Genomic DNA, 56,158 nt, shown 5'->3' with positions numbered 1-56,158 from the left:
GAGCAGGTGGAGCGCCCTGGCATTGCGCGGATCGACCTCGAGCACCTGCTGGCACGCGCGCTCGGCCGCCTCGAGCTTGTTCGCCTGATGCAGCTCGAACGCGCGCGCCACGACCACCGGCACGCCTCTGGGTTCGATCTTGCCGCGGAGATTACGCTGGTCCCTCGTGGTCAGGAGGAGCGACTTGAGGTGCAGCTCCTCGCAGCCGAACGAGTACTTGTAGGCCTCGTTGCCGCGCAGGAAATCGTACTTGGTGATGCCGTTGGCGATGGCGTGCCGAATGGCGTAGCCGTGCAGCACGAGCCCCGTCGGCGGGCCCTTGAAGTCTTCGTCGCGACCGCCGATGTAGAAGTTGTAGGTCTTTTTTCGATCGTCGACCAGGATTGCGAGCACGCAGATGGCGCGATCGCCATGCCACAAGACCGGCATGAACAGCGTCCCTGCGGCGAACGCCTTTCGCAACGCCAGGCGATTTGCACTGAGGATTGAGGGGAGCCGCCTGCCCTTTCGCGCGCCCCAGCGCGCCGTCCAGAGCGTGAGCATGTTCTCGATATCGCGCTCGAGCGTATCGGCAGTCGCGTGGGTGATACGGTAGTCGTCGGAACTCTCGACCTGACGCAGGAACCGGCGGATTTTCTGGCGCGTATTGGAACTGACTTTGGTTTCGAGAAACCGGTCCCAGTCGTCCGGCAAGGCGACGGATGGGCAAATGCTGTTGTCGGTGCCGTCGGGGTTCACGGCGCTTACTTGGGTGGTCATGAACGTGCTGGACGAGAAGCCGCGCAGGAAGAGCTCGGCCCGATGCTCGGAGGCGCGGAAATATTCGAGACGCAGACGTCTCCAGTTGAATTGCTGGATCTTGGCCGCCAACGCCGGCAGCGCCTGCTCCTCGAAGCCGGCCCGGCACAGGAAGCCGCAATAGTCCGAGATGTAGTTTCCGGCGAGATTGAGCTCGTTGACGAATTCGGTGTTGCGGCGCTCTCGCGTGCGCAGCCGCAGCGGCATCAGCGCCACATAGTCCGCGCTGTCGTCGTCCGGCCTGACCGCAAGGACGAAAACATCGTAGGCCCACGGCGCGTTGTAGGCGTCGAGCCAAGACCACGAGAGAAAGAACTGGGCCTCGGGGTCGGCGTCGTAGACGGCATCCCACTGAGGACGCAGCCTCTCGATCGCTTCTTTCCCCTCGATGATCTCCACCCGCATTGCATCTCTCCGTTTACCGCGCACAGAACCCAAGTCGGTCACTGCTGCTGGAGAACCGGCACGCCTATTGGGTAAACAGTTGAGACGAACAACGCAATTTTACTTGCGTGACCCTCGCCGATTGCAATCGGCGAGCTCACCTCTAGAGCTCGCGGAAGGCTCGGGCGAAGCTGTCCTTGATAGGCTTCGTCAGATACTCGAAGAAGGTTCGATCGCCCGTGCGGATGAAGACCTCGACGGGCATGCCGGCGATTGCCCGAAAGCCCGGGATCTTGGCCGTCTCGCCATGGTCGATGCGCACGCGTGCGAGATAGACTTCCTTGGCGGTGCCGTCGAGGCTGGCATTGAAGCCAGCGCGCTCGGGCACGGCATCGGCCGATATATAGACCACCGTGCCGGTGACCATGGGCGTCGACCGCGCATTCATGAAGTTGAAACGGATGTTCGCGGGCTGCTCGAGTTGGACGTGGTCGATGTCCTGCGGTCGGACCTTGACCTCGATCAGCAGATTCTCGTCGACCGGCAGCAGGTCGAGGATGCTGCGGCCCGGCTCGACCACACCGCCGGGCGTGTGATAGCGCATCTTGACCACCACGCCGTTCACCGGCGCGACAATCTGGATGCGCTCCAGCACGGCTTTGGCCGAGCGAATACGCTCGCGCACGTCCTGCAGGTCGCCAAGCGTCTCGTGCAGTTGCTCCATCGCGGTCTTCACCGCGGCGCTGTAGACGCCGTTGATCTGCTCACGGGCCCGCGCGATGCGGTCGCGTGCATCGCCGACCTCTCCCAGCAGCCGGCCGATCTCGCCGCTCGAGCCGGCATGGGCGCGCTGCAGGGTCAGGAGCTCCGACCGGCGGATGAGCCCGCTGTTGACCAGCTGCGACTTGCTGTCGATCTCCTCGGTGAACAGGGCCGCCTGGCGCTCGGTGTTGGCGATCTGGATCTTGCCGGCCTCGACGCGCTGCATCAGGGCATTGATGCTCTCCTGCTGCGACGCCACATCGCTCTGGATATTGTTCAGTCGTGCCCGGAAGGTGCTCATCTGCGCCTCCAGCATCGGGCCCAATTCCGGGTCAGCGATATACTTCTGGAACGTCTCCGGCCAGACCAGCTCGGTCTTGCGCTCGGCTTCGGCCTGGAGCCGCACCCGCATGGCTTCCAGGCGGGCCTCGCGCAGGATGAGCCGTCGCAACTCCGCCTTCGGCGCAGTCTCTTCGAGCACCATAAGGACCTGGCCGGCTTCGACCTTGTCGCCCTCGCGTACCTTGATCTCGCGGATCACGCCACCGTCGGGATGCTGGACGATCTTGTTCTCGCCGGTGGCAACGAAATACCCGCCCGCCACGATGGCGCCCGACAAAAGCGCCGTGCCTGCCCACGCGCCGAATGCCACCAGGAAGATGATGAGCACAATTGCGCCCAGCTTGGCCGTTCGCCGGCTCGACCGGGAAATGGCCTCGTAGAAATCCGCATCCGCGCGCGCCATCATCACATGCCTCTTCGCTTAGCCCTCGAGCCGGTCCAGGACGGGGCCGGCATCGCCGGCCTTGTCGCCTGCCTTGTTTCCCTTGCCGGAGATCATCGGCAGGATGTCGTCGCGCTTGCCCATCGCCTGGACCGTGCCGTTGTTCAGCACCATGATCTTGTCGACGCTGCGCAGCAGGGCCGGCCGCTGGGTGATGGCGACCACCGTGATGCCCTTCTTCTTGGCGCGCAGCAGCGCCCGGCCCAGCGCCAGCTCGCCGTTGAAGTCGAGGTTGGAGTTCGGTTCGTCGAGCACTACCAGTTTGGGATCGCCGAAGAAGGCGCGTGCCAAGCCGATGCGCTGCTTCTGGCCGCCCGACAGAGGGCTGCCGTCGACGGTGATGGGCGTCTCGTAGCCATGGGTGAAGTTGGACACCATCTCGTGGATGTCGGCGAGCTCGGCGGCAGCAAAGACCGCCTCGTCGCTGGCATCCTCGCGCATGCGACCGATATTGGCCTTGATCGTCGCCGGAAACAGCTGCACGTCCTGCGGCAGGTAGCCCACGCTCTCGCCGAACTGCCGTGGGTCCCAGTTGCGCAGGTCCATCATGTCGAGGCGGATCGACCCGGCGGTCGGGAAGATGGAGCCGACCAGCATGCGGCCGAGCGTCGATTTGCCGGTCCCCGAAGCGCCGACAATCGCCATCGACTCGCCCGGATTGAGCTGGAACGACACGCCGTTCAGGATCACCTGCTTGTTGGGCGGTGGCACGTAGAGGACGCGTTCCACGGTCAGCAGGCCGTGCGGCCGCGGCAGGCGCAGGCGCTCGAAGTTGAGTTGCGAGCTCTGCAGCAGGCCGCGGATGCGGGTGTACGCGCCGCGTGCCGACACGAAGTTGCGCCAGCCCTCGATGGTTCCTTCGATCGGCGCGAGGGCACGGCTGGCGACGATCGACGAGGCGATCATCATGCCGCCGGTCAGGTCGCCCTTGATCGACAGCCATGCGCCGACACCCAGCAGGCCGATCTGGGTCATCAGGCGAATCAACTTGGAAAGGCCCGCCAGCAGGATATTGCGGTCCTGCGCCAGCACCTGCGACTTCAGCGATTCACGCGTCTCACGGCCCCAGATCTGGACCGCCTCGGGCACCATGCCCATGGCGTTCAGCACGCCGGCATTGCGCGCCATGGCGTCGGCCTGCAGGGTGGCGCGCATTCCGTAGGTCGTGGAAACCGAGAACGGTCCAGCGGTCGCCCGCTGGTTGATGATGGCGATCCCGAGCAAGACCAGGCCGGTCGCACCGACGATGAAGCCGAGATAGGGGTGAACGAGGAAGACCGCCAGCAGGTAGAGCGGCGCCACCGGCGCGTCGAGCATGGTGAGCAGGACCGGCCCGGTGATGAAGGCGCGCAGTTGCTGGAGATCGCCCAGGACCTGGAACTGCGCGGCCGAGCCGTTCTGCGAAGCCTTGGCCGCCGCACTCAGCACTGCCGGCCCGAGCTTGCTTTCGACCTCGACCGCCGTCCGCATGAGGATGATGCGGCGCACGATGTCGACCAGGACGTGCATGACCAGGGCGATGATGACGACGATCGTCAGCATCACCAGCGTATCCATGCTGCGGCTGGTCAGCACGCGGTCGGAAATCTGGAACAGGTAGAGAGGCACGGCAAGGATCAGCGTGTTCACCGCAAACGAGAACAGCGCCACGGTGATCAGGCTCCTGCGCACGATCGCGAGCCCGACGCTCAGGACCTCGCGGAACTCGCGATCCGACGAGCGTTTCTGCAGCTTCCTGGGCGGCGGCGGCGGGGGCGGCGCGCCAGAACTGGACTGGGGTTCCTGGTCGGCGCCTTTGCCGGGAGGATTGCGCACTGCGACGTTCATGGCTCACCAATGTCGATACGCGTGTTCAGGAAAGGACGCTGGCCAGCGGGTCGGACGTCGTGTGGCTCGCGCTGTCGGACGGCGGCGGCGCTGTCGACTCCTCGGGCGGCGGTGGCGCCGGAGCCGGGCCGTGCGCGACCAGAGCGGCGGCCTCGGGAGCGAGCTTGGCCGGGTCGCCCAGCACGACCGCGCTCGGCGCCGGGACCACGTCCGCCGACTGGGCAATGATGTTGGTCTGGACCAGCGTCGCCTCGGCGTACTGAGTGCCGCCGACGTACTGGCCGCCCAGCGGACCCAAGTCGACCATGAGCGCTTTGTTGGCGAGCTCATTGGCCCCGGTCGCGACGTATCCCGCTTCGCCGTTTTGCAGGGTCTGCATCACGACATCGCTGTCGCTCACGACGTTGATCTGCTCGAGCACGTTGAGGTCGTAGTAATTGCCGGTGATGAACAGCACGTTCATCGTCCCGCTGCCGTCGCCGGGCACGACGAAGCCATTGGCGAGGTCCATCGTGGAGGTGCCGTTCTGCAGCGCGCTGATCAGCGCCTGCATGTCGGGCGTGAGCTCCTTGCCGGGGCCGCCAAGGTCGACCAGCGCTGCCGAATTCAGCAGCCAGTTGGCGCCGGTCGATACGGTCTCCGAACCCGCACCGCCTTGCCCGGCGTTGACCAGGACATAATCGCTGTTCAGCAGGATGTTGGTCTGGAAGATCCAGTTGGCGCCGAAGTAGTCCCCGGTGACGATGACCAGGTCGTACTGCGTGCCCCCGTGATCCACGATCGCGACATTGTCCTGGCCGTTCTCGCCGGTCGTCCAGAACTTGAAGTGATCGCTCGCCGTCACCTGGACCTTGTCGTTGTCCTGCAGGACGTTGAGCTGCTTGACCAGGTTCACGTCGTAGTAGTCGCCGTTGATGCGATCGACATGCCACTTCAGGCCGCCGAAGTAGCCCATCTCGTAGGGATTCTGCTGGTCGAGCGTCTGGATGAACTCGGCGATGTTGTTGGCCTGGTTGCCGCCGGTCTGGACGTTGGCCATTCGGCGGTGCCGGCGACCGCCGAGTGGTCGATCAGGATGTTGGTCTGGATGATGGCATCGCTTTGATAGCTGTTGCCCATCACCAGCATCGTGCCGATGGCGCCCTGCTCGTCGATGACGGCAGCGTGGTTTCCGACACTGTTGCCGCCAGTCTCGATGACCGCCGCATTGGTCGGATGCTCGAAGCTATGGCTTTCGACGGGGGCCGTCGGGACCAGGTCGCCGGGACCTGTCGGCGTGGCGGCGTCGCTGGCGACTTTGACGCCGTCGATGGTGACGCCTTCGTGAAGCGTGTCGGGCCCGGTCCCATCCGAGGAATCGCCGCGCGCGCGCATCGCCCCGACGACCGATTCCGGCGTGTCCGTGTCGCCGGCGTAGGGATTGGGTGGTGCCCAGGCCTCGGCCGCCTGCGCCAGTTCGGACATCGGCACGACGTCGTGATGCGGCCAAGGCACCGTCGACGCGCCCCCCTCGGTGACGACATCGTTGTCGTGCAACGTTTGGTACTGTGTGCTGCCGACGTCGTTGTCGTGCAGGTCATTGACCTGGTTCAGCCGCAGGTCGAGCGAACCGTCCCCGTCCTTGTAGTCGACCTTGATGCGCAGCTCGCGGTGCAGGACGATGGTGTGGTGGTCCGCCGGAAGACCTTCGGGGCTGCCGTGGCTGTAGGTCGGCGGATCGATGGGCTGTGGCTTGATCGGAAGGGTCGGCAGGCGCGCGTTGAAGGGCGTGATCGGGCGCACGGCGGCATGAAGCTGATGCCCGTCCCAGGGATCGGGCTCGAGTGCCGGAGGCAGCGGCGAGCGACCAACGACAAGATCGTCGGGCTCCGCCGGAGGCGTCGGCGGCAGCGGCGGGCCATCCGGATCCTGCTCCGACTTTTGCGGGCCGTAGAAATCGGGGATGTCGGTCTGGAAGCGAGGCGCGAGGACAGGGAGGTGCAGATAGCCGCTGAAGATCGAGAAGAAGTTTCTTTTGGCGTCGAGTTGCATGGCCCCACCCACCTGGACGCAAAGCGGCACGAGGCCGCTACAACGCAAAAAAACGCGAAGAGACAGAACCGTGGGGAAAACTCGCCCGGCCGAAGCCGGGCGAGTTCCCTAGGTCAGACTAGCTATGCGACTCGGTGTCGATGTCACCGGCGCCGGTGTCCACGTTGATGGTCACCGAGTTGAACTGGATGTTGGCACCCATCACGATGCTCTGGGTGAACGCATCCTGCGTGATGTGAGCCGACGCATCGGCCGCAACCGTCGCGCCCGCGCCGTCATGCATCTCGGCCTTGGCATCGTCGATCTTGGCGTAGCCGCCGTCGGCCTTGGCCGACATCGAGAACACCGACGGCGCTTCCGACGGATCGTACTCGGTGCCGTAGCCGCTCGCGCTGAAGCTGACCGACGCGCTGTCGATCTTGTCATTGTCGACCAGGTTGTTGACCTGATCGATGTTGAAGTTGTTGGTGCCGCTCTGGGTCACGTGGTCGGGCATCTGGAACAGGATGCCGTCGAGATGATCGACGTCGATCGCCGGCTGGAGGTCCAGGCCGCTGAGATCGAGGTCTACCTTGACGTTGACGTCGGTCTTGACGTTGTTCTCGATGTTGTTCTCGACCTTGTTGTCGACGGTGTTTTCGACCTTGTTGTCGAGCGAGTTGTCGACCTTGTTGTCGGTCTTGTTGTCGAGCGAGTTGTCGACCTTGTTATCCAACTTGTTGTCGTTGGAGTTCTCGTTCTTGTTGTCGCTCTCGTTCTTGTTGTCCGAGACCTGGAACGCGCCTTGGGCGACGCCCTGAGCCGCGAGCTGGGTCTCATACTGGCTCTGGCCCTGGCCCTGGCCCTGGCCCTGACCCTGCAGGTTCAGCTGGCCCTGGGCCTGGCCCTGGAGCTGCGCCTCGAGCTGCGCCTGCAGCTGGTCCTGATCCTGATCCTGGCTGGGGTCGTGCTTCGGGTCGTGCTTCGGGTCGTTGTGGTTAGACATGAGAGAGTCTCCTGAGTGATGATGGAGAGCGTCCCGTCACGGCCATGCCCGCTATTCATCTGGATGCGAGACATCGAACGTGAACGAAGACGTCAATTGAACAAGATGTTGAAGCTTTTGCGTCTGCGGCCGCATCGCGCTGGCCGGAGATCGCGGGTAGTCGGTCGACAGATTACATGGTGAGCCCCCCCTGATCAGGCAGGAACAACTGTCAGTTGCGCCTGATCTGAGCGGCATCCTCTGCCCCAGCAGTGCTCGACTCAATCGGACAATCGTGACCTGCGATGGAACGTTGAGCGACCACTGTCACGCTGCCGGCGTTCTTGTTGGCGAAGCAACCTCTCGTTCTGGCTGCACCGGGTCGCGATGCGCGACCTGCATCAAGCGCAGGCTACGTAAACAGGAGACACGCCACAGCCGTGTCGTGGCGCGCCTGGACGGCATTGCTTGTCCGTCAATCCATCAAATCGGCGCGTCGTGTCCGACGGGAGATGTATGACCCGCCAAACGCAGGCCTGTGCAAATCGAAGACATGCGGCGCGTTGAAGGAGATGAACTTCGATTGGCTGTGTCGCGCGCACGTGGCGTTGCTTGTCCGTCAATCCAGGCGCTGCATCCTGCCCAACCAATCTTGGCTTGCGCTCTGCCTCGACGGAAGATACGCGACCCGTCAGACGCTGGCCGATGCAATCAAATACGGCACAGCAGGTCGAATGGCGCTGATTACGACTTTCACTGTCACCGTTCGACCGAGACGCACTGCAATTTGCATCGCAATGCGCGCTGTAATTTGCATCTACCTGCCGACCTGAGCCGTCGTTCTTGATCGCAACCCTGCGTCTTCGCTGCGCTGTGTCTTCGTTGTGATCTTCGAAGAGGGAGAAGTGTGACCCGCTATTAACTTTCGGAACGATTGACGCGAATATGTTTGCGTGAAGCGTTCGATCGTTGGGGCGATCGGACGTTGGGGGCTCCTTAGGGAGCGACGCGTGCAGTTGGGGGCTTGGGCATATGAGTGGGAACCCGAATCATGTCCGCGAGGCGCTCGCGCTGTTCGCGGATGAATTGAGCGCGCTGCGCTATCTTGAAAACATTCTGTGGGCGAACGGCGTGTGCTGCCCACGCTGCGGCCACCATGCAAAGGTCGGCAAGCTGAACGGGGCCACGACCCGCGTCGGCACCTACAAGTGCTACAAGTGCCGCAAGGCCTTCTCGGTCCTGCACGGCACGCTGCTGAGCGCGAGCCATGTGCCGGCCCACAAGTGGCTGCAGGCGATGTATCTGACGGAAGGCGGCACCAAGCCGATGCGCGCGCACCGTCTCGGTCGCATCCTGAACGTGTCGTTCAAGACGGCCGCGTCGATGATGCGCCGCCTCGAGTCGGCGGCAGCCAGGATGGAAGATGCGGACTCCGCTGACACCCGCGGCCTGCTGGCGCCGCACCCGATCTCGGACGCGGGCTATACCTGCGAAACGCCGCCGTCGGTCTAATTGCCGTTGGGACGCGTGCCGATCGGAGCAGCGGCCGAACTGACGCTTGCAGCTGACTCGACCGCCTTCGCGAGCTGAGGCAGCAAATCCCAGACCTTCCGGTTGAGCACTCTCAACTCGTTGCAGGTCCGCACCAGGCCTTCAATTCTTTCCCGGTCGATTGCGTGCTGCTGGCCGAAGGTCAACCGGCCGCTCTTGTTGATCAGCCGCATGGTCTGCGTGTGCGTGATCCTGCCCTTGGCGTCGACCGCGTACATGGCATGGAGGAATTCGTTGCGTACCGCGTTTATCTCGTTGAAGCACCGGACAACGTGATCGAGCGCCATCCGCGTCTCGCGATCGGCGAGCTTGATGCGGCCCAGCCGGGACACCAGGTCGAGCCGGGCACGCGTGGTGTTCAGCGTCGAGAAGACGGTCGCCGCCGCCGGCTCATCGGTCTGCAACAGCACCTTCAGGATGTAGATCAGCATGCTCTCGTTGTTCGACCAGCTGAACACCAGCTGCCCAATCAACCCCATCAGGCTGGCGCTGCTCGCGCCGGATTGCCGGGCAGCCTTCTCGATGGCTTCGAAGTCCGGCCGGGCCGGCAACGTGCCGGCGGCGCCGGCGCCACTTGCGAGCGGGTACGGGCGCTTCGGCGGCTCGGGCGAGTGGTGCAGGTCATCCACCGTGTCGTGATCGGTGGCGTCGCACCCGTCGTCCTTGGCTTCGCATGCGGCGACACGCACGAGGCGCCGCACAACGCTCTCGAACTGCGCCTCCTTCTCGTCATCCAGCATCGTGCCGATCTGGTCTATGAACAGCGCAAACTGCTCATCCGTGTGGGCAGAGACATTCTTGCGTGCCATGGCAGCCCTCCCCTTTGCGTCTTCCAGATATGCAGAAAGGTCCCAAGTTCGACGCTTGTCCACATTATCTCAGCGTAAATGAACTTACTTCACGCGGTCGTGAAACCATGCATCATGGGTGCGAATTACTCTGTCCCACTGCGCCGGCCTCCAGGACGCCACCCGATAGCCATCGACCACCCTGTCGGTTGGCGTAAATCCGGCCGGATTCCGCAAGGGCGCGATCACTTTGTGCGCCACGGCCACGGTGTTCGGTTCGGCGTATTTCTGCATATGGCCGGCTATGTCGATCACCCGGTCCGACATCGCCTCCAGCGGCGTGGCCTCGTCGAAATGGACGTAACCCGCGTTGACACCGCAGCGAACTGCGAAATCCGCCCGCATCAGCTTCACGTCACGGTTGAAATCTCCAAGCGCCAGGATGACCGCCTTGCCGGCGGCGATGGCCTGGTCGGTGTCGGCAAAGCAGCCCATGACCCCGTCCGGCGTCCAGGCCGACTTCAGGATGCCGTGCGCTGCGAACACCGCTTCCACCAGCTTGCGGTATTCCGCGAAGTCGTACTGGATCGCCGCACTTTCCTCGCGCTCCTTCATGGCGGTCGAGCCGACGACGTCGATCGACAGGAAGGCTACCTCGCGACCGAGGGCATCGAGCCGACGCTTGGCTTCGGCGAAGGCGCGAAGCAGCTCGCTGCGATCGACGCTTCTCGCGTTCTCGAGATCCTTGAAGCCCTCGTCGAGAGCAGCGGCGGCCCGCGTGTCCTCACCGAGCTGCATGGACTTTCTCCAGCGCCCAAGCTCGTGGCGCAGCTGCCGCGCCGTCACCCGGCTCACGATGCCGTCACGCAGCGAGCCGGCGCCGATCGCCACCACCGACAGCCCTGCCACCATGATCCAATCAGTGCGATCCCGCCCCGCGATCCTGGTCGGCACATGCCCACGAAGCCATCCGCCTGCTCGCTGCACCAACGCATCGCTCTGGCGCAGCACATAGGCCGTTGCGGCGTGGTCGCGCGGCCGCTCGACAAGGGCGAGCACGTGGGGCGCCAGCAGCAGCGCGATCGCGACGAGGATCAGCCAGCGCAGCAGTGACACGAGCGCGGACAGAAGGACGATCGCGATCGACCGTCGCGGTAACGCAAAGACTCCAGACATCATCGCCTCGCAAAAACAGCGTTGACGATCAGCTTCCCCTTAGAGACCAGATCGCGACCGCCGCCCTCAATGGGATTTGGCGTACCCAGACCTTCACATCCTTGACCGTGGTGACGTGGCGCGACGACATTGAAGCGATGATCCGATGCGACGTCGCATCAGTAACCAACCCAGCGATGGAGCTTGGGCGATGAGCGATTATCAAGCGATTCTGCCACTGGCCCTGATCGGCCTCTTCATCCTCTCTCAGGTCCTGTACCTGCTGGCGAGCGCAGTCGATTTCTATCTCTACTCGCTGCCGGTCAACTGGGTCGACATGTCGGAAGTGGGTCTGCTTGGTCCCGGCGACCATCCCTACATCGTGCTGTTCTATCCGGTGCTCAATGAGCTCGAGGAGACGATGCGCACGACGCTCACCTCGCTGGGCGCCCTCGACTACCCGCGCGACCGCTATCGCGTCGTTGCGATCCCCAACGCCTCCGATACCGGCACCGTGGCCAGCCTCGAGCGGCTGCGGCGCGAATTTCCATTCCTGCAGCTGATGCCGGTGCCGCCGACCAGCGACGTATCGTGGCAGGTCGTCTGGGATGCCTGGAACGGCAACGACAAGGCCTATTGGTGGCATCGCGGTCGGCGCGCGCACCTTCGCGACCTGCCGCCGAAGAAGACGCGACAGCTGATCTACGCCTTCTACACCAGGGTCGCCGAATTCGGAGGGCGCGAGGATTTCCTGATCGACTATATCGACGCGGACAGCTGCCCGCCGAGCGACCACCTGCTCGCAGCCGCGGTCGGAATCCGCCACTACGACGTGCTGCAGGCCCAGAACATTGCCGGCAACCTCAATCACACCATGGCGGCCTCCTGGCACGCCTTCGACCACATGGCCTGGGACGGCTTGAAGTATCCGCACCTATCGGCGAACGGCCGCCAGCCCTACTGGGTGCTCGGCAAGGGCACCTTCTTTCGCGCCTCCGATCTGGTGACGCTGGGCGGCTTTCACCCCTGGCTGACGATCGAGGATCCCGAGGTCGGCATGCGCTTCTGGGTGAACGGTCGGCGGCTCGGCATCATCGAGAATCCGCTGATCGAGGAGGTGCCCTCGACCCTCATGAAGGGCATCACGCAGCGCAAGCGCTGGGTCGCCGGCTTCTTCCAGAGCCTCAACTCGCCGCTCAGGGAGATGGGCATGAGCCGCTGGCAGCGCTTCAAGGCGTGGCTGATCTTCCTGCCCTGCCTCTCCTTGTCGGTGAACGCGCTCGGCATTCCGATCGGAGTCTGGGCTATGTGGACCTGGCTCGACGGCACATCGATCCTGCCGCTATGGACGGTCGGCCTTGCCGCGTTCAACGTCGCGACCTACGCAGCGACGCTGTTGGCGATGTACCGGTCGACATGGAAGCGATCGGCGCTGGTGCTCGGCAGCTGGCGCGCTCGCCTGTGGTATTTGCTGCGCGTCAATCCGGTCTTCCTGTCGATCTGGTGGCTGGTCTGGCTGGTGCCGCTGTGGATCGGATATCGCATGTACGTCCACGACAGAGGTCTCGTGTGGGAGCGCACGGAGAAGATCAATGCCAATGAGCCGCTGATGCAGCAGCTGATGCGCTGAGGGGGTACCGCAAAGTCTGCGATCCTGGGTTGTCAAAATTGACCTCAGGTGCCGCAAGTCCGCGAGCCACGCACTGCCCACGCGTGGCACACAAAGGCGGTAACTTGGAAAGGGCAGTGTGGTTCATGTCTACGCGTCACGCACTGATCACGGGCGGAGCCGGCTTCATTGGATCCCATCTGGTTGACGAACTGCTCAAGCGCGGCTTCGAGGTAACCGTTCTCGACTGTTTGCTGCCGCAGATCCACGGTGACGCCGAGATGGCCGCCGACGGATGGCCGGTCTATCTCGATCGGGCCGCACGCCGCATCAAGGGAAACATCCTCGACGACGGCGTCTTCGTATCGAGTCTGGACGGCATCACGCATCTCGTTCACCTGGCTGCCTCGGTCGGCGTCGGCCAGAGCATGACGAACATCGCCGACTACACGCGCAACAACACCATGGCTACCGCGATCATGCTGGACGTGCTGTCGCGTAGCGGCCACGGCGTCGAACGCATCGCCGTGGCCTCGTCGATGTCGGTTTACGGCGAGGGCGAGTACTGGTCGGCAGCAGCAAAGACATCGCTCGCACCGCCGCTGCGCAGCGACGAGCAGCTTCGACGGAGATCGTGGGAGCTCACGCGGGAGGGCGACGGAAGCACGGAGACCCTGGAGCCGGTGCCGACCAAGGAAGAAAAGCCGCTGCATCCAGCCTCGATCTACGCAATCAACAAGCGCGACCATGAGGAGATGTTCCTGACGGTCGGTCGCGCGCTCGGTATTCCGACGACCGCCTTGCGGCTGTTCAACGCCTATGGCTCGCGCCAGGCCCTCAGCAACCCCTACACCGGCGTCGCCGCGATCTTCATCTCGCGGCTGCTCAACGGCGAGCCGCCGCTGGTGTTCGAGGATGGCGAGCAGCAGCGCGATTTCGTCCATGTCAAGGACGTGGCCGAAGCCTTCGCGACGGTGCTCGAAAGCGACAAGCGCATCTGGGGAGCCTTCAACGTCGGCAGCGGGCGGTCGGTTTCGGTCAACAGCATCGCCCGCACGCTGGCGCGCCTGCTGCGCAAGAACATCGCGCCACGCGTACTCAACCAATATCGGGTCGGCGACATCCGCCATTGCTTCGCCGATGTCTCGAGGATCGCGGAGACTTACGCTTTCCGGCCTCGGCGCGATTTCGAGGGCGGCATGGAGGAGTTGATCAGCTGGGTCACGACCGCGCGCAAGCCGATCGACCGCTCATCGCGCAGCATGGCCGAGCTCTCGCACGGCCGAATGGTGGTCTGAACCGGGGACCGACTCACCCACGGCGTGCCGCAGCGTGCTGCAGGGCATTGGCGATGGCATGGTACATCGGCTTGCGCCGCATCGAGCTGTTGAACGGCAATCCGCGGTTGAAACCCGGCGTCGACCCGTCCTTCCAGCTTCCCTGGTGACGGGCGAGATCTTCCAGTGTGACCCGTAGCCAGGAGTGGCGGTCGCTCATTCCCCAGGTCGACACGCCACGCACCGCAGGCTGCGCCAGGGCAATGTCGAGATAGCGGGCGGTTGCGTCGGCGACATCGCGGTCACGGCGATCGACCGGCTGAGCATAGTCGTATTCCTTGACGTCCAGTTCGGTGATCGCGATGAACAGGCCAAGGCCGGCGATGTCCTGCAGGAATGGCGCATAGACGACGGCCCGGACCGGCCCCTTCGACAGGTCGAGATGGGCCTGCAGTCCGACGCCGTCGAGCGGAGCGCCGGCTCGCTTCAGCCTCTCGAGCAGCTTCAGGAAATGGTAGCGCCTGTCGCTTTCGACCTTGCTGTCGGCCTCGAGAGCGAACTCGTTGATCATCAGTTCGGCGCCAGGAGCGAGACGCCGGGCCTCGTGAAGGGCACGCACAACGTAGTCGGGCCCGAAGGCCTCCAGGAACACGCTGCCGCGCAGTCCATCCATGCGATACCCGGTCTCGATCGGCTCGTTGACGACGTCCCATTGGCCGATCGTGCCGCGATACCGGGATAGCACCGCCTCCATGTAGCGCTGCACCAGCGTCCAGGAGCGTTGGCTGCGAAGCTGGGCCTGCGCCCAGTCAGGCACGCTGCCGTGCCACAGCAGGGTGTGACCGCGCATGCGCAGGCCTTGCTGGACGGCGAAGCTCAGCAAGTCGTCGATCGGCCCAAACCGAAAAGCTTCCGGCGACCGCTCGACGGCATCCCACTTCAGCGCGAATTCCGGGGTCAGGCTCACGCATTCGCGCAGGACCGTGCCCCGCAAGTCTGCCTCGGCGAGGATGTCCTCGATACGAACGGCCGCTCCGAAGTAACGGCCGCTGCGCGCGGCGAGCTGAGACAGCGAATCGTCCGATACTGCCGATGCCGGCCCGCTCCCGGTGGCACCGAAGAGACCCAACATCGCAGCCGAGGGGAGAAGCCGCCGGCGCGTCATGTGACGAAGCAAACGACCCCCTCTTCGGCAAACGTCATTCAGGCCCGCAGAAAAAAGCCCAGGCGGAATGAGTTGTGGCAGACACCTCATCCACCCGGGCCAGCATTGCCGACAATGGGGAAGAGCAGGGCAATGCCAATGCGATAACAATACCCGCTGCTCATCACTCGAAGCATTGGGACTTGAGCCGCCCAGGCGAGCGATGCGCCGATCTTTCCGCGACCCCTGCGCGATTCGCATCGACTTCGATCCCGATCACCGCTGGACTGCCGAACCGAGATCAGAGAACCAGTCCATGCAGCGTCGAGACGCGTCAGTCCCGCGAATAAACGATGGCCTTCACCATCACGCCGCTGACTCCGCGATCAAGTCGACCTTTGGCCTTCTCCGGTGTCTGATCTTGGCGCCGTCGTCTTCCAGCCGACAGCCGAAACATGCGCGGCCCTCATCGAAGGCGGCCTGCTACGCCTTGTTGGAAGGCAGAACGGAGATACCTACACCTTGAATACCCGGCCCTCCGCACGCCGTTGGCACTGAAGCGGGCTGGTCGATTTTCGATGCTCACTGGTCTGGTTGGTTCCCTGGGGGGCGCCTTGATCACCGAGAGGACACAGGTTGTGGGACGTACTCCGCTATATGTGAAAGTGTGGGGCGTAGGGTGTGACGGGAGCGGGAGATGGAAGGGGCAATCAGGACTAAGTACGTTCAGATCGGTCTGAGTCCCGATGCTGTATCGAAGGACTTGGACGACGAGTTGCTCGTGCGCGCAGCGCTCGAGCGATTCTCCAATGAGCTGAGTGCTCACCAGTATTTGGAGGGCATCATCTGGCCGGACGGCGCGAGATGTCCACACTGCGGTGGGACCGAGCGCGTCGGCAGGCTCAATGGCGCCTCAACGCGGCTTGGCACGTACAAGTGCTATGCCTGTCGCAGGAGCTTCTCGGTGACTCACGGCACCTTGTTCATGTCCAGCCATGTTCCGGTGCACAAATGGTTGCAGGCGATCTACCTCACCGGCGGCGGCACCAAGAACATTCGACCGCACCAGTTGCAGCGAATCCTGAACGTGTCGTTCAAGACTGCGTCATTCATCCTCCGACGCATCAGCGAAGCCGCCGCCTCGGCGGAACAGATCCAATCTCCCACTGGGACGGATACAGTCGCTACGATCATCCCAACGAGCGACTCTGCTGCGAAGCAGTCGACTCCGTAAGGCACAATCCGTCGAGCTGGTTGCAGCTGCACGAACCGTGCTTTAGCCGGGCGACGACGACGCCATCGCCGCCTGGAGGCGGGGGAGCAGGCCCCAAAGCTGCCGATTCAACTGGCGCAGCGTGTCGTCGACCTCGACGAGAGTTCGCATGCGTTTCCCGTCGAGCGGCTGCCGATCACCGAACGAGACCCGCCCTTTTTTCTCGATGAAGCGCAACATCTGCGTATGCGTGATCTGGCCCTGCTCGTTCACCAGATACATGGCATGCATGAACTCGTTGCGGATGCGGTTTGCGTCGTTGAAAAGCTCGATCGTTTTGTCGATCTCGGCTCGGGCGGCGGGGTCGTGCAGATGCAGCAACGAGAGTCGGCGCACAAGGTCGAGGCGCGCCCGGGTGGTATTGAGGGTCGAGAAGACGACGGCTGCCGAACGCTCATCCGTTCTCAGAAGCAGCATCATCACATAGATCAGCAAGCTCTCGTTGTTCGACCAGCTGAACACGAGCTGGCCGATCAGCGTCATGAGATTCTGGCGGTCGGCAGCTGTGTCGCGCGCCGCCTTTTCAATCGCTGCAAAGTCGGGAGGCTTCGGCAGCATGGTCGCCGAGGACGGCACGTTCGGCGGCGAAACCGGGCGGCCGTCCCGCATAGCGGGTGGACCGGCCGGGCGACCTTGCCCGTTGTCCTTGAGGATGAGTTTCCGGAGGACCTCCTCGAATCTCGCCCCCTCGTCGGAATGCAAGGTGTTCTTGATCCTGTCGACGAAGGCTGCGAATTGCGCATCGCTGTGGGCGGAAGGTCGTTTCCTCGGCACGTCGTCAGGCCACGAATGAGACTTACTATCGCAAAAGTAGTGCGCTCGGTCAATCACCCAAATGTACCCGCAGCTGCCATACTGCACCTGGATTACATATATCTATTATGGAGATTGAGACGATGGATTTCGGCATCGCGCTGCCAACAGCGGCAGACTCCTGGAAGGTCACCAAGGAAGCCGAGGAGCTGGGCTTCACCCATGCTTGGTTCTACGACACCCAGATGCTGAGCGCCGACTGCTTCGTCGCCATGGGGGCCGCGGCAGTGCATACGAGGCGCATTCGGCTGGGCACCGGCGTGCTGGTGCCGTCGAACCGCATCGCACCAGTCGCGGCCAATGCGCTGGCGACGCTGAACCAGCTTGCGCCCGGCCGCATCGACTTCGGCGTCGGTACGGGCTTCACGGCGCGGCGTGCCATGGGCTTCGGCGCCATCAAGGTCAAGGACATGGAGACCTACATCCATCAGGTTTATGGCCTGCTGCGCCGCGAGACCGTCGATTTCGAGATGGAAGGGCAGACCAAGAAAATCCGTTTCCTCAACCCCGAGTTGCCACTGTTCAATACCGGGGACCCGATCGCCCTGCATCTGTCGGCCTTCGGGCCGCGCACCCGTTCGCTGACGGCCAAGCTCAGGGCGGGCTGGATCGACTTCGTCGGCAAGGTCGAGAACGGCGTCAAGGAAGTCGAGGCGATGCGCGACGCCTGGACCAAGGCGGGCCATGCGGTCGGCGACCTGCAGGCCACTGCCTTCGCCTTGGGCTGTGTGCTGAAGGACGGCGAGGCCGCCAACTCACCGCGCGCCGTGGCGCAGGCTGGACCGCGCGCCGCCGTGATGCTGCATCGCGCCGCCGACGAGGCGCTGGCCGGCCTGGCACCGGGCGTGGCCATGCTGTCGACGCCGGAGATCCAGGCCTATATCGAGATGGCGCGCGGCTTCGAGCCCAAGGACGCTCCGTATCTCGAGAACCATCGCGGCCACCTGATGTTCGTGAAGGAAGAGGAGAAGAAGTTCATCACCGCCGACCTGATCGCCAACACCTCGTTCACGGCAAGCGAGGCCGAGATCAAGAAGCGCATCGAGGCCCTGCGCGGCGCCGGCTACACCCAGTTCACCATCCAGCTCGTACCCGGCCAGGAACACGCACTGGCCGACTGGGCAAAGATCCGCAAGGCCTTTGCTTAGACGTCTTGCCGGACCGCGGGCCTGGAGGCCCGCGCTCCGGCAAGACTCTAAAGACTGAGATTGAACGCAATCGAGATGCGTTCGGCGGTGCCGTTATAGGGCCGCACCTGGTGGATCATCCAGGCGGGGAACATCACCAGCCGGCCGGCCCTGGGCCGGATGCGCTCGGTGGCGCCTGCCGTCAGGCCGCCCGGCATGGCGTAGCCGAGATGCGGCGCGTTCATCGCCGGCAAGGGCCCGCGCGGGTCCATGAACTCGAGCTCACCGCCTAGCGACGGATCGGCGTCGATGCCACCGTCGTCGACATAGTAGACGCCCGACCAGAAGGCGCCGGGGTGGGAATGGAACTCGTTGCCGTGGCCGCTGCGGTTGACGTTCGCCCACATGTTGCCGTGCCACGTCACGGCAAAAAATCCCGGATGAGGACCGCTGCCCGCGTTGCCCTTGCGATCGGTCGTCACACGGTTGGCGACGTTGCGGCCGACGGCCATCAGCTTGATCGCCGGCGCGCCGCCCCAGCGATCCATGTCCCAACTCGACTGCCAGCCGCCGAGATTGGAGTGCTGCGTGGTGGGATGCGTCTTCTCGCGTTCAATGATGACGCGACGCAATTCACTGTTGAGCGTCGCCGCCTCAGGTACATCGAAGGTAACGAGTGGGGTCGCAAACAGCGGAACGATTTCAGGCGCAGTACTGCTCATTTGTCGGCAAAGTGTGCAGTTGCACTGACAACTGCACTTTATATTTGGGCAGTGCACCTATGCGCGTTCGACGACTTCAACTTTTCGAGAGAGCACAGCAAGTGAACTGTTACAGCTCGGCATAAGGACGGATCACCGTATCGCCGAAGCGGGCCAGGCTCTCCTCGAGGTTCGGCATGAAGGGACCGATCGGCAAGACGATGCGATCGACGCCGCGCCGCCGGCGCTCCTCGATGGCGGCCCGCGGCTCGACAGTCGAGCTGGGCAGCAGGTCGGGACAACCGGCAATCATCTCGATGGCTGCCGGATCGCGACCGGCATCTGCCGCAGCGCGGCGCGCCACGTCGAACAGCGGAAAAGTATCAACCTGGGAGCCGATGGACGGGAAAAAGCCGTCGCCCAGGCGGCCGGCGCGGCGCGCGGCTGCTTCGGAATGGCCGCCGACGACGACGGGGACGCGGCCGATCGGCTTGGGATTACAGCTCACTTCCTTGAAAGTGACGAACTCACCCGAAAACGTTGCACCATCCCCGGCCCACAGCGCCTTCATCGCGGCGACGTATTCGTCGGCCCGCCGGCCGCGCCGTTCGAAGGGCACTCCCATGGCCTGGAACTCTTCCTTGAGCCAGCCGACACCGATGCCGAGCTCGAACCGCCCGCCACTCATGTAGTCGAGGGTGGCGACCTGCTTGGCCAGAACCAGCGGGTCACGTTGCGGCAGGATGACGACGCCGGTCAGGAAGCGCAGCCGGGTCGTTACGGCGGCGGCATAGGCGATCCAGATCAGGGGATCGGGAAAGGCGCCGCCGCGGCCGACCGGCAGGCGGCCGGTCGCCGAATAGGGGTAGGTCGAGCTGTAATTGTCTGGAAAGACCACATGGTCGACCGCCAGCACCGAATCGAAGCCGGCCGCTTCGGCGAGCCGCGCCAACCGGGCGGCGCCGGCGAAGTCGGGAAAGGTGTTGTTGCCGAAATGCAGGGCGAACTTCATGGCGTCACCAGCCGAGATCGCGGCGGATGCGCGCCGCCGTTTCGAGATGCCGGTCGTGATCGCCAGCAAAGCGCAGCACAAGGTGTGTCGCGCCGGCGTCGGCGTAGGACTTTAGCCAAGCCGCGGCCTCGCCCGCCGGGCCGGCGAAGCTCTTCTGGCGCTTGCGCGTCTCCAGCGGATCGACGCCGTAATATTCCTTCAGGTAGACGTTGAGCTTGTCGTCGGCGCGTTGGACGTTGTCGTCGATCGACAGCGTGCAGTACATCGCCGCCGTCAGCGTCGAGGGATCGCGGCCGGCGGCCTTCGCCGCTGCGACCACCTCGGCCCATTCCGGCGCATAGTCCTTGGCGAGCGGGCTGTTGGGGAACCAGCCGTCGAAGAACTTGCCGACGCGTTCGCGCGACGCTTTGACCGCGCCCGCGACCCAGATCGGCGGTCCGCCGGGGCGATGCGGTGTCGGGCCAAGCACGCTCGCTTCGACCTTCCAGCGCCCTGGCGACCCCGGCTTCGGCCAGGTGACAGGCTTGCCGGTCCACAGCGCGCGGCAGAGCGCCATGCCCTCGACCAGGCGGCCGACACGCTTGTCAAACGGCACGCTCGCCGCCGTGAACTCGGCGCGTATGTTGGGCACGTCAGCGGCGATGCCGATGCCCAGGATCACGCGCCCCTCGGCGATGCGATCGAGCGTCGCCACCTGCTGGGCCAGCACGACGGGATTTCGCAGAGCAGGCAGCAGCACGGCGGTGCCGAGCTCGGGCTTCCGGGTGCGGGCGGCGACGGCGGCCAGCAAGGTCAGCGGATCATGCCGTGGTCGCGCCAGCAGCGAATCGCCGACCCACAGGGAATCGTAGCCCAATCCTTCGGCCTTTTCAGCCAGCGCCAGCAGCGAGCCGGTTTCGTCGCGTCCTTCCATGACCCGCTCGCGCGTTGGCAGCAGGTAACCCACTCTAGGCATCGCGTTTCCTCTGGCTGAGTTGTTGTTGGTATAGTTTGCGCGGGAAGCGGAGGAAACGGCAATGAAATTGGGCCTGTCGATCGGCTATTCGCGCGCGCATCTCGACATCCCGGTCAAGCTGATCCAGCGCGCCGAGGAGCTGGGCTACGATTCGGTGTGGACCGCCGAGGCCTACGGCTCGGATGCCGTGACGCCGCTTGCCTATCTCGCGGCGCTGACCAAGCGCATAAAGCTCGGCACGGGCATCATGCAGCTCGCCGCGCGCACGCCGGCCAATGCGGCGATGTCGGCGGCGACGGTCGATGCCATGGCGGGCGGCGGGCGCTTCATAGCCGGGCTCGGCGTGTCGGGCCCGCAGATCGTCGAAGGCTGGTACGGCGAGCCGTGGGGCAAGCCCTACTACCGGATGAAGGACTACGTGGCGATCATGCGCAAGATCTTCCGCCGCGAGGGGCCGGTGACGCATGACGGCAAGGAGTACACCCTGCCCTACAATGGACCGGGCGCGATGGGGATCGGCAAGCCGTTGAAGTCGATCCTGCACATGAACCCCGACATCCCGATCTATCTCGCCACCGGCAACGAATCGACGGTCAAGCTCACCGCCGAGATCGCCGACGGCTGGCTGCCCATGGGCTTCATGCCGGGCGCCATGGACGAGTACCGGCCGTGGCTCGAGGAAGGATTCAGGCGCGCGGGCAATGGCAAGAGCATGAAGGACTTCGCCATCACCGCTTCGGTGCATGTCGAGGTCGAGAACGACGTGAAAGCCGCGCTGGCCAAGCTGAAGCCGGAAGTGGCGCTTTATGTCGGTGGCATGGGCCACAAAGATAAGAACTTCCACAACGACATCATGGTGCGCCGCGGCTTCGGCGACGCCGCCAAGCGCATCCAGGAATTGTACCTGGCGCATCGCAAGGACGAGGCGATCGCCGCGGTGCCCGACGAATGGGTCGACATGAAATCTCTGGTCGGGCCGCCGGCGCGCATCCGCGAGCGCTATCGTGCGTGGGAGGATTGCGGTGCCGAGACCATCAGCGTCCGTTCGCGCCAGCCCGAGGCCATCGAGGTCATGGCGCAAGCTGCGCGCCTCAACTGAAGGAGTGTTTCATGAAAGTCGGAGTCTTCGCGACGTTCATGTCGCCCCAGGCGACGCCAAAGATGATCATGGACTTCGGCCGGCGCGCCGAGAATGCCGGTCTCGAGTCGATCTGGATGGGCGAGCACGTGGCACTGTTCGACAAGAACACCTACGGCTATCCCGGCTCGAAGGACGGCCGCATCCCCGTGCCCGAGGGCGGCGGCATGCTCGACGTCACGGCGACCTTCGGTTTCCTGGCTGCGGCGACGACCAAGCTTCGGCTCGGCACCGGCGTTGCCCTGGTGCCGCAGCGCAATCCCATCTACACGGCCAAGGAGATGTGCACCCTGGACTGGCTCAGCGACGGGCGCATCGACTTCGGCATCGGCGTCGGCTGGAACAAGGAAGAGGTCGAGGCCTGCGGCTATCGCTGGGAGGATCGCGGCAAGCGCTGCGATGAGTTCCTGGAAGTGATGCGGAGGCTGTGGACCGAGCCGGTCGTCGATTTCTCCGGCAAGTGGGTCAAGTTCGCGACCCTGCGGATGGACCCCAAGCCGATCCAGAAGCCGCATGTGCCGATCATCGTCGGCGGCTACGCCGACGCCGCCTTCGCCCGCGCCGTGAAGTTCGGCGCCGGCTGGTATGGCTTCAACCTCGACCCGGCACGGGCCAAGACGATGCTCGACAAGCTCGACACCGCTTTCGCCAAGGCCGGCCGCAAGCGTGATTCCGCGTACGAGATCATCATCACGCCGCCGATGAACATGGCGCCCGATCACGTGAAGCAATACGCCGATCTCGGCGTGCACCGGCTGATCCCGAACCTGGGCAGCCAGCGCCCGGACAAGATCGACCAGCGCCTGCCCGAGATCGAGAACGTGGTGAAGCTGGCTGCTTAGACGAGAATCACTCGACTACGTCGTCGGCGCGCAGCAGGACGGCGGCCGGCAGCGACAGGCCCAGCGCCTTCGCCGTGCGGGCGTTGATCACCAGCTCGAACTTGGTCGGCCGCTCGACAGGTAGATCGGCGGGCTGGGCGCCCTGCAGGATCTTACCGACCATCGTGCCGGTCTGCTGAAAGGTACCGAGCAAGTTCGGCCCATAGGACAGCAGGCCGCCAGCCCGCGCGATCTCAGAAAACAGCGTGGCGATCGGGATGCGATGGGCGAGCGCCAGCTCGGCGATCAGCTTGGGGTTGGTGCCGAAGATGGGCGAGGAAAGGATGACCACGGCCTCGGGATTAAGTTCGTCGGCCTTGCTGAAGGCGTGCTGCAGCTCGGCGATCGCCGGGACCTCGACCACGGATATCCTGACCTTCAGCAGCTCGCTGGCTGCCTTCACGGCGGCGAGCTGGGTCGGGCCGGTTGCCGGATCCCAGAACACCATCGCGTGCGACAGCGCGGGGAGAGCCTCCTTCAGCAGCTCCAGCCATTTCATGCCGAAGTCCGGAAAGTCGGAGAACACGCCGGTGATGTTGCCGCCGGGCCGGGCCAGGCTCGCCACGAAGCCGCTGCGGATCGGATCGCTCTCGAGGTCGTTCGCGACAATGGGCAGCGTTGTCGTGGCCGCCTTGGCGGCGGCGACGGCCGAGGGGCTTATGGCGAGGATGGTATCGACCTTGCTGTCGACCAGACCCGTAGCAAGCGACGGGAGCTTCGCCGGGTCGCCCTCGGAGGCCTTGACCACGACTTCGACGCGATCGGCATTGACGTAGTTCACCGCCGCCATGCCTTCGCGCAAGGCGGCGATGCGCGTCGGCGTCACGCTGACGACTCCCGGGTAGAGAAAGCCGATCCGGGCAGGCCGGCCAGCCGCCTGGCCACGCGCGACCAGCGGCCAAAGCAGCGGTGCTGCCGCGAGCATGGAAGCGACCTGACGTCTTACGATGCCTCTTGCCACACTCCGTCCCCGTCCTCCCGACCCGACGGGACGATATCACCAAGTGACGGCGGCTACTTCGACAAACCGAGGCGATAGACGCGATCCGCAGTGCCGCTGAAGATCGCCCTCTTTTCGTCGGCCGAGGCGCCGGCCGTCAGGCGCTTGAACATGTTCCACAGCGCCGGCATGCCGATGCCCATCTTCTCGACCGGGTAGTTGCTCTCGACCATGCAGCGGTCGGGACCGAACAGGTCGATGCAGGTCTTCACGTACGGCCCCCAATAGCCGGCGAGCGCTTCGGACGATGGCGGCGCGGGCAGCTTGCCATAGTCGTAGGCGGCGAGCCGCATGGTGACGCCGCCGAGCTTCACCGACACGTTGGGACACGTGGCGAGCTCGGTCATCGAGGCCTTCCAGTTGGCGAAGACCTCGTCCTTCTTGCCGGCGTAAGGGCCGTAGCCCAGCGGCCCACCCATGTGACACATCACTATGCCGGCGTTCGGAAACGCGCGCGCAAGGTCGACGACCTCGCCGAGCTGCGGATGGAACACCCAGGCATCGAGCACCAGGCCCAACCGCTCGAGCTGCTTCATGCCGGCACGGACCTCGGCCCGCATGTACTCGCCAGGACCGGACACGCCGTGGCTGTTGCCGATGATGGGATCGGCATCCCAGCCGCCGGAGTAGCGGATGCCGCGGAAGCGGCCGCCACCGGCCGCGATCTCAGCCTCCAGCACGGCGCCAACGCGATGGCCCAGCGCGAGATCGGCGTAGCCTACGATGCCGCGGCAGATGCGCGAGGGCCCGTAGCGGCCGCTGTCGCTCATGGCGGCAACGCCGGCCACGAACTCGACCTCGCCGACGGGCCTCATTTCCTCCGGCCCGCTTGAGCGGTACATCGATCGGCATTCGTCGAACACCGTGGCGACGATGTTGTGGCCGGTGTTGAGGTCGGCCAGCAGCTCGTCGAGCAGGTAGCGGAAGCCCGGGAAGTCCCACAGGTGATGATGAGTGTCGACGATCGCCAGATCGGGCTCGAGGATGGGCTCGATCGCCGCCTTGGCGTGCCAGGCCTCGTCGGGCTTGTAGATGCGGCCGAAGCGCGTCGGCTCGCTGCGATCGCGCGCGCCGCTCTGGAACATCGAGCCCAAGCCGGACGTCGTTTCCTTCGCCATGGCTGTCAGCCCTCCGCGATCAGCCGCGCGAGGGCAACAGGTTCGCTCAGCATCGGATAATGGCCGGTATCGAGCTCGTGCCAGCGGCCTTTCAGCGTCTCGCAGCAGCGACGCTGATGGGCGACCGGTGGGTTGGTGCTCTGCTTGCACCAGATCACCGAGGCATTCCACGTCTGGCCCCAGAAGCGTTCCAGCTTCACCGGCTGGGTCATGGCGGCGATGGGATGCATGGTGCAGCGCTCGATGGCCCAGGCGCGCAAAGCCGGGTCGAGATCCTTGAACAGGCGGTTCTCGAAATCCTGCCGAGAAGGACCGCTGGTCAGCTCGGTATTGACCGCGGTCGGACGCTTGACGATGTCGGGCAGTGCCTCGCCGTTCATCAGCGCCAACGCGTCGGCGAACACCACACGGGCGACGCGCTCGCGCGCCAGCTCGGCCGCGCGCGCCATCACCATGCCGCCGGTGCTGGTGCCGGCCAGCACGACATCCTTCAGGTCTTCGTAGAACAGGAAGTTGGCGACCTCTTCGGCGTGACTCTCGGTGGTGATGCCGGCGCGCACCTGGCCCTTGCGCTCGGCGCAGCCATCGAGCGTCGGCGCGAACACCCGATGGCCCTTGGCCAGAAGCTGCTCCACGGTGGGTTTCCAGATCCAGCCGCCTTGATAGGCGCCATGGATCAACACGAACGTGGTCATGTCACTCCCCCTTCACTTTCACGCCGGCCATCTGCTCGAAGATCTTTACGACCGCCGAGCCATCCTGCTTGTTGAGCCCTTGCGCGCGGGCCATCTGGTAGACCTGCTGCGTGACGTTCGCGAGCAGAACGGGCACGCCCAGCCGCTTGGCAAAGGCGGTCTCGAGCTCCTGGTCCTTGTAGGAGATGTCGATCGTGCCGCCGGGCTCGTAGTCGCCCTTGAGGATGCGCGGCACACGCAGCTCCCAGGCCGCGCTGGCGCCGGTCGAGACCTTCACCACCTCGTAGATCGTCTCGGGATCGAGGCCGGCCTTGACGCCCAGCACCAGCGCCTCGGCCACCGCCACGGTGTTGACCTGGACCAGCATGTTGTTGACCAGCTTCATGGCGAGCCCGCTGCCTAGCGGCCCGACATGGAAGGTGCGGTTGCCCATCGCCTTGAACAGGTCCTCGCACTTGGCGACGGTCTCCTTATCGCCGCCCACGATCACCGACAGCTCTCCCGACTGGGCGCGGCCCGTGCCGCCGCTCACCGGCGCGTCGACCATGGCGATGCCCTTGGCTAAAAGTTGCTCGGCGATCTCGCGCGCGGCGAAGGGATCGATGGTCGACATGCAGACCACGACATGGCCAGGCTTGGCGCCACGGATGATGCCGCGTTCGCCCGTGATCACTTCTTTCGCCTGATCCGTGGTCTCGACGATCAGGATGGTGCGGTCGACCGCCGCCGCCACCGCCTCGGCGTTGCCCGCGAGCTCGGCGCCCTTGGCGCGCACCGCGGCGGTTTTGCTCTGGTCGATGTCGTGCACCACCAGCTTGTGGCCGGCTTTCGCGAGATTGAGGGCCATCGGCCCGCCCATGGCGCCGAGCCCGATGAATCCGACCTTGCCGGCCATTGTTTCCTCCTCAGATGACGTCGGATGACAGATATGGCGTCACACACCGCCCGTAACATCGATCGTCAGCCCCGTGACGAAATCGGCGTCGGACGAGGCGAGAAAGCAGATCACGTTGGCCTGGTCGGCCGCCTCGGCGACGCGACGCAAGGGCGTGCGCTCGATCTCCTCGGCCTGTGACGACTGCGAGCGCTTGTCCCAATGAGGCCGGATGCGCTCGGTCAGCGTGATCGAAGGGGCGATGGCGTTGACGTTGATACCGTCGGGCCCGAGCTCGAAGGCGAGCTTGCGGGTGAAGGCGATGATGCCGCCCTTGGCCGCGGCATAGGCGCTGGAGCTGTTGAAGGAGAGGCCGCGGCCGGCAATCGAGGCCAGGTTCACGATCTTGCCGCTGCGCTTCTTCTTCATCACCGGGATCACGGTGTGGGTGCAGAGGAAGGTGGCGTCGAGGTTGAAGGCGATGAGCTTCTGCCAGTCGGCGAAGCTCAGCTGCTCGGTCGTGGCCTGCGGGTTGGCGATCACCGTGCTGCCGCCCACCGCGTTGACCAGGATGTCGATGCCGCCGTGGTCGTGCGCCGCCTTGGCGATCAGCTTCTCGACCTGTTGCGGGTCCAGCGCGTCAACAAGCTCGCCCTGCACCTTGCCGCCCGATTTGCCGGCGGCTTCCTTGAGCGACGGCACGGCCTCGTCGAGATGGCCCTGGTTGTTGTCGGCCACGATCACGGCGGCGCCTTCGCCTACCATGATCTTGGCCGTGGCGCGGCCGATGCCGTTGGCGCCCGCGGTGATCAGCGCGACCTTGTTCTTGAAGCGCATCAGATCACCTTGCGCACGATGTGATGGCGGTTGGTGGTGAACGGCCGCACCTCGGACGGCCAGCGTCCCTTCTCGCCCGCCTCCGCCCATTCCTTGCTCAACAGCACGTCGGGGCTGTCGAGCTCGTAGATCGCCATGTAGGTCGGCGCGCCCGCGCCATCGAGCACCTTGCGCTGGCCCGCGATGTTGAAGGCGGCCGGCTCGGTCTTCATGCGCGTAACGCCGCGCACGCCCGGCACCTTGGAGAGCAGGGGCACGTGCTCGGTGTCGTAGACCTCGTTGAACAGCGCCTCTTTCTCCTTCGCCACATCCATGCTGACGATGAAGAGATACTTCCCGGCGATTGGCATGTTTTCCTCCCGAGTGCGCGGCTAGGATAGCCTTCAAACGCCAGCCAGGGGAAACGACCATGAAGATCGGTGCCGTGATGTTCTTCACTGCGGATTCCATGCAGCCGGCGCCACTGGCGCGGGTGCTGGAAGAGCGCGGCTTCGAATCGCTCTGGGTGCCCGAGCACACGCATATCCCCTCGTCCCGCAAAACGCCCTATCCGGCAGGCGGTCCGTTGATTCGGCCCTACTACGACATCATGGATCCCTTTTTGGTGCTGAACACGGCCGCGACGGTGACCACCAAGCTCAAGGTCGGCACCGGCATTGCACTCCTGACGCAGCGCGATCCCATCGTCACCGCCAAGGTCGTGTCGACCATCGACCAGCTCAGCCAAGGCCGCTTCCTGTTCGGTGTGGGCAACGGCTGGAACCAGGACGAGATCGAGAACCACGGCACCGTCTTCGAGAGCCGCCACAAGCTCGCGCGCGAGCGCATGGAGGCGATGCAGGCGATCTGGACGCAGGAAGAGCCCGAGTATCACGGCGAGTTCGTGAACTTCGACAAGATGAAGCAGTGGCCAAAGCCCTTCCACAAGCCCTATCCGCCGATCATCGTCGGCGGCGCCTTCCCCTATGCGGCGCGGCGCGCCATCCGCTACGGCAACGGCTGGATCCCGCGCGCCGACCGGCTGGAGAAGGACGGTGTGGGCGTGATCATCGACAAGTTCCGTGTCATGGCCAAGGAGGCTGGGCGCGATCCGGCGAGCCTGCCCATCACCATCTTCCGCGTGCCCGAGGTGCTCGACCAGCTGAAGTTCTGCCAGGAGATCGGGGTCGATCGCGTCACCTTCACCCTGCCGGCGGAGAAAGAGGACAAGCTGATGCCGATCATCGACCGCTGGACCGAGCTCAAGCGCCAGCTCGGCGGCTGACCCGTGAGCGTCAAGTTCGGGCTGTCGCTCAGTTTCCAGACCAACCCCGGCCTCAACGAGGCCTGGGACACCTCTTATCGCGAGAGCCTGGAACTCGCGAGCGAAGCCGATCGGCTCGGCTTCGATTCGATCTGGGCCAGTGAGCATCACGGCGAGGCCGACGGCTACTGCCCCTCGCCCGTCGTCGCCTGCGCCGCCCTCGCCGTCGCCGCTCCCCACTGCCGCATCGGCCAGGGCGTGGCGTTGGCGCCGTTGTACGGCCATCCATTGCGGCTGGCCGAGGACCTGTCGGTGGTCGACAACATTTCCGGCGGCCGCATCGAAATCGGACTGGGGCAAGGCTATCGTCCGGCCGAGTTCGAAAGCTTCGGCTGGAATTTCAAGACACGCACCAGAGCCTTCGAAGAGTCGCTCGATATCCTGGGACTCGCCTGGCGCGGCGAGCGCTTCGACTACGAGGGGCGCATCTACAACGTGAAAGGCGGCCTGCTGCGGCCACCGCCGATCAAGCCCGGTCCGCTGCCGCTCTGGGTCGGCGCCGCCGCGCCGGCGGCGCGCGCGCGTGCGGTGCGCTACCGCGCCGGTCTCATCGTCGCGCCGTTGATCGAGCTGCAGCACCTCACACGGCAGATCAAGTCATACGATGACGAGGCCGAGCGGCAGGGCGCCGGGTCGCTGCCGCATTCGTTGATGCGCGAGGTTTTGGTCGGCGACTCCGCGGCCGATGCGATCAAGCGGCACAAGCCCTACATCGATCACGTCTATCGCGTGCAGTACGCGCCCGAGCGCACAGGCCAGACCTACATCGATCCGGCGACCGGCGAGCGCAAGCCGCTGACCGGCGACAATCCGATGTATCTCTCGGAAGCCTTCATGCAGGATCGCTGGTTCCTCGGCACGCCGGCCGAGATCGCGGCCAAGATGATCGAATGGCTGCCGCGCTTCTCACTGACCCACTTCATCTTCCAGGGCCGCCAGCCCGGCATGACCTTGCGTCATGCCGTCGACAGCCTGGAGGCCCTGGCGAAGGGCGTTCTGCCCGTCGTTCGAGCTAAACTGTCATCCCGAGCGTAGCGAGGGATCTTTACTCGTTGCCTTAAAGATCCCTCGCTTCGCTCGGGATGACACCGTTGTCGTAGCTGCTAGCTGATCGGATCGAGCACGACGACCGGGATCTCCCGGTTGGGAACCTTCTTCTGGTAGTCCTCGTAGGGCGGCCAGAACTCGTTGGCGAGCTTCCACAGCTTCGCCCGCTCCTCGCCGCTGGCCGTGCGCGCCCGCACCTTGATCTTGTCGGTGGCGACCTGGATCTCGACCTCGGGGTTGGCCAGGATGTTCTTGTACCAGCCGGGATGATCGGGCGCGCCGCCCTTGGATGCGACGATGATATAGCTGTTGCCCGATTTGCCGTAGAACAGAGGGAAGATGAACTTCTCGCCCGACTTGCGGCCGGTGGTCGTGAGCAGCAGCGACGGCACGCTGAGCTCCGGCCGGTCGGGCTGCTTGATGGTGTATATGTGCCCCTGCTTGCCGCCGCTCGACAGGTAGAGGTTGGTGTGGTCGACCATCCACTTCGGCAGGTTGGGGGCGAGTTTGGCTTCGGTCATGACTGATCTCCTTACGCGGGCAGTTTACGCGGGAAGGCGCGTCGACTGCCAGGTTACCATCTGCCAGCGCCCGTCGCGCCTGGCATAGACGTCGGTGAAGCGCACGCCGAAGGCATTGGGCGTCCCGTTCGACGTCACCTTGATCTGGCAGGTTCCCGTCAGCACCACCGTGTCGCCGAGGTCCTGCGCCTTGACGTCGGACGGCTCGACGCTGGTGTAGACCGTGGAGCCCGAGACCATGTTGTCCAAAAGGCTTTTCTTGGTGTCGAGCCGGGCCGACGAGTGGGTATAGATGAGGTCGTCGGCCAGCACCGACTGCAACGTGGCGACGTCCTTCTTGGCCATCGCCTGCATGCGCTTCTTGTCGAGATCGATGACGGTCTCAGCATTACCGGCCATGCAGGCCTCCTCAGTAGTTCAGCTTCAGGCCGGGCGTGGGCCACTGCATGACCCCGAGCTGGCCCTTGTCCGACAACGTGATATAGGCAGTCCGGCGATCATTTCCACCGAAGCAGATGTTGGTCGGATAGACATCCGGCATCTTGACCTCGCGCACCACCGCGCCGGCCGGCGAGAACTCGGTGATCTTGCCGGTGGTCAGCGTCGCCACGCAGATATTGCCGTTCTCCAGCACCGCCATGCTGTCGAAGCGCGCCGGGCCGGTGACGCCGCCGATGACACGGCCACTGTGATGGGCGAACGGTGCCGGCTTTTTGAGCACGCCCGGCCCCTCGATATCGAACGCCCACAGCCAGGCGCCCTCGGTGTCGGCGACGTAGAGCGTCTTGCCGTCGGGCGACAGGGCGCAGCCGTTGGGGCTGAGGATCGGATAGGCGATGCAGGTGATCTTCGAGCCGTCGGGCAGGGCATAGTAGAGCCCGCCATGGTCGCGATGACGGGCGTGGCGCTTGCCGAGATCGGTGAAATAGAACCCGCCCTGCTTGTCGAACACCAGGTCGTTGGGCGCGGAGAGCTTGTGGCCGTCGCACTCGGCGTAGAGTGTCTTCGCCTCGCCCGTCTTCGCATCGAGCCGCTGGATCGAGCCGCCCTCATAGCCGGCATGCGCCCCTTGGCTCATCGACGTGCCTTCGACATAGCGCGCGCCGCCGTTGTTGCAGAGATAGAGCGCGCCGTCCGGCCCGATCGCGAGCCCATTGGGCCCGCCACCGCACTCCGAGAACACAGAGGATTTGCCGTCGGCCGCGACGCGCGAGCAGCGGCCGTTGCGGATCTCCGTCAGGATCACCGCCCCGTCGGGCATGACGACAGGGCCTTCGGGAAAGCCGAAACCGCTCGCCAGGATCTTCACATCGCTCATGTCAGGCCGCCGCTTTCTCGGCCTTCGCCGGCTTCCAGGATTTCACCACCGGCAGCACTTCCTTGGCAAAAAGCCTGAGGCCGCGCTCCGACACTTCCAGGGGCGTGCCGCCGAAGCGGAACGCGACATTCATTTCGAAGTCGCCGACGACCTTCCGCCGCGCCTCGAGGCCGCGCAGGATCTTGTCGGGTGGCCCCCAGGACGCGGCCTGCATGAAGCCGTTGACCGCGCCTTCCAGACCGCCCTTGCGGGCGATCTCGGCCTTCTGCTGGTAGGCGTCGTAGCCCTTCACCGTCTTGAAGTGCTCGCCGAGGAACTCGTAGTGATAGAAGTTGCTCTCGACGAACTTGCCCTGGTACTTGCGCGCCTCGTCCTCGATGTCGGCATTGGTGCCGCAGACGCAGAACTCGGTGAGCATGAGCGTCGGTGGTGGCGTGCCGTGATACTTGCGATGCAGGGTGCGGCCGTGCTCGATCTGCGGCACGCGCATCTCCCATGGCCGGTCGGTGAACATCACGATGTGCGCGCCGAGCTTGGCGGCTGAATCGACCGAATCTTCGCTCGAGGCCACGGCATAGATGCGATTGTCGAACGAGTGCTGCGGCCTGGGCCTGATCTCTATGCGCGGCTGCTTATAATACTTGCCGTCGCCTTCCATGAAGCCGGTCTTGAGCGCGTTGATGATCATCGGCGCCGCCTCATCGAAGCGGCCGCGCGATTCGTCCATGCTCAAGCGGAAGGCCGCGAACTCGCGCCGCGCCAAGCCACGCCCCAGCCCGAGCCGCAATCGGCCCTTGCTCAGCATGTCGAGCACGGCGGCGTTCTCGGCGACGCGCAGCGGATCGTGCCAGGGCAGGATCACCGCCGCCGTGCCGACATCGATGTTGGGGCAGAGCGCGGTGAGATGCGTCATCAGCGCGAGGTTGTCGGGCACGAACGAGTAGTCGTTGAAGTGATGCTCGGCCGACCACAGGCAATCGAAGCCGAGGTCGGCGGCGAGCCGCGCCAGCCTGATCTCCTCGTTCCATACGCGATCGTCGGAGCAGTTGTCCCAGCCGTAGCTGGCGAACACCATCATCATGCCGACGTCCATGAGGCGTCCTCCGTTCGCTGTTGTTTCGCGAATGAGACGGCTTTCAGCCGGCGGCCGCAAGCGCCACCGGCCGGCCGGTTCGTCAGGCGGCTTGCCGCCGGCAGAGGCAGGAGGCGCGGATCGGCACCTCGGTGCGGGCCTGGGCGAGGTCGAGCCTGGCCTTGATCAGCGGCGCCTCGACGTTGTCGCCGCGCCGCGTCAGGCATTCGTGCAGCCCGTGCAGGCTCCACACGTTCTCGGGATGCTGGTAGGCGCGGGCGAGCTTGCCGTCGTAGCCCAGATCCGAGCGATAGACCGCCTCGGCCTCCTCGAGATGGCCCTGCTCCAGCAGCAGCGCGCCGAGCGCATGGCGCGGCGGCTGCATCCAGCCCCAGGGTTCGTCGTAGGGCAGCGCATCGGAAAGCTCGACGGCGCGCCGCAGATGAGCGAACGCGATGTCGAACTTGCCGCGGCGGTACTCCAGTTCCCCGCTCAGCATTTCCGCGGCGATGTCCAGAAGGTCCTCGACGGTGTTGTTGTGCACCAGGCGCGTGTCGGGCACGCGGGCCTTTGCGGCGCGGAAGGCCTCGCGCGCCTTCTCGGCCTCGGCGATCTCGCCCAGCACCGAATGGGCGACGCCCTTGGCGTAGAGCATCATGGCCGTGGTCGAGCAGTAGAGGTCGCGGTCCTCGGGCAGCTCCTGGGCGATGATCTCGCGCCACTTGCCGAAGCGGATCAGCACATGCTGCTTCATCGAGATGAACGGCTCGAGGAAGTCGGCCATCGGCGGCGACGGGATCCGGAGCAACGCCTCGGGCGTGGTGTCTATCAGCTCCTGCGCCGCTTCCATGGCCGGCGTGTACTGGCCGAGGAACATCGCGCCGTAGATCACGAAGTGATGGTTGTGAATGCGGTAGAGCGAATAGAAGTTCATCACCCCGTTGCGCTCGACGAACTTGCGGTCGGCGACCACGGCCTTCTGGTTCCAGTACACGACATCGCGGTAGTTGCCGCACTGCACGTCGATGTGGGTCGGCATGTGCACCAGGTGGCCCGAATCGGGCACCAGCTCGCGCAGCCGGTCGCCGGCGCGCAGCGCCTTCTGCGGGAACGGCGACATCTCGATGAGATGCACATAGAGATGCAGCAGGCCGGGATGATCCCACGACGCTGCGTCGGTCTCGAAAGCCTCGTCGAGCACGGCCATCGCCTCCAGGGTCGCGGCGCCTTCGGTCGGCTGGCCGGTCTCGAGGTTCCACATCTGCCACGGCGTCTCGTTCATGATCGCATCGACGAACAGGCAGCGGACGTCGAGATCGCCCTTGTGGCTCGCGAAGATGTCTCGCATGGCGCGGGTGTAGGCCTTGTCCCACGCCGCCATGCCCGGGCTCTCGTCCTTCGGGAGCGGATCGCGCTGCGGGAAGCGCACCGGCAGCGCGCCGATCAGCGCCCGCTCGACGGCCGTCGCCCTGGCTGCGCAGGCGACCGCTCTCTTGGTGGCGTCGAAGGCCGCCGCCAGTGCCTTCGCCTTGCCGTTCGGGTCCATCAGCTCCCAGGGCACGTTGTAGTTGGGGCCGGCGGCGTAGGCCACGCCCCAGTGCGCCATGGCGCAGTCGGGATCGTGCTCCAGCGCCTTCTGGAAGCACTGGATGGCCTCCTCGTGGTTGAAGGCATAGACCCAGGTCAGGCCGCGGTCGAACCAGGTCTGGGCCTCGGGAGAGCTGGTCGTGATTGTCCGGCCAAAGGGACCAAGATCGTAGTAGCTCATCGCAAACCCCGTTCACTGAGACCGACGGACGATATCACAGGGCAGAGCGGCGCGAGTTAGTACGGCTGAGTCCATTTCCAATTGACAAGCCTCCGACGGAATTCGACAACTTTCCATGACGAGCAAAACTTACAACGGGGGCACGCGATGGGAGCCAGAGCCGCACTGACCGGTGGTCACCTCTGCATAGACCTGACCAACATCGAAATGACGGGCGCACAACAGCAGGAGCTTCTTCAGGCTGTTCAGGCCACTGTCGTGAAGCATCTGGCCCGTCAGTTCGCGTCGGCCAAAGTGATCACCATCAGCATGGCGCCCAATAACGGCTTCAGGCCCCAGGACGAACCCGATCAACGCCCCGATCCCAATCGGCCAACGGAACCTGAGCGGCCCAGGCCGGATCCCGAGCCCAAGCCGGACCCGGCGCCCAAGCCGCAATCGCGTCGCCGAGCCTGAAGCAGGCGGTGCGGCGGGCAGTTCCTAATGAGCAACCAGAAGACCTGCCCAAGCACGACCGGCGATACGGCGACCGCCGAAATCATCGGCGTCATCGGAACGGACGGTTTGGTTAGAAACATCCCAACCCCGATCCCGCTGACTGACGAGATGCGGGAATCGGTGGGGCCTCGACCAGAACGCATCTTCCGCCTCGCCGGGCCATGCATGGAGGGCCGGTGTGCCAACTGGCAGAACAAGGCCTGCGCCTTGATCGACCGTATGCGTGAGCAGGCCGAGCGACTTCAGCTCGCGACCGATGCGGCGGACAAGCTGCCACGCTGCGCCATTCGCCCGACCTGCGTATGGTGGCGACAGCGCGGGCCGGAGGCCTGCCAGATTTGTCCGCAGGTCGCCTACAATCCATCATGACCCTGCGGATTTGTCTCGGGGAAAGGGATGTCGATCGCCTGCCCACATTGCGGAGAGACCGATCAGTCCGGGCAGTTCTGCGATAGCTGCGGCAAGAAACTGGAGAAGACCTGCCGGGCCTGTTCAGCTTCGAATCGACCGAACGCGCGTTTTTGCGCAAACTGCGGCACCCCCTTCGAGACCACCGACAAGACGCCTGCCAAGCCAGACGGCGACGGCGCCCAGCAGAAACAGGTCACGATCCTTTTCGCCGACATCTGCGGGTCCACCGAGCTGGTCTCGCGGATGGACGCCGAGGATGCCAATCACGCGCTCGGCTCCGTAGTCGGCGTCATCGTCGAGGCCCTAGTGCGCTTTGGCGGGGTGGTCAACCGACAGATGGGCGACGGCGTCATGGCCTTGTTCGGCGCTCCCGTCGCCATCGAGGACCACGCGGCACGCGCCTGCTTCGCTGCATTGGCCGCACTCGAGGCGGTTGGCCAAATGGGCGATCGTACCTTGCCCATACGCATCGGCATAAGCAGCGGCCCGGTCATCCTGCGCAGGACGGGGCGTGACGAGGAAGATTACGACGTCGCCGGCATCACGGCGCACATAGCGGCGCGACTGGAACAACAGGCCGAGCCACTGACAGTTCTCCTTTCGCCGGAGACCGCGAATCTGGTGACGGGTATCGCCGAAGTCGAATCAGTGGGCAGGATTGCCTTGAAGGGCATCGCCGAGCCGTTGCCCGTTTTCCGCCTGCTCAGCGCCACCGATCGACCCTCATGGATGGTTCGTTCCGGCGCAAGGGTGCTCTCGACCTTTGTCGGTCGCGACGAAGAGCTGGCGCAGCTCGCAGCCGCCTTGGAACGAGCGTCGACGGGCCATGCCCAGGCGGTCGCGTTGGTAGCAGACGCCGGCATGGGAAAATCGCGGCTGCTGCACGAATTCCTCGACGGTCTTCCGCAGGGCGCATGGCATGCCATACGAGTGGAAACCACGGCGCAATCCACTGCCATTCCCTATTTCCTGATCACCGCATTGCTGCGGGAGTTCGTCGGCTGCTCGCAGGACGACTCGACTGCCGAGGTCGCGGCCCGCCTGCCCACGGTCCTGGCCTCTCTCGGCCTCGACGCCGCCTTCGATACGACGCCCCTGCTCGCCCACCTGGACAGGGAAGTCGACGACGTCGCCTTCGGCACGATCGATCATGCACAGCGCAATCTTCGGCTCGTGCGCTCGCTGCGTCCGATCCTGCAACGCTATGCCGACCTGCATCCTCTCATTCTGGTCGTGGAAGACTATCACTGGCTCGATGCCTCCAGTATCGAGGTCCTGACTGAACTCTTTACGGGCCTGGATGGAGCCCGGATCGCCCTGCTGATAACGACGCGCCCGGAACGCCGCCCAGGCTGGCCATTACATGGCCAGCAGACCGGCAACGCGGGTATCACTGGCATGCTCGAGATCGATCTCAAGCACCTCGCGGCCGACCATGCCGATCGCATCTTGAAGGGCCTCATCGGCGATTCTGATGAATTGGCGCCATTGCGCGCGCACATCATCTCGCGGGCCGATGGAACCCCGCTGTTCCTGGAGGAGTTCGGCCGGTCGCTGCATGAATCCGGAGCGTTGGCCAATGGCCCACCCCCATTGGAAAGCATCGTCATTCCGGCGTCGGTGCAGTCCATTTTGGCGGCCCGCATCGACCGGCTGTCATCGCACCACAGACGCATCCTGCAGATCGCCGCTGTCATCGGCCGGGACGTACAGCTTCCTCTGCTCGCCGCAGTTACCGACATGCGCGAGCTCAACCTCGCACAGGAGATAGGAGTCTTGCGTGCGGCTGGCTTCCTGGTCGAGATCAATCAGCGCAATGGCCTCGTGCACAGCTTCTCGCATGCACTTACTCAATCCGTTGCATATGACACCCTGCTTCGCAGTGTACGACGCGGACTGCACGGACGTGTGTTGCGGGCCCTTGAAGCGCTCAATCCCGATTCCCGGGACAGCATCCTCGACCGGCTGGCGCATCATGCCATCCAGGCCGAGGCATGGCCGGAGGTCGCTCGATATGCGTTGGCCGCGGGCGAACGGGCGAGCCGCCGCTCGGCGTTGACCGAAGCGCGCGCCTATCTGGAATCTGCCATCGCTGCCTTGGATCGGCTGCCTCCCGGCAGCGCGACCATAACGCAGGGAATCGATGCACGACTCAGTCTTCGGGGTGTCCTCATCCTGATGAACGACACGGCGGCACTTCAAGAACATCTCAAGGAGGCCGACAAGCTTGCCGATCGAGCGGGCGACCGCCTGAATCTTGCCCGGATCTACATCAGCCGAGGGGCCATTCTGTCCCACTCCGGCGACCTGCCTGGCGCCACCGAACTCAGCCGGACGGCGCTGGACATCATGACCGCCGGCAACGACAGCCTGGGAATCGTCAGTGCGACTTTCGCCCTCGCCCAGGCGCTTTGGTATTCGGGCGACTTCCGGGAGGCCCGCGAAGTACTGATGGCCAACGTCGGCCATGCGCGAGGCGACGCCGGCCAGCAACGCAGCACGGCGACGTTCGTCCTTCCATCAGTCGTGTTCTTTTGTTTCGTCGCGCGCGTCTTGAGTGACCTGGGCGACAACGCCGCCGCTTTCGCCGCCATCAAGGAAGCCGGCGCCATCGCCGACAAGCAAGGCCATACTTTCGATCAACTGCTGGTGAACACCTATGAGGGCTCCTTGCTGCTCAGCAGCGGACAGCGCGAAAGATCGGTGGCTGTATTGGAACAAGTGCTTGGCGCCGCGCAGACCAACAAGGTCGAGTGGCATTTTCCGATGATCGCCGCCCTGCTCGGCAGTGCCTATGTAGATGACGGACGCCATGCCGATGCACGAGCGCTGTTGGAGCGAGGTGCGGCCTTTGCCGATCGCAGTCGGCACATCGGCAAGCGTCTGCTTTGCTGCCCCCCGCTGGTGCGTGCCCTTGCCGAGGGTCCCGAGGGCGATCCCAAAGCCGCAAAGAGCTTTGCCAGCCTGACGCTGCGCGAGGCGACCACGCGCGGTTTCCGACCGGTTGTCGTCCGCACTCAATTGGCGCTGGCGCATGTCCATGCTTTGGAGGGCGAGCCGGAGCGGGCACAGGAGGCGCTGCGAGACGCCGCCACACTGGCCGAGAAACTAGGCCTGCTGCGCGAGGAGCTGGAGGCGCGCGAGCGGCTTTCCTCGCTATTGCGCCAGCATGGGCAGACGAAGCCCGCTTTCAGCGAGATGCAAGCCGCATCCGGGTTGCGGATGCGGCTTGCCGCCTTGTCAGGCGAACGCTGACGCGGCGGGCGCTGCTCGCCGGCGATTTCTGGGACGGATAAACGATGCATAGAGCGGCAGTACCGCTCGACCGTAGCACGAACTGCAGTGCTGGTCAATAACTATAGTTAGTTTCATGCCTCCCCACGAAGTGGGGAGGTGGCCTGAAAGGCCGGAGGGGTCATGAGCGGATGCCCATGACCCCTCCGTCCGCTTCGCGGACACCTTCCCATCACGCGCAGCGCGATGGGGAGGAAGTCTTTTTTACTCCGCCGCCATCTTCATCGGCCGCGCCGCGTCGAGGGCCTCGGAGAGGCGCGGGGGTGACATCGGGAGGTCGACCATGCGGACGCCGGTGGCGCGCGCCACTGCATTGCCGACGGCGGCGATGGGCGGGATGATCGGCACTTCGCCGACGCCGCGCACGCCGTAGGGGTGCTGGGGATTGGGCACCTCGACCAGGATGGTCTCGATCTTCGGCAGGTCCGAGGCCACCGGCATGCGGTAGTCGAGGAAGCCGGGATTATCGAGCTTGCCCTTGGCGTTGTAGATGTACTCCTCGTTCAGCGCCCAGCCGATGCCCTGCACGGCGCCGCCCTGCAGCTGGCCCTCGACGTACGACGGATGGATCGCCGTGCCGACATCCTGCGCCGCGGTGTAGCGGCCGACATGCACGCAGCCGGTATCCTCGTCGACCTTGAGATCAACGCAGTGCACGCCGAAGCCCGGGCCTGCACCCGTGACGTTGAGCTGGGCATGGCCGTTGATCGGACCGCCGGTCCGTCCCGCCTGGGCGGCGAGATCGGCGAGGCTGAGCGGCTCGAAGGTGCCGACCTGGTTGCCGGCGGGCTTGGCCATGCCGCCCTCCCAGATCACCGCCTCCGGATCGATCTTCCAGATCTTGGCGGCGCGCACCTTGAGCTCGCGGATCATGTCGCGCACCGAGTTCACCACCGCGAGTCCGGTGGCGAAGGTGACGCGGCTGCCGCCGGTCACGAAGTTGAAGCCGATCGACGCCGTATCGGCAATGATCGGCCGCACCTTGTTGTAGTCGACGCCGAGCTCCTCGGCCGCCATCAGGGCGAGCGAGGCGCGGCTGCCGCCGATGTCGGGATTGCCCGAGATCACCGTCACCGAGCCGTCTTCGCCGACATGGCTGGCGGCGCTGGAATCGGCGCCGATGTTGAACCAGAAGCCGGCGGCGACGCCGCGGCCGTAGCCCGGCTTGACCGGCGACTTGTAGTGCTCGGAGTCCCTGATCGCCTCGAGGGTCTCGACCATGCCGATGGTGTTGAAGGTGACGCCATAGGCCGTCTTGGTGCCTTCCTTGGCGGCGTTCTTCAGGCGGAGATCGATCGGATCCATGTCGAGCTCTTGCGCCAGGATGTCGAGCGTCGACTCCACGGCCCACGCCGAGATCGGCGCACCGGGGGCACGATAGGCCGCGACCTTGGGCCGGTTGCTGACGACATCGAAGCCCTCGATGTAGACATTGTCGATGTCGTAGCAGGCGAAGCTGCACATGCAGGCCGGCCCGACCGGCGAGCCCGGGAAGGCGCCCGCCTGCATCTCGACGATGCACTCGGCGGCGACGATGCGGCCGTCCCTCATGGCGCCGATCTTGACCTTGACGTTGCCGCCCGGCGCCGGGCCGGAAGCGCGGAACACATCCTCGCGCGCCATCGTCATCTTCACCGGCTTACCCGACTTCTGGCTGAGCCGCATGGCCAGGGGTTCGAGATAGACCACGGTCTTGCCGCCGAAGCCGCCGCCGATCTCGGTCGGCGTCACGCGGATCTGCGAGGTCTCGAGGCCGAGCAGCCGGGCGCAGAAGCCGCGCACCTGGAAGTGGCCCTGGGTCGTCGACCAGACCTGGATCTGGCCGTCCTCGGCGGCGGACGCCAGGGTGGCGTGCGGCTCGATGTAGCCCTGGTGCACGGCCTGCGTGGTGTAGTCCTTCTCGATCACCACCTGGGCCTGGGCGAAGCCCGCCTTGGCGTCGCCCTTCTTGAACTCGATGCGCTTGGCGATATTCGACGGCTTGCTGGCCGGCGGATTGGCGCCTTCGGTCAGCAGATGATCGTGCAGGATCGGCGCGTCGGGCTTCATCGCCTCGGCGACGTCGATGACGTGCGGCAGCACCTCGTAGTCGACCTTGATGAGGGACAGCGCCTGCTTGGCGATCGCCTCCGACACGGCGGCGACGGCGGCGACGGGATGGCCCTCATAGAGCGCCTTCTCGCGCGCCATGATGTTGCGCGTGATGTCGCGCATGTTCACCTGCATCTCGCCGGTCGGCACGATGAGGTTGGGCTGGTCGGGGAAGTCCTGGGCGGTGATCACCGCCTTCACGCCGTTCAGCGCCAGGGCCTTCGACGTGTCGATCGACTTGATGACGGCATGGGCGTGCGGGCTGCGCAGCACCTTGCCGATCAGCTGACCGGGCAGGCTGAAGTCGGCGCCGAAGCGGGCGCGGCCGGTCACCTTGTCGGCGCCGTCGGGACGCTCGGGACGGGTGCCGATCCACTTGTACTTGCCTTCGGTATTGGGACGATGCTCGCTCATCGGGCGGACTCCCTCATTTCGGCGGCCACGTCGAGGACCGCGGTGACGATCTTGTCGTAACCCGTGCAGCGGCAGAGGTTGCCCGCCAGCCAGTAGCGGACCTCGTCCTCGGTCGGGTTGGGATACTTCTCGAGCAGAGCCTTGGAGGCGATCAGGAAGCCCGGCGTGCAGATGCCGCACTGGAGCGCGGCCATCTCGACGAACTTCTTCTGCAGCGGGTGCAGCTTGTCGCCTTCGGCCATGCCTTCGATGGTCTCGATCTTCATGCCCTGCGCTTCCGGTGCGAGCACCAGGCAGGAGCAGACCAGGCGGCCGTTGACCATGACGCTGCAGGCGCCGCAGTCACCCGAGCCGCAGCCTTCCTTGCTGCCGGTCAGCCCGAGATTGTCGCGCAGGACATCGAGCAGGGTCTGGTTGGCGTCGCACAGGAACTCGGTGGGCGCGCCGTTGATGGTGGTGTTGACGTGGATCTTGGCCATGGTGCTTGAAAATCCTTCTTAGACCGGGCGATGTCCGCGGTGTTCGATGCCGTTGATGCGATCGCGCGCGATCATGGCCGAGCGCTTCAGCAGCACGCCGGCGATCTTGGTGCGATACTTGATGGTGCCGCGCTTGTCGTTGATCGGGTTGCAGGCGGCCGAGCAGGCCGCCGCCGCCGCGTCCAACGCCGCGTCGTCGAGCTTGGAGCCGATCAGCGCCTTGGCGGCGTCCTTCACCAGCAGCACGGTGGGGGCCACGGCGCCGAGGCCGACGCGGGCGTCGGCGACGGTGTCGCCCTTCATGGTGAGCGAGACGCCGACGCCGACGACGGCGATGTCCATCTCGGTGCGCGGGATCAGGCGCAGGTAGGCGTCCGACGAGTTCTTCGGCCGCTTCGGGAGAGTGAGGCTGACGACGATCTCGCCGGTCTTCAGCGAGGTCTTGCCCGGGCCGGTGCAGAACTCCTCGACCGGGATCTTGCGCTTGCCGGTGGGGCCGGCGACGTTGACGATGCAACCTGCGGCGACCAGGGCCGGCACGCTGTCGGCGGCCGGCGAGGCGTTGCACAGGTTGCCGCCGGCGGAGGCGCGGCCCTGGACCTGGGTCGAGCCGATCAGGTTGCAGGCCTCGATCACGCCCGGCCAGGTCTTGCGCAGCTTCTTGTTCTCGCCCAGCACGGCGGCCGGCGTGGCGGCGCCGATGGTGAAGCTGCCGTTCTTCTCGGTGACGGTCACCATCTCGGGGATCTTCTTCACGTCGACGATCACCCCGGGAGACCGGGCGCCGGACTTCATCTGGACCAGGAGATCGGTGCCGCCGGCCAGGATGTAGCCCTTGCCCTTGGCTGCCTGCATGTACTTCACCGCCTCTTTGACGGTTTTTGCAGACTGGTATTGGATTTCACTCATGCGGCGGCATCTCCCGGGCGTGTTTCAGTGGGTGGTACATCCAAGCGGACTGCAGGCCGCATAGCAAGCGCCCTCCTTCGCTGCTGCGCAGCTTCGGCGGGTTCGTCGTGCCCCTCCCGTCATCCCGACCGGAGCCGCCGAAGGCGGCGGAGCGGAGGGACCTGTTCTTATCGCTCTGCGGACAAGAGGAGGTCCCTCGACTGCGCCGCCCTTCGGGCGGCTCCGCCCTGCCTTCGCCGAAGCGAAGCCGCTTCGGCTTCGCGCAGGCAGGTCGGGATGACGGTGGGGGTGATCACGCACGGAAAGACGCAATCGCCTTCTCGTCGAACTTCAGCCCCAGGCCCGGCTTCTGCGGCAGCACCAGGTGGCCGTCCTTGATCTCCGGCGTCTCCTCGTAAAGGGCCAGCATCCACGGCATGTATTCCACGGTCAGCCCGTTGGGGCAGGCCGCCACCATGTGCAGCAGGATCTCCGGCATGACGTGGCTGACGATCGGCAGGTTGAAGGCCTCGGCCATGCCGGCGACCTTCATCCATTGTGTGACGCCGCCGACGCGGGCCAGGTCGACCATGACGATGTCGACCGAGCGGGCTTCGATCATGTGGCGGAACGGCACGATGCCCCAGACATACTCGCCGCCGGCGATCGGCGTCTTGAGCGCGGCGGTGACGCGGGCGAGACCGGGATAGTCGTCGAAGGTGGTGACGTCCTCCAGCCAGAACAGGCCGATGCCTTCCTCCTCGACGCGGTGGCCGATCTGGATCGCCTGCTCGGGCCGCCAGCGCTGGTTGATGTCGCACATCAGCTTGATGTCGGGGCCGATCGCCTCGCGCACGACGCGCACGCGGCGCACCTCCTCGGCCGGCGTCGGATGGCCGGGCAGCGCCATCTGGGTCTTCATCTCGCGGAAGCCCTTCTGGATCAGGATCTGCGCGGCGCGCTGGGCCTGGTCGTCGGTCAGGCCGCGGCGCAGCGAGCCCGAAGCATAGGTCGGCACGCGATCGCGATGGCCGCCCAGAAGCTTCCAGAGGGGCTGGTCGAGGGCCTTGCCCTTGATGTCCCACAGCGCGGTGTCGATGGCCGACAGCGCCAGGGTGAAGATGCCGCCCGGCCCGCCGCCGGGATCGCCGACGCGCAGCTTGGCGATGATCGCCTCCATGCGCTGCGGGTCCTCGCCGACGGTCAAGGCAGCGAGATCCTCGACGGCGGCGTGCAGGCTGCGCGTCAGGCGGCCGCCATAGAGCGTGACGCCGATGCCTTCGATGCCGGAATCGGTGCGCAACCGCACCGTCACGATGGGCCGCTTGCGGCCGGCTTCCTCCGGCATGTTGGCCAGGGGATCGTCCTCGGGGACGAGCAGCGTGGCGACTTCATAGCTCTTGATCTTCATGGCGCGCCCTTCCCAGCGAAACGTTGTCGTCCCCACCGAAACGCTGTCATCCCGAGCGCAGCGAGGGATCTTTCCTGACCCGGAGGTTGGCGCAGTTCCCGCAGTTCGCGCTACCCCTCCGGGCGAATGGCACGCACGCAGAAACCGGCGGCATCAGCCAGGGCCTCGGGCACGACGCATTATAACTCAGGTCATTACCACGATCAATGCCGTTGTCGTCACGCAGCGCAATTTCCTTGCGACTTTTGACGCTCCAGGAGACGCCAGCAATGGGCGGTCCTCCGCGCGATCCCACCACTCGTTGTCTTCCAACGATTCGATCCAGCGCGCGCCCGCCGTCCTGCGCAAGATAGTTTTTGCGCCCCATAGAGGCCCCGGCGACGCAACAACCGGTATTACGTTTGTACGGCGCGACACCGGTGAGTGCAGGCATTGCAGTCATCTACGCGGCCACGACCGACCGCACCTATCGCGCCAATGGTGCGTTGGCCTTCACGAAGGCCCGCAGAACGGCATTGATGCGTGTCTGGTAGCCGCGACCTTCGCGGCGGAACCACGACAGGACGTCGGGATCCAGGCGAAGGGTGACGGTCTCCTTCCTCTGCGGCATCACGAGCCTGGCGCGTCGCAGCCAGGCGGCATCCGGCATGAAGCTGTCGCGATCGTTCTCGACGGCCTTGCGAATGGCGGCATCCGTCCGCGCCCTGACTCGCTTCGGGTTCGTCCTATCCTTCGTCTTGCTCCCTATCTTCCGGCGCGCCTGGAAGCGCGGCGATGCGGGAGGCGTAGACTTTCTGCTCATGCTTTCCTGCCTTTCGAGCGCTGATCAGACGGCGTCGCCGGCAGCGCCATCTGCAGACCACGAACAACACGATGCCTTTGGCCGAACCGAAGGCGCCAAAGCGCCGCTCACCATGGTTGCGGCGATCGTCTCGTCCGGTCCTTCTAGGGTCGGGCCCTCGAAGATCAGCTTCGCCAACTCGAAATCGACGCCGTGCTTGGCCAGGTTGGCGGCCCACTTGCGCTCGTCCCATTCGAACGGCGTCAAGTGTATGTACTTTCTGTACGTACGAAGTGCAAGGGACCGGGCATCTGCAGCCTCCAACCTTGGCCACTTGCCTAGAAGACGAAGCGATGCAGGAAGGTGTTACAGGGCTCGGCTTGGTCACCGAAAACGCTAGAGGGAAAAACGCTGGGTGCCGGCGGCCGGGCCTATAGTGTTTTCCGGCGGCCCCAAACCCTGAACGAAACGTTGGGCACCATAGCGTCAACGTTTCGTCATCGTTTCTCCGACACCCGAGGAGCCAGCATGAAGACCGAGCGCCAGAAGATGCTGGACGGAGAGCTCTACGCCCCCCTCAATGTCGCGTTGGGGGACCCGGAGCTGGCGGCGGACCGGACGCGGGCGCACGATCTCTGCCAAGCACTGAACGCCACGCTCGAGGCGAAGACGGACGAAGGGCGGCGCCTCCTCGGCGAGCTGTCGGCGCCGCTGGAGAGTCGGTGTGGATGCAGCCGCCTTTCTTCTGCGACTACGGCACCAACATCGAGCTGGGCGAGCGGGTGTCAGACGTTCCCCAGGCCGCCGAGCTAGCCGTCGGTTCTATTGACCACCGCTGTTAGGAAATACAGCGCCCAGAGCACCGTCACGGTAAGCACCGAAAGAGCGGCTGACAGACCAAATGCTCCTGTGAAAAGTATCGTTTGCCGGACATTCGGCCGAGCCTTGGTCCAGACAAGTATAGCGTCGTGCAAGAGGGCCGCGCCGACCGTCGCAATCAGCATGGCCAACCCTATGAAACACAGATAGCCAAGCAAATAGCAGACGAACTGCCGCAGTGTCAGCGCTTCACCGTCCAAAAGCAGCGGTGCTCCGACTATGCGCCGATCAAGATGCAGGCCTGGCGCGCCCATCGCCACAGCCGCAAGCGCACCGACCATGAACGGGACAGCCATGATCAAAAGGTCACGGACAAGCTTAATCAGGCCGCTGTCACCGAACAGTTGTGGCTTCGGCTCTACGAAACAGTAGCCAGCGAACAGCGCCAAGGTCCACGCGGCTGGAACGACGAAATCGTAGACGGATTTCTCGGGGTGCTTGATCGAGAGGTACCGCAGCGGGGCCAGCAGACGCTTCCGCGACGGCGGTGGCCCGCTGTGAACGTCGCTCAGCTCTACTTGGTGTGTTCCCATACCTTGTCCTTCCTGAGCAGCGCGATCATGTCAGCCACGGTCTTATCGTCTACATCGTTGCTCCACGACTTGTGGTTGTCCGGGCGGTCAATGAAATCCCGGGGGCACAGTAGCAAATCTTGCGCGCTATCTAGCTGGTGATGTTGCACGCTGCCGCCAAGGACGTCACCTCGTGCTGACTTGAAATAAATTTTCGTCTTGTAACCTCGCTCGTCGTAAATTGCCCGCAATTGCGCGGCCCAGTCGAGCCGCTCTTTCTCATCCGCAGGGCCCTGGCTGGCACCAACGCGAATGGTCACGTCGGCCAAGAAGTCCTTATCCTTGATAGCGGTTTTGCCGCCGATATTCTGTTTCTCTGACCGCTTCGTGAACACGAGGTGCGATAGCTTCTGCCCCGCGGTGGTGCCGGCGCCGAAGTGACGGCTTACGTCGGCCAAGAGCTCGAGCTTAGGCGTATAGTGGTACGTCTTCGTGATGGGCTTGCCCTTCTTCTGTTCGGTTACCTGGAAGGTCCATTCTGGAACCAAGCGCCGAACCTGTCGGCACAGAAACCATTCGATTCGCGATCGGGTAATGGGCGACGCGGACTCGATCACGCAGCGATACATGCCATCGTCGTAGGCGCCGTGCTTGGGCAACTGAATCACGACGTGCGCCGACATGCTCCCCGCCTCGCGTTTCTGTGCCTCGATTTCACGCCCTTCGAAGTTGTCGATGTTGACGACAGGAAAGCTACGCCGCGCCGGATCAAGATGCTCGAAGAGCAGCGTAATGTAGCCTTCCTGGGTCTTGGTCGGCTCGTTAATCGCGGATCGACGAAGCCTGAGCGCAGGGTAGGTCGTTCCGGCCGCAATGCGCGCATCCTCGCTCTTGAACTTATCCTTGTCCTCCGCAAGCCCCTCGAACTCGATGGCCCATTTGGTTTTTGCGGCGCGCTCTGCAATCTGGCTCACAAGGCTAAGGCCTGTATGCTGGGGTGCCTGATGCCCCTTGGCTCGCGTAACCGATCGGCTACGGAGATGGTTCAGCAGCACGATCCTCTGTGGTTTTAGTTCGGCCATACTGCTCCCCCCCAGCTTTCTTCTTTCTTGGCTGGCCCCGACGTTCCGCGGCACGCAGAGTTTGCCCTATCTCGAGTCCAAATTCATGAGAAAATCTCTTGCTCGGATGGGCCAGCAGGACGCCGATCTCAGCATTGCACAATCCAAAAAGGCAGGCGCTGCTAGATTGTCCGGCGGTAGGCACGTCGATGAATATAACTCAAGTAATCTATAAAATCAAGTCGAAGGACAGACAAGATAGTTCGTCCGTACGGGTATAGAGACCAGCGGCTCTACAACCGCCAAGCTATAAGCTCCGCGCTATGCCGACCAGTTCCAGCACAACTATCATCTCACGCTGCTTTGCGCGTGGGACGACCGCCCCTCGCGGCGGCTGGCTCGCACAGCTGCTACTTGGGCCGGCGACTTCGATCGTCCTGCGCGGCAAGCGAGCTCAGACACCATCCGCGCGCCTTTCCGGCAAGTCATCCACTATCTAGACGATCGAGCCCACAAACGCGTTGGATGGCGTGCTGACTGGTACGGCGAAATCCCGCCAGCCCGCGACATCGAAGTCATGAACACCGCCTGCTCACGATCTCTCGCCCCAAAATGGGGAGTATTCGCAGCGAGTATGATTGTTTGGGCTCCAAAAGGCTGTTACGCTAATTTAGCTCTTCTTTCTTAGCTGCCGCACGGGTAGACCCGTCGCGAGCGGCGGGCATCCGAGTCGGGGCCGCGAACGACGATGGAGTGCCAATGCGTGATGCCGACGTCAGGGCATCCGTGCTGAAGATGCTCGCAGACCAGCACGCGGGAGACCGCGCGACCCGAATTGTCGAGGAAATGGGCGTTTGGTCTGGCTACGCGCGCATTGATGTTGCCGTCATCAACGGCGAGCTAACTGGTTACGAAATCAAAAGCGACAGGGACACGCTGGGTCGCCTGCCGAGCCAAGCGACGTTATATGGCCGCGTGTTTGATCGCGTCGTACTAGTCGTTGGCAAGAAGCACGTTCAAGCTGCAAAAAAAGTCGTTCCGAGGTGGTGGGGGATCACGGTTGCCAAGCTCGGCCCAGGTGGCGTCGGCCTGACTCCTCAGCGCACACCGAAAACCAATCCATCCATTGATTCCTACTTGCTTGCAAAGTTGCTCTGGCGACAGGAGGCAATAGAAGCGTTAGCCGCTAAGAATCTAGCGGCAGGCTGGCGGAGTAAGAGCGTCGATGATCTTCACCAGAGGCTGGCTTCTGAGTTGCCCGTTTCAGAATTGGCAAGCATCGTACGGTCAGCACTGAAGGAACGATCGGCGTGGCTAGGGAAGCCGATTTGCAACCAATGAAAGATGTCGGCTGGCTCCAATACTGACCCATGTGGCCCGGCTGCCAGTTCCCGAGGAACCGGATGGTAATGCCGCGATCTGCTGAATGCGCTGGTCCCCCCAACAGCCAGGCACGCCACCAAATTGAGGATCCCTAGTCAAAGTCCTTGCGTGAGCGGGATACTGTTGGTTCATCGGCCTTGCGTTGGGGCCGGTCGTAGGATGTCCCTTTAAGACAATCCAGTCATCGTCAACCGTATAGCGTACGCTCACGCTCGCCCTGGCCATAGCGACACCGGGCACTTCCGTCAGATCGGGGTGGGATATGCCGTAATCTCCGTAGTCCAATCTATATGGCAACTGCGCATACACTTGTTTCCAAAGCAACCAATCAAGTCGTTTGACCACTGACCGGCCTGTAGGAAATGCGCCGTAGTCTTTGGGAGCCGCCGCGGCGACAAGAGTGGTAGATCGCCAGCCGGCTTGCAACTGCGCCAGCGCATGCACGACATAGTTCGCGAAACTTGCCGTGTCGTAGGCACCTACATGACCTACATTAATCACCAAATCCACGTCTGAAACTTGCCAGCCTTCAGAAGCAACCCAGGTCGCGACGGTGGGCACCTGTGCGATCGTGGCCTGAACTACAAGTCCAGGCGTATAGCGGCCGACGAGCGTCTTAACGACGGAGACATAGGCGGGAATGGTCGCACACTCCACCGATGGAATGATGCCAACTGAGGCATTGCCTAAGTCTCTGAACATCGTCCTAAAGTCGTTCGGCGAATTCGTGACACCAAAGTTGTGCAACCCATCAAGGGCGAGCGGGTGCTGCGCCCATCCTTGGGCGAGGTCATTTACGAAGGTAACCGGGGGCTTTGCGGTAATCTGAACTATCGGTAGCAACCGATTCTTTGATTGCATCGGCAAGTTTGAAAGTGCCGCTGCCTCGCCAGCTTTAGTTCGAAGGACTGGAACATAGCGGTAGACCATCTATTCCTCCCCACGAAAAGCATTATTGAGGCAAAACCGTGGGTTGTGCAATACCTTGGCGTACTAGTCACTATCAGAAATGATTGCCCATTCTTTGTACCTCCCGGAACATCGGCACGGTCGTCGTCTCCGCCAGCCCTGTGGCTCGTTCGTACCGCCGCGTAATTCCACTGTCCGTCGTTGAAGGATGGTACGACCTGATACGCCGGGGACTTGATCTGGTCGGCGAGCCTCGCGCGTTCCTGTTTGTCGGTGCTCTCCCACCAGCCGTGGAGCAGGGGAGCCCCCCTGGGCATCGTTGGGGTGCGGGATGGCGAGGTAGGGATTGATGAACGACGTCCAGGCATCCAGCGCTGTGGCGACAGCGACGGCCAAGTTCCAGTCGCACTTGCAGAGTGGGCCCTTGTAGTTGCTTCGCTGCGGGACCGTTCCCCTAGTCCAGCGTATCGATCTCAACCTTGAGCCCGGCTACTCGGCCTCCAGGTCACGCAATACTTTCGTAGACATGATCGACGAAGTCGTTAGTCGCGGCTAGATGAGACAATAGGACAACTTCCCAATGGTTTGGCGGGCATCTTAGCTCGCTATCAATCGCCATCTGCGTTAGCCTTTTCCGTAAGCGTCGACGTCCTAGCGCCAGACTATTTTTGCTTCTGAACTGCCTTCGGAGTCGGGCTATCAACGATGATGCTTGCCTTGCATAGCGCCGCTCTAAGTTAAGCGCATCGAAGTGTCGGTTCAGCACTGCGAAGGTCTCGCTCGAAACCGCTCCAGAATTCGTCAGTGCATAAGAAACTCGAAGTTTCGGTACGTAAGCTACCGAAATTGACAGTAGATCAGAGGCTCCATCCAATTCAAACGGCACATACAAGAAGAGACGTTCACCATTCTCGCGATAACGGGCCAATTTTTTGCCGTTGCAAGATTTGCAGATTGGAATCAGGTTTGGCGGATAGAGGGTAAATTCCGGGAAAATGCTTTTTGGCAAGAAATGATCGTATTCCCAGTTCTCGCCCAAGTTACAGTAAGGGCAGGTACTTTCCCCTGCCCCGTCAAAGTGTTCGATGAGGGCTTCCCAAGTTGCGCGAAACTTCCCCAATCGGCGTCGAAATATCGCTTCGAGCGTCGGCCGCACCTCGGAGGGCAGCATTCGCGGCCTAATCGTATGAAGTCCATTTGGAATCTGGGCATTGAACTTAATATAGGCAGCAGACAGCCTTGCACCCACAGCCTTCACGACTGCTTTTGCATCGGGCTTCAGACTGTCTCTGATGTCGGTGAGAGATGGCAGTTGAGCAAGGTCGATAGGGGGAATGTGCCGCACAACTACTCTTCCTCTTCCTCGGAAGAAAGCGATTCCAGGTAAATCTGAGCTGGAAGCGGCAACCCCTTTTCGAACATAGCTTCGATTTCTGCAGCAGAGTTCCCGTCACCGAAGAGGCGATCAAGGACTACATGAAAGTCCCGCTCGGGCTCAGCAAGATCCAAGATCTTGCGTGTTAGCTCACCGAGATCCTCGCCAAATGTCTCGATCGGCGGCTGTCGAATCGTCGTCTGCCCTCCGCGTCTTCTGAGAATGCGGACGTATCGGTGAGGAACCTGCTGAACAAGAATTGGCGAATGGGTCGCAATTATCGAAAACGACGCAAACTCGTGAAGTATTTCTCCGAGTATGGCCACAAGAGTACTCAGTAGACCTGGGTGCAAATGTGTTTCTGGCTCATCAAAGAGAAGAAGTGATCGTTCTTCGATAAATCCGACTACATCTGCCGTTACCGCAATGATGAAGCGTTGCCCGGCGCTGAGTCGGCCAAACAGTTTGTCTCGATAGCTCTTGTCACTCGCGAAGTCATCGCCTGTGGGTGTGCCCAGAAGACTTACCGCGTGCCTTCGAAAGATATCCAATCGCTCTTCTGCCTCGATAGCGTCCATTGCGGCGTCGAGCATCGTTTTCAGTTCAGCAATATCAATCTTCCCCGATGCGTTTCTCAATCCACAGTATTTATAGTCGAAGAGTGATTTGCGGCCGCGCTTAGGAAGGTTTCTTGGAATTGGGAATTGATCAAAGGCGCTGTAGGAAATCGCGATAATGCGAGCGAAATCTGGCGTAGCGCCAACAAGTTCGGAAGTTCCTTTCGGCTCGACGTCATCGTCACTTTGGTCGTCCACACCAGTCAATGCTTGGGCCAAATGAGCAAGGAGTTGTGTCTTCCCTGTTCCATTGCGGCCGATCAAGAGATTTATCCTATGCGGCAATGACGCGTGAGGAGCAAAGTCGACTTCCAAACTATGCGGAAGCGTTGCGCCGGAAAGTGCTACTTCGAACGTGAAAGAAGGGGGCGCCAATTCTTCGGTTGGCATCCCAATGTAATAGCCACCGCGCCGTAATGCGTCGCGCGCACTGCCATTCCTCAGAAGTGACGTATCAAAGCCTGGCGCACCCACAAACTCAGCACGACGGCGTGGCCGCGAAACGATATCTCTCAAGCCCCTCAAGTATTCTAGGCGACGACTTCTGCCAAGCTTATCGCGCAGGTGTCGATAATACCGCACCGACTGGCCTAGCGAGCAATAGTTCGCGGGCAAACTTGTAAAATGGCTGGCCAAAACCGTGTGATATTCAGAGCCGCTTTTCGAAGTCTTTAGGATCTTTACTTCTCCAAGATCGACTTCTTCAGATCCGGCATCGTGCTGATAACTAGCGACGAACAAAGTTTTGTAGCCAAAGTCATCCCAATTGTCGTCGAACAGAAAGACCGCAGGAAACTTCGGCTTGGTTGGCCTGGGTCTATGCGGCTTGCGATAAACGTAAAAGTGAATCATGGCTGACGAGTGTGTGTCTGCAATGGCGATTAGGCAACCAAAAGTAGAAGTTCGCCACTCCAAAGAATTCTGTTGGCGTCGAGCGTCCAGGCCGCAGGGGACGAGTGCCAGCACCTCAAAGGTTTTGACTACAATTCGACCTCTCCCGCGGCCTCCAGGGCGCGGCACGCGGGCGCGCAGCAGTGCATGCAATAGTCGACCGGGCGCAGGAGAATGCCAAAACCGCGGGTCGGTCGTCCACGAGGCGATACATGCCGTGCTCGACATGCTCAAGGGCAATGGCCTGCAGGTCCTGGACAACGAATTCCTCGCCTACCTAGCGGAGGCGATATCGGACGAGACGCTTGGCTACACGACGCCAGGCACCGACGTCTCGGGCTTGGCGGCGGAGCTGGCGGTCCTGGTGGTCGCGGCGTCGAAAACGAAGGCGCTGGTGGAGATCGAGTGGTTCGACAAGGCCGTCGAATTCGACGGCAAGGTCCAGAACCCGGTGCTGTGTCTCCGAGAGGCCACCAGGCACGATCCCACATACATCACCAGTTGGTGGACGCGTTATCGGGATGACGGCATCTGAGCATCGAGAGCCGGAGCCGCTGGATCGTGCCCTCGAGCCGCTCGGTGAGGCCGCGCTGCAGGGCTGTTGGGGTGTGGGAGGGTGCAGTCGACATTGCACCGCTCCCTGCTCAAGACGGGTGCCTGGCTGAGCGAACAAGGCTCATGAAACCGATGCACGGTGGTGTCGCGCGTGCGCAGGGCGCGTTGGCGATGCTATAGCCTGCATGCTGCGCGAACATTGCGGGGAGTCGCTCATGAGCTGGAGATCGTCGGCCATCGCCCTTGCCGTGGCCCTCGCCGCCGCGCTGGCCGCGATGACATCGTGGCCCACCGTGTCGGCCGCCCAGCCGTCGCGCGCGCAGGGACCGGTCAAGGTGGCGGCGGTCGGCTTCGTGCCGGCGTGGGGCGACCTCGACGGCAACATCGCGCGCCTGGCGCAGGCCGTCGAGAAGGTGAGCCAGGACAACGTCGACTACGCGGTGTTCCCCGAGACGTCGGTGAGCGGCTACCTGTTCAGCGGGCCGCGGCAGATCGCGCCCTTCCTCGACACGATCCCCGGCCGCACGACCGCGGCGCTGCTGCCGATCCTCGCGCGCACCGGCCTGCATGTGAGCGTCGGCATCGCCGAGCGCGACGCGGCGACCGGGCTCGCCTACAACACCGCCGTCCTGATGGGGCCGCGCGGCATCATCGGCAAATACCGCAAGAACGGCCTCAACCCGCAGGACCAGAAGGTGTTCGCGCCGGGCACGACCGGCGTCGAGGTGTTCGACACGCCGCTCGGCCGCATCGGGCTCCTGATCTGCTACGACGACACCTACTGGCAGTATGCAAGGCTGGCGGCCCTGCGCGGCGCGCAGATCATCGGCTGGCACTCGGTGTCGGATCGCGTGATGCCGGGAACGCCGCCGGGCGAGGCGACGGGCAACCATTCGACAGTCGCCAACGTGCAGTACATGAGCGCCCAGAACGGCGTCTGGGTGGTGGGCGCGACGCGCTCCGGTATCGAGACCAATCCGATCACGGGCGGCAAGCTCTACTACAACGGCGGCTCCAGCATCTGGTCGCCGCGCGGCGTGAAGCTGGTGCAGGCGCCCGTCGTGCCGCCGGAGACGCTGCCGCCGGGACTGGCCGGCATCTACAGCACCACCATCGTTCCCGCTGAGGGCGGACTACGGCCGCCAGGTCGACAGGTACTACAAGGCACCGAGCTACTGGTAAGCCCCCAGTGCGCCCGGCACGACCAAAGACCGATTTACTCACACACCGCCACGTTCATCGCTGGCGCACTCAGATGTGAAGGAAGTCAGTATAGGTCAACCCGAGGTTAACGCCGGCCAGGACGATCTCCATGCTCGCCGAACCGAAGTTCGAGGTGGTTACAGTTTCCGCGTTGGCCGATGTGTTGACCAGCACGACCGTGTTCCCGCCGGTTTCGACATAGGCGACGCTGTGCGCGTTCAGCGTCAGGTTGCCGCCGCTCGTGATGTTGCCCTGGAAGGAGGAGATAACGCCGCCGCTCGCGTCGATGCCGGCAAGGTTCGTGAAATCGATCCGATCCTGACCGTGCACGAAGTCGACGATCACGTCGAAGTTGTTGTTGCCGCCGGTCGCGCCCGGCAACGATTGAATCAGCGCCGGGAATGCAAACGTGTCGTTTCCGGCGCCGCCGCACAGGATATCGCCGTTTGCCCCACCCGTCAGCCTGTCGTCTCCGTCGCCGCCCACAAGGAGATCGTTCCCCGGGCCGCCCTGCAGGGTGTCATCTCCGCCATTGCCGAACAGCAGGTCGTTGCCTGACGCTCCCTGCAGCGTGTCCCCCGAGGTGCTCGCCGAGGCGAGCATGTCCTGAGCGACAATGGGAACGTCGCCTAGAAGCGGCGAACTCGTGTCGGTACTGAGGACATAGGCTGCCGTACCGAGTTGGTACCCCAGGAACGTCCCGCCCTGGTCGAACGTGATCGTTTCGACACTCCGGCCCGAATTCGCGTAGTGGTCCGTGACCGTTATTGTACCGGGCGTCGCCCCGGTTCCGTAAGTAATGACGAGGTCGTCGTCCACCCGTTCGAAGCCAAGCGCGGTGTAGGTTTGTGGACCCACGCCGGTGAGATGAATCTGATCTCCGGTGCTATTGCCCGTATCGACGATCGTATCGGCGCCGTCACCGCTTGCGGCAAAATTGTACGTATCTCCTCCTGCCCCACCGGCCAGGAGGTCATCGCCGGCTCCGCCGTTGAGCGTATCCGTGCCACTTTGGCCAAACAGGGAATCGTCGCCGCTGAGGCCAAAGAGGGTGTCGTCCCCGCCAGAGGCGTAGAGCACGTCGTCTCCACTGCCGCGTCCCGTGACGGCGTACATGTCGTCGTCTTTACTATAACCGACCAGAGTATCGTTCACGCTGTTGCTACCGGCTATGACGTGGAACGTCTCATCAATACCGGAAACCTCATTGAAGGCGAAAAATCTCAGGGTATAGGTCGTGTTTTCTACCAGAGGGAGTGAAGACCTTATCGGGTCACCCGGATTAAACGGGGTAATGATCCTGCCGATCGCCACGGAGCCTTCCTGGGTGGCACCGAAATATTCATAACCCTCCGCGATCGCGAACAGATATTCACTTCCAATATGGTCGGGACTGAAGGCGGTGAGGGTCGCAACCTCCAGAATGCCGCCCGGCGGCCCGAAGGCCGTAACGCTCGCATTGAAAGTCAGAGGGAGCGGGTCCCAGCTCAACGACGGATGCCAAGTGATGTCCGGCAGCTTCGGGTATTCAAAAACGTCCGACACGTTGACCGTGAAGGCTTGTGCGACCGGGTGTGTTCCGTCGCTCGCCGTCACCTCGACCGCGAAGCTCGTCTGGCCGGCCTCGTAGTCCGGCGCCGACTTGAACACCAGGTTGCCGCCGACGATGTCGAACAGGTCCCTGTCCGCCCCGCCGGTGATCGAGTACGACACCGTATCATTCGCGTCGTCGTCGACCGCCGCCAGCGCCGTGACCAGCGTCGTGTTCTCCGCCACCGTCTGTGTCGCGGGCGTCGTCCATACCGGGGCCTCGTTCTGGTCCAGCAGGTTGACCGTGAAGGCCTGGGCGATCGGATTTGCCCCGTCGCTCGCCGTCACCTCGACCGCAAAGCTCGTCTGGCCGGCGTCGTAGTCCGGCGCCGACTTGAATACGAGGTTGCCACCCACGATGTCGAACAGGTCCTTGTCGGCTCCGCCAG

The 56,158-nt window shown here is 63.7% G+C and carries 54 protein-coding genes (2 of these 54 cut by a window edge); 18 read left to right on the top strand and 36 right to left on the bottom strand.

Features of this window, described 5'->3' with window-relative positions:
- The 6 genes from RSO01_RS09330 to RSO01_RS09305 form a co-directional block, all read right to left on the bottom strand.
- Positions 1-1,203, bottom strand: the 5' portion of a protein-coding gene (locus RSO01_RS09330) for a GNAT family N-acetyltransferase (RefSeq protein ID WP_147148467.1). The gene continues 564 nt to the left of window position 1, outside the view; the window shows 1,203 of its 1,767 coding nt (coding positions 1-1,203); it begins with the start codon at positions 1,201-1,203; the stop codon falls past the left edge of the window.
- 142 nt (positions 1,204-1,345) lie between these two features.
- On the bottom strand, positions 1,346-2,692 hold the full coding sequence (locus RSO01_RS09325; protein ID WP_246158243.1) for an HlyD family type I secretion periplasmic adaptor subunit: 1,347 nt from the start codon (positions 2,690-2,692) through the stop codon (positions 1,346-1,348).
- A gap of 15 nt (positions 2,693-2,707) precedes the next feature.
- Positions 2,708-4,555: a type I secretion system permease/ATPase gene (locus RSO01_RS09320; protein ID WP_147148465.1), complete on the bottom strand. Its 1,848-nt coding sequence runs from the start codon at positions 4,553-4,555 to the stop codon at positions 2,708-2,710.
- A 25-nt stretch (positions 4,556-4,580) separates the two neighbouring features.
- Positions 4,581-5,594: a hypothetical protein gene (locus RSO01_RS09315; protein ID WP_147148463.1), complete on the bottom strand. Its 1,014-nt coding sequence runs from the start codon at positions 5,592-5,594 to the stop codon at positions 4,581-4,583.
- Complete coding sequence (locus tag RSO01_RS09310; RefSeq protein WP_147148461.1) at positions 5,489-6,586, bottom strand: hypothetical protein; 1,098 nt, start codon at positions 6,584-6,586, stop codon at positions 5,489-5,491. Before RSO01_RS09310 ends, RSO01_RS09315 begins: the two co-directional genes overlap by 106 nt.
- Before the next feature lie 118 nt (positions 6,587-6,704).
- On the bottom strand, positions 6,705-7,571 hold the full coding sequence (locus RSO01_RS09305) for a hypothetical protein (protein ID WP_147148459.1): 867 nt from the start codon (positions 7,569-7,571) through the stop codon (positions 6,705-6,707).
- A 419-nt stretch (positions 7,572-7,990) separates the two neighbouring features.
- Here RSO01_RS09305 and RSO01_RS09300 point away from each other — a divergent pair, with 419 nt between their 5' ends.
- Both RSO01_RS09300 and RSO01_RS09295 read left to right on the top strand, forming a co-directional pair.
- Positions 7,991-8,383, top strand: a complete 393-nt coding sequence (locus RSO01_RS09300; protein WP_147148456.1) for a hypothetical protein — start codon at positions 7,991-7,993, stop codon at positions 8,381-8,383.
- Between the two features lie 253 nt (positions 8,384-8,636).
- Positions 8,637-9,062 carry a transposase gene (locus RSO01_RS09295; RefSeq protein ID WP_170302956.1) on the top strand — a complete coding sequence of 142 codons (426 nt, stop codon included), beginning with the start codon at positions 8,637-8,639 and terminating at the stop codon, positions 9,060-9,062.
- Here RSO01_RS09295 and RSO01_RS09290 read toward each other — a convergent pair.
- Together RSO01_RS09290 and RSO01_RS09285 are read right to left on the bottom strand one after the other, a co-directional pair.
- Positions 9,059-9,910 (bottom strand): hypothetical protein, encoded by an 852-nt coding sequence (locus RSO01_RS09290; protein ID WP_147148452.1) that lies wholly within the window; start codon positions 9,908-9,910, stop codon positions 9,059-9,061. The genes RSO01_RS09295 and RSO01_RS09290 overlap by 4 nt on opposite strands.
- Positions 9,911-9,994: 84 nt before the next feature.
- Entirely contained in the window at positions 9,995-10,783 is a 789-nt protein-coding gene (locus RSO01_RS09285) for an adenylate/guanylate cyclase domain-containing protein (protein WP_170302955.1), read from the bottom strand.
- Between the two features lie 60 nt (positions 10,784-10,843).
- Between RSO01_RS09285 and RSO01_RS47175 the strand changes: the two genes are divergently transcribed.
- The 3 genes from RSO01_RS47175 to RSO01_RS09275 all read left to right on the top strand — a co-directional run bounded on the left by RSO01_RS47175 (position 10,844) and on the right by RSO01_RS09275 (position 13,951).
- Positions 10,844-11,002 (top strand): hypothetical protein, encoded by a 159-nt coding sequence (locus RSO01_RS47175; protein ID WP_170302954.1) that lies wholly within the window; start codon positions 10,844-10,846, stop codon positions 11,000-11,002.
- Between the two features lie 253 nt (positions 11,003-11,255).
- On the top strand, positions 11,256-12,674 hold the full coding sequence (locus RSO01_RS09280; protein ID WP_147148448.1) for a glycosyltransferase family 2 protein: 1,419 nt from the start codon (positions 11,256-11,258) through the stop codon (positions 12,672-12,674).
- A 125-nt stretch (positions 12,675-12,799) separates the two neighbouring features.
- Entirely contained in the window at positions 12,800-13,951 is a 1,152-nt protein-coding gene (locus tag RSO01_RS09275) for an NAD-dependent epimerase/dehydratase family protein (protein ID WP_147148446.1), read from the top strand.
- Between the two features lie 13 nt (positions 13,952-13,964).
- On the opposite strand, the gene RSO01_RS09270 is transcribed toward RSO01_RS09275, so the two are convergent.
- On the bottom strand, positions 13,965-15,095 hold the full coding sequence (locus RSO01_RS09270) for an endo-1,4-beta-xylanase (RefSeq protein WP_170302953.1): 1,131 nt from the start codon (positions 15,093-15,095) through the stop codon (positions 13,965-13,967).
- A gap of 676 nt (positions 15,096-15,771) precedes the next feature.
- Here RSO01_RS09270 and RSO01_RS09265 point away from each other — a divergent pair.
- The gene (locus RSO01_RS09265; RefSeq protein WP_147148442.1) at positions 15,772-16,308 is read left to right on the top strand and encodes a transposase; all 537 of its coding nucleotides are present in this window, start codon (positions 15,772-15,774) and stop codon (positions 16,306-16,308) included.
- A gap of 42 nt (positions 16,309-16,350) precedes the next feature.
- Here RSO01_RS09265 and RSO01_RS09260 read toward each other — a convergent pair whose 3' ends face one another.
- Positions 16,351-17,121, bottom strand: coding sequence for a hypothetical protein (locus RSO01_RS09260; RefSeq protein WP_246158241.1), 771 nt, complete (start codon positions 17,119-17,121; stop codon positions 16,351-16,353).
- 107 nt (positions 17,122-17,228) lie between these two features.
- On the opposite strand from RSO01_RS09260, the gene RSO01_RS09255 reads away from it, so the two are divergent.
- Positions 17,229-18,308 carry an LLM class flavin-dependent oxidoreductase gene (locus tag RSO01_RS09255; RefSeq protein ID WP_147148440.1) on the top strand — a complete coding sequence of 360 codons (1,080 nt, stop codon included), beginning with the start codon at positions 17,229-17,231 and terminating at the stop codon, positions 18,306-18,308.
- A 47-nt stretch (positions 18,309-18,355) separates the two neighbouring features.
- On the opposite strand, the gene RSO01_RS09250 is transcribed toward RSO01_RS09255, so the two are convergent.
- The 3 genes from RSO01_RS09250 to RSO01_RS09240 all read right to left on the bottom strand — a co-directional run bounded on the left by RSO01_RS09250 (position 18,356) and on the right by RSO01_RS09240 (position 20,955).
- Complete coding sequence (locus tag RSO01_RS09250; RefSeq protein WP_147148438.1) at positions 18,356-19,009, bottom strand: 2OG-Fe(II) oxygenase family protein; 654 nt, start codon at positions 19,007-19,009, stop codon at positions 18,356-18,358.
- A gap of 109 nt (positions 19,010-19,118) precedes the next feature.
- Positions 19,119-20,000 (bottom strand): LLM class F420-dependent oxidoreductase, encoded by an 882-nt coding sequence (locus tag RSO01_RS09245; RefSeq protein WP_147148436.1) that lies wholly within the window; start codon positions 19,998-20,000, stop codon positions 19,119-19,121.
- Between the two features lie 4 nt (positions 20,001-20,004).
- Entirely contained in the window at positions 20,005-20,955 is a 951-nt protein-coding gene (locus RSO01_RS09240) for an LLM class flavin-dependent oxidoreductase (protein ID WP_147148434.1), read from the bottom strand.
- Between the two features lie 61 nt (positions 20,956-21,016).
- On the opposite strand from RSO01_RS09240, the gene RSO01_RS09235 reads away from it, so the two are divergent.
- Together RSO01_RS09235 and RSO01_RS09230 are read left to right on the top strand one after the other, a co-directional pair.
- A complete protein-coding gene (locus RSO01_RS09235; protein WP_147148432.1) occupies positions 21,017-22,054 on the top strand; it encodes an LLM class F420-dependent oxidoreductase in 1,038 nt (345 codons plus the stop codon).
- Between the two features lie 11 nt (positions 22,055-22,065).
- Positions 22,066-22,935: an LLM class F420-dependent oxidoreductase gene (locus RSO01_RS09230; RefSeq protein ID WP_147148430.1), complete on the top strand. Its 870-nt coding sequence runs from the start codon at positions 22,066-22,068 to the stop codon at positions 22,933-22,935.
- 7 nt (positions 22,936-22,942) lie between these two features.
- On the opposite strand, the gene RSO01_RS09225 is transcribed toward RSO01_RS09230, so the two are convergent.
- From RSO01_RS09225 to RSO01_RS09200, 6 genes are all read right to left on the bottom strand, one after another.
- Positions 22,943-23,899, bottom strand: coding sequence for an ABC transporter substrate-binding protein (locus RSO01_RS09225; protein WP_147148428.1), 957 nt, complete (start codon positions 23,897-23,899; stop codon positions 22,943-22,945).
- Positions 23,900-23,988: 89 nt separating this feature from the next.
- Positions 23,989-25,092, bottom strand: coding sequence for an amidohydrolase family protein (locus RSO01_RS09220; RefSeq protein ID WP_147148426.1), 1,104 nt, complete (start codon positions 25,090-25,092; stop codon positions 23,989-23,991).
- Between the two features lie 5 nt (positions 25,093-25,097).
- Complete coding sequence (locus tag RSO01_RS09215) at positions 25,098-25,787, bottom strand: alpha/beta fold hydrolase (RefSeq protein ID WP_147148424.1); 690 nt, start codon at positions 25,785-25,787, stop codon at positions 25,098-25,100.
- A 1-nt stretch (position 25,788) separates the two neighbouring features.
- Positions 25,789-26,682: an NAD(P)-dependent oxidoreductase gene (locus tag RSO01_RS09210; protein ID WP_147148422.1), complete on the bottom strand. Its 894-nt coding sequence runs from the start codon at positions 26,680-26,682 to the stop codon at positions 25,789-25,791.
- Positions 26,683-26,721: 39 nt separating this feature from the next.
- Positions 26,722-27,498, bottom strand: coding sequence for an SDR family NAD(P)-dependent oxidoreductase (locus tag RSO01_RS09205; protein WP_170302952.1), 777 nt, complete (start codon positions 27,496-27,498; stop codon positions 26,722-26,724).
- Positions 27,498-27,848 (bottom strand): DUF4286 family protein, encoded by a 351-nt coding sequence (locus RSO01_RS09200; protein WP_147148419.1) that lies wholly within the window; start codon positions 27,846-27,848, stop codon positions 27,498-27,500. Before RSO01_RS09200 ends, RSO01_RS09205 begins: the two co-directional genes overlap by 1 nt.
- A gap of 59 nt (positions 27,849-27,907) precedes the next feature.
- Here RSO01_RS09200 and RSO01_RS09195 point away from each other — a divergent pair, with 59 nt between their 5' ends.
- On the top strand, positions 27,908-28,762 hold the full coding sequence (locus tag RSO01_RS09195; RefSeq protein WP_147148417.1) for an LLM class F420-dependent oxidoreductase: 855 nt from the start codon (positions 27,908-27,910) through the stop codon (positions 28,760-28,762).
- A 3-nt stretch (positions 28,763-28,765) separates the two neighbouring features.
- Entirely contained in the window at positions 28,766-29,836 is a 1,071-nt protein-coding gene (locus RSO01_RS09190; RefSeq protein ID WP_147148415.1) for an LLM class flavin-dependent oxidoreductase, read from the top strand.
- A 68-nt stretch (positions 29,837-29,904) separates the two neighbouring features.
- Here the strand turns inward: RSO01_RS09190 and RSO01_RS09185 are convergent, their stop codons facing one another.
- The 5 genes from RSO01_RS09185 to RSO01_RS09165 form a co-directional block, all read right to left on the bottom strand.
- The gene (locus RSO01_RS09185) at positions 29,905-30,369 is read right to left on the bottom strand and encodes a nitroreductase family deazaflavin-dependent oxidoreductase (RefSeq protein ID WP_147148413.1); all 465 of its coding nucleotides are present in this window, start codon (positions 30,367-30,369) and stop codon (positions 29,905-29,907) included.
- Positions 30,370-30,393: 24 nt separating this feature from the next.
- Positions 30,394-30,768, bottom strand: coding sequence for a nuclear transport factor 2 family protein (locus RSO01_RS09180; RefSeq protein ID WP_147148411.1), 375 nt, complete (start codon positions 30,766-30,768; stop codon positions 30,394-30,396).
- A 10-nt stretch (positions 30,769-30,778) separates the two neighbouring features.
- On the bottom strand, positions 30,779-31,687 hold the full coding sequence (locus RSO01_RS09175; protein WP_147148409.1) for an SMP-30/gluconolactonase/LRE family protein: 909 nt from the start codon (positions 31,685-31,687) through the stop codon (positions 30,779-30,781).
- 1 nt (position 31,688) lies between these two features.
- A complete protein-coding gene (locus tag RSO01_RS09170) occupies positions 31,689-32,780 on the bottom strand; it encodes an LLM class flavin-dependent oxidoreductase (RefSeq protein WP_147148407.1) in 1,092 nt (363 codons plus the stop codon).
- An 82-nt stretch (positions 32,781-32,862) separates the two neighbouring features.
- Entirely contained in the window at positions 32,863-34,527 is a 1,665-nt protein-coding gene (locus tag RSO01_RS09165; protein WP_147148405.1) for a tetratricopeptide repeat protein, read from the bottom strand.
- Positions 34,528-34,674: 147 nt separating this feature from the next.
- Here RSO01_RS09165 and RSO01_RS09160 point away from each other — a divergent pair, with 147 nt between their 5' ends.
- Genes RSO01_RS09160 through RSO01_RS09150 form a run of 3 tightly spaced genes read left to right on the top strand, consistent with a single transcriptional unit; the run spans position 34,675 to position 38,691 of the window.
- Entirely contained in the window at positions 34,675-34,983 is a 309-nt protein-coding gene (locus RSO01_RS09160; protein WP_147148404.1) for a hypothetical protein, read from the top strand.
- 27 nt (positions 34,984-35,010) lie between these two features.
- Positions 35,011-35,394, top strand: a complete 384-nt coding sequence (locus RSO01_RS09155) for a hypothetical protein (RefSeq protein ID WP_147148402.1) — start codon at positions 35,011-35,013, stop codon at positions 35,392-35,394.
- Between the two features lie 27 nt (positions 35,395-35,421).
- On the top strand, positions 35,422-38,691 hold the full coding sequence (locus tag RSO01_RS09150) for an adenylate/guanylate cyclase domain-containing protein (RefSeq protein WP_147148400.1): 3,270 nt from the start codon (positions 35,422-35,424) through the stop codon (positions 38,689-38,691).
- 243 nt (positions 38,692-38,934) lie between these two features.
- Here the strand turns inward: RSO01_RS09150 and RSO01_RS09145 are convergent, their stop codons facing one another.
- The 6 genes from RSO01_RS09145 to RSO01_RS09120 all read right to left on the bottom strand — a co-directional run bounded on the left by RSO01_RS09145 (position 38,935) and on the right by RSO01_RS09120 (position 45,047).
- Positions 38,935-41,235 (bottom strand): xanthine dehydrogenase family protein molybdopterin-binding subunit, encoded by a 2,301-nt coding sequence (locus RSO01_RS09145; RefSeq protein ID WP_147148398.1) that lies wholly within the window; start codon positions 41,233-41,235, stop codon positions 38,935-38,937.
- Positions 41,232-41,714 carry a (2Fe-2S)-binding protein gene (locus RSO01_RS09140; protein ID WP_147148396.1) on the bottom strand — a complete coding sequence of 161 codons (483 nt, stop codon included), beginning with the start codon at positions 41,712-41,714 and terminating at the stop codon, positions 41,232-41,234. Before RSO01_RS09140 ends, RSO01_RS09145 begins: the two co-directional genes overlap by 4 nt.
- 18 nt (positions 41,715-41,732) lie before the next feature.
- On the bottom strand, positions 41,733-42,614 hold the full coding sequence (locus RSO01_RS09135; protein WP_373867884.1) for an FAD binding domain-containing protein: 882 nt from the start codon (positions 42,612-42,614) through the stop codon (positions 41,733-41,735).
- A gap of 301 nt (positions 42,615-42,915) precedes the next feature.
- Entirely contained in the window at positions 42,916-44,013 is a 1,098-nt protein-coding gene (locus RSO01_RS09130) for a mandelate racemase/muconate lactonizing enzyme family protein (RefSeq protein ID WP_147148392.1), read from the bottom strand.
- A 466-nt stretch (positions 44,014-44,479) separates the two neighbouring features.
- Positions 44,480-44,815, bottom strand: coding sequence for a BrnA antitoxin family protein (locus RSO01_RS48415; RefSeq protein ID WP_147148390.1), 336 nt, complete (start codon positions 44,813-44,815; stop codon positions 44,480-44,482).
- Positions 44,739-45,047: a BrnT family toxin gene (locus RSO01_RS09120; RefSeq protein ID WP_246158238.1), complete on the bottom strand. Its 309-nt coding sequence runs from the start codon at positions 45,045-45,047 to the stop codon at positions 44,739-44,741. Before RSO01_RS09120 ends, RSO01_RS48415 begins: the two co-directional genes overlap by 77 nt.
- 275 nt (positions 45,048-45,322) lie before the next feature.
- On the opposite strand from RSO01_RS09120, the gene RSO01_RS09115 reads away from it, so the two are divergent.
- Complete coding sequence (locus tag RSO01_RS09115) at positions 45,323-45,607, top strand: maltose acetyltransferase domain-containing protein (RefSeq protein ID WP_246158236.1); 285 nt, start codon at positions 45,323-45,325, stop codon at positions 45,605-45,607.
- Here RSO01_RS09115 and RSO01_RS09110 read toward each other — a convergent pair.
- Positions 45,604-46,206 carry a hypothetical protein gene (locus tag RSO01_RS09110; protein WP_147148388.1) on the bottom strand — a complete coding sequence of 201 codons (603 nt, stop codon included), beginning with the start codon at positions 46,204-46,206 and terminating at the stop codon, positions 45,604-45,606. The genes RSO01_RS09115 and RSO01_RS09110 overlap by 4 nt on opposite strands.
- On the bottom strand, positions 46,188-47,159 hold the full coding sequence (locus RSO01_RS09105; RefSeq protein ID WP_147148386.1) for a hypothetical protein: 972 nt from the start codon (positions 47,157-47,159) through the stop codon (positions 46,188-46,190). Before RSO01_RS09105 ends, RSO01_RS09110 begins: the two co-directional genes overlap by 19 nt.
- A gap of 846 nt (positions 47,160-48,005) precedes the next feature.
- Between RSO01_RS09105 and RSO01_RS09100 the strand changes: the two genes are divergently transcribed.
- Positions 48,006-48,587 carry a sce7726 family protein gene (locus tag RSO01_RS09100; RefSeq protein ID WP_147148384.1) on the top strand — a complete coding sequence of 194 codons (582 nt, stop codon included), beginning with the start codon at positions 48,006-48,008 and terminating at the stop codon, positions 48,585-48,587.
- Here RSO01_RS09100 and RSO01_RS09095 read toward each other — a convergent pair.
- The 3 genes from RSO01_RS09095 to RSO01_RS09085 all read right to left on the bottom strand — a co-directional run bounded on the left by RSO01_RS09095 (position 48,561) and on the right by RSO01_RS09085 (position 52,382).
- Entirely contained in the window at positions 48,561-49,559 is a 999-nt protein-coding gene (locus tag RSO01_RS09095; RefSeq protein WP_147148382.1) for a beta family protein, read from the bottom strand. The two genes, RSO01_RS09100 and RSO01_RS09095, sit on opposite strands and share 27 nt — an antisense overlap.
- 484 nt (positions 49,560-50,043) lie before the next feature.
- On the bottom strand, positions 50,044-50,883 hold the full coding sequence (locus tag RSO01_RS09090; RefSeq protein WP_147148380.1) for an HNH endonuclease: 840 nt from the start codon (positions 50,881-50,883) through the stop codon (positions 50,044-50,046).
- A gap of 2 nt (positions 50,884-50,885) precedes the next feature.
- Positions 50,886-52,382, bottom strand: coding sequence for an AAA family ATPase (locus tag RSO01_RS09085; RefSeq protein WP_170302950.1), 1,497 nt, complete (start codon positions 52,380-52,382; stop codon positions 50,886-50,888).
- Between the two features lie 256 nt (positions 52,383-52,638).
- Between RSO01_RS09085 and RSO01_RS09080 the strand changes: the two genes are divergently transcribed.
- Positions 52,639-52,956 (top strand): hypothetical protein, encoded by a 318-nt coding sequence (locus tag RSO01_RS09080; RefSeq protein ID WP_147148376.1) that lies wholly within the window; start codon positions 52,639-52,641, stop codon positions 52,954-52,956.
- Between the two features lie 235 nt (positions 52,957-53,191).
- A complete protein-coding gene (locus RSO01_RS09075; protein WP_246158233.1) occupies positions 53,192-54,268 on the top strand; it encodes a carbon-nitrogen hydrolase family protein in 1,077 nt (358 codons plus the stop codon).
- On the opposite strand, the gene RSO01_RS09070 is transcribed toward RSO01_RS09075, so the two are convergent.
- On the bottom strand, positions 54,228-56,158 hold the 3' end of the coding sequence (locus RSO01_RS09070) for a beta strand repeat-containing protein (RefSeq protein WP_147148374.1). Its footprint extends 2,875 nt past the window's final position; the window shows 1,931 of its 4,806 coding nt (coding positions 2,876-4,806); the start codon falls outside the window, past its right edge; it ends in the stop codon at positions 54,228-54,230. The genes RSO01_RS09075 and RSO01_RS09070 overlap by 41 nt on opposite strands.

This window comes from Reyranella soli, assembly GCF_007992495.1.
Taxonomy (GTDB): Bacteria; Pseudomonadota; Alphaproteobacteria; order Reyranellales; family Reyranellaceae; genus Reyranella; species Reyranella soli.
This window is presented reverse-complemented; position numbering and strand designations above follow the sequence as displayed.

Excerpts from the sequence above, each read along its gene's own strand:
- RSO01_RS09280 (WP_147148448.1), top strand. The coding sequence starts at position 11,256 with ATGAGCGATTATCAAGCGATTCTGCCACTGGCCCTGATCGGCCTCTTC.
- RSO01_RS09165 (WP_147148405.1), bottom strand. The coding sequence starts at position 34,527 with ATGAGCTACTACGATCTTGGTCCCTTTGGCCGGACAATCACGACCAGC.
- RSO01_RS09310 (WP_147148461.1), bottom strand. The coding sequence starts at position 6,586 with ATGCAACTCGACGCCAAAAGAAACTTCTTCTCGATCTTCAGCGGCTAT.
- RSO01_RS09325 (WP_246158243.1), bottom strand. The coding sequence starts at position 2,692 with ATGATGGCGCGCGCGGATGCGGATTTCTACGAGGCCATTTCCCGGTCG.
- RSO01_RS09145 (WP_147148398.1), bottom strand. The coding sequence starts at position 41,235 with ATGAGCGAGCATCGTCCCAATACCGAAGGCAAGTACAAGTGGATCGGC.
- RSO01_RS09225 (WP_147148428.1), bottom strand. The coding sequence starts at position 23,899 with ATGCTCGCGGCAGCACCGCTGCTTTGGCCGCTGGTCGCGCGTGGCCAG.
- RSO01_RS09195 (WP_147148417.1), top strand. The coding sequence starts at position 27,908 with ATGAAGATCGGTGCCGTGATGTTCTTCACTGCGGATTCCATGCAGCCG.
- RSO01_RS09110 (WP_147148388.1), bottom strand. The coding sequence starts at position 46,206 with ATGGGAACACACCAAGTAGAGCTGAGCGACGTTCACAGCGGGCCACCG.
- RSO01_RS09170 (WP_147148407.1), bottom strand. The coding sequence starts at position 32,780 with ATGGACGTCGGCATGATGATGGTGTTCGCCAGCTACGGCTGGGACAAC.
- RSO01_RS09085 (WP_170302950.1), bottom strand. The coding sequence starts at position 52,382 with ATGATTCACTTTTACGTTTATCGCAAGCCGCATAGACCCAGGCCAACC.
- RSO01_RS48415 (WP_147148390.1), bottom strand. The coding sequence starts at position 44,815 with ATGAGCAGAAAGTCTACGCCTCCCGCATCGCCGCGCTTCCAGGCGCGC.
- RSO01_RS09180 (WP_147148411.1), bottom strand. The coding sequence starts at position 30,768 with ATGGCCGGTAATGCTGAGACCGTCATCGATCTCGACAAGAAGCGCATG.
- RSO01_RS09215 (WP_147148424.1), bottom strand. The coding sequence starts at position 25,787 with ATGACCACGTTCGTGTTGATCCATGGCGCCTATCAAGGCGGCTGGATC.
- RSO01_RS09270 (WP_170302953.1), bottom strand. The coding sequence starts at position 15,095 with ATGACGCGCCGGCGGCTTCTCCCCTCGGCTGCGATGTTGGGTCTCTTC.
- RSO01_RS09120 (WP_246158238.1), bottom strand. The coding sequence starts at position 45,047 with ATGGGACGAGCGCAAGTGGGCCGCCAACCTGGCCAAGCACGGCGTCGA.
- RSO01_RS09200 (WP_147148419.1), bottom strand. The coding sequence starts at position 27,848 with ATGCCAATCGCCGGGAAGTATCTCTTCATCGTCAGCATGGATGTGGCG.
- RSO01_RS09235 (WP_147148432.1), top strand. The coding sequence starts at position 21,017 with ATGAAATTGGGCCTGTCGATCGGCTATTCGCGCGCGCATCTCGACATC.
- RSO01_RS09250 (WP_147148438.1), bottom strand. The coding sequence starts at position 19,009 with ATGAGCAGTACTGCGCCTGAAATCGTTCCGCTGTTTGCGACCCCACTC.
- RSO01_RS09075 (WP_246158233.1), top strand. The coding sequence starts at position 53,192 with ATGAGCTGGAGATCGTCGGCCATCGCCCTTGCCGTGGCCCTCGCCGCC.
- RSO01_RS09155 (WP_147148402.1), top strand. The coding sequence starts at position 35,011 with ATGAGCAACCAGAAGACCTGCCCAAGCACGACCGGCGATACGGCGACC.
- RSO01_RS09175 (WP_147148409.1), bottom strand. The coding sequence starts at position 31,687 with ATGAGCGATGTGAAGATCCTGGCGAGCGGTTTCGGCTTTCCCGAAGGC.
- RSO01_RS09210 (WP_147148422.1), bottom strand. The coding sequence starts at position 26,682 with ATGGCCGGCAAGGTCGGATTCATCGGGCTCGGCGCCATGGGCGGGCCG.
- RSO01_RS09320 (WP_147148465.1), bottom strand. The coding sequence starts at position 4,555 with ATGAACGTCGCAGTGCGCAATCCTCCCGGCAAAGGCGCCGACCAGGAA.
- RSO01_RS09100 (WP_147148384.1), top strand. The coding sequence starts at position 48,006 with ATGCGTGATGCCGACGTCAGGGCATCCGTGCTGAAGATGCTCGCAGAC.
- RSO01_RS09205 (WP_170302952.1), bottom strand. The coding sequence starts at position 27,498 with ATGCGCTTCAAGAACAAGGTCGCGCTGATCACCGCGGGCGCCAACGGC.
- RSO01_RS47175 (WP_170302954.1), top strand. The coding sequence starts at position 10,844 with ATGCCCACGAAGCCATCCGCCTGCTCGCTGCACCAACGCATCGCTCTG.
- RSO01_RS09150 (WP_147148400.1), top strand. The coding sequence starts at position 35,422 with ATGTCGATCGCCTGCCCACATTGCGGAGAGACCGATCAGTCCGGGCAG.
- RSO01_RS09140 (WP_147148396.1), bottom strand. The coding sequence starts at position 41,714 with ATGGCCAAGATCCACGTCAACACCACCATCAACGGCGCGCCCACCGAG.
- RSO01_RS09115 (WP_246158236.1), top strand. The coding sequence starts at position 45,323 with ATGAAGACCGAGCGCCAGAAGATGCTGGACGGAGAGCTCTACGCCCCC.
- RSO01_RS09095 (WP_147148382.1), bottom strand. The coding sequence starts at position 49,559 with ATGGTCTACCGCTATGTTCCAGTCCTTCGAACTAAAGCTGGCGAGGCA.
- RSO01_RS09265 (WP_147148442.1), top strand. The coding sequence starts at position 15,772 with ATGGAAGGGGCAATCAGGACTAAGTACGTTCAGATCGGTCTGAGTCCC.
- RSO01_RS09305 (WP_147148459.1), bottom strand. The coding sequence starts at position 7,571 with ATGTCTAACCACAACGACCCGAAGCACGACCCGAAGCACGACCCCAGC.
- RSO01_RS09255 (WP_147148440.1), top strand. The coding sequence starts at position 17,229 with ATGGAGATTGAGACGATGGATTTCGGCATCGCGCTGCCAACAGCGGCA.
- RSO01_RS09315 (WP_147148463.1), bottom strand. The coding sequence starts at position 5,594 with ATGGCCAACGTCCAGACCGGCGGCAACCAGGCCAACAACATCGCCGAG.
- RSO01_RS09185 (WP_147148413.1), bottom strand. The coding sequence starts at position 30,369 with ATGACCGAAGCCAAACTCGCCCCCAACCTGCCGAAGTGGATGGTCGAC.
- RSO01_RS09245 (WP_147148436.1), bottom strand. The coding sequence starts at position 20,000 with ATGAAGTTCGCCCTGCATTTCGGCAACAACACCTTTCCCGACTTCGCC.
- RSO01_RS09220 (WP_147148426.1), bottom strand. The coding sequence starts at position 25,092 with ATGGCGAAGGAAACGACGTCCGGCTTGGGCTCGATGTTCCAGAGCGGC.
- RSO01_RS09230 (WP_147148430.1), top strand. The coding sequence starts at position 22,066 with ATGAAAGTCGGAGTCTTCGCGACGTTCATGTCGCCCCAGGCGACGCCA.
- RSO01_RS09290 (WP_147148452.1), bottom strand. The coding sequence starts at position 9,910 with ATGGCACGCAAGAATGTCTCTGCCCACACGGATGAGCAGTTTGCGCTG.
- RSO01_RS09130 (WP_147148392.1), bottom strand. The coding sequence starts at position 44,013 with ATGAAGATCAAGAGCTATGAAGTCGCCACGCTGCTCGTCCCCGAGGAC.
- RSO01_RS09275 (WP_147148446.1), top strand. The coding sequence starts at position 12,800 with ATGTCTACGCGTCACGCACTGATCACGGGCGGAGCCGGCTTCATTGGA.
- RSO01_RS09240 (WP_147148434.1), bottom strand. The coding sequence starts at position 20,955 with ATGCCTAGAGTGGGTTACCTGCTGCCAACGCGCGAGCGGGTCATGGAA.
- RSO01_RS09160 (WP_147148404.1), top strand. The coding sequence starts at position 34,675 with ATGGGAGCCAGAGCCGCACTGACCGGTGGTCACCTCTGCATAGACCTG.